Raw genomic sequence first — 55,024 nt, 5'->3', positions numbered from 1 at the left:
ACGCTGCTGCTCAGGCTAAGTTATTAGCAGAACAAAAAGATCAAGAAGACGCTGCAAAAGAAAATGCCATTTCCAATCCAACGGATGCACTCGCTGTATCAATGCAAACGATAACCAAATCGACAGAAGCGTCTAAAACCGTTCAGAATGAATTGTTAAAACAATTTGATGAGATCGTTGCGATTAAAGATCAAGATCTTAAGGATATGAAAGAGGAAAATGACTTAAGTGATCAAGGTATTACCGTTCAGCCAAAACCATTTAAAAGTGTAACTGCTGAAAACAATACATTGAAAGCAATTAAGGCGGATTTAGATAATGTGATTAAGACACGAAGTGAGAAAATTGAGGAATTAAATAAACTTTACGAAGAGCGTGCTGCTATAGGTACTTTAGCATTAGATGAAGTTACGTTGTTTTATAAAAAAGAAATAAAAAGATTAGAGTCAGAACAATTAAAAGCAAATGAGTTAAAATCTCAATTAGATGCAAAATTAGAAACGATTCAAATTGCTACTGAATTTGAGAAAAGAAGACGCATTAAACGTGCTGCATTCAACAATGAAGATGATAGATATAGTCAAGACAGAGCTAAATTAAAGCAATTAAGAGAAACTACTGAATTATCGGAAACTCCATTGAAAGTTGAAGATTTTGATTTTGGAGAAGCTCAAGGAAACAGTATTAAAATATTAAAGAATATCAACCATGTTGAAAGTGGTTTCTATATGATTATTGCAGTTCATGGAGATGTAAAAAGTAGAGATGAATTTTTAGCAAAAGTTATCGCGTCAGGTAGAACCAATGTAGATTTCTTTCATGATGTAACGACGAGTAAATATTACATTTATTATGAAAAGGTTGATAATATATCGAATGCCAATAAAGCTTTAGAAGCTAAAGGAAACAGACCGTATAATGGAAAAATGTCAATAGTAAAAATAGAGAATCAATAATAGTTTAAGCCAACATTCACTTTCTTCTTTGCCCCAAGAAATAAAGTGATAAAATAAAATATAGTATCATGAAAAAACCTACTTTTTCTAGAATCTTAATAATTGCTTTAGCACTTATTTTAGGACAATTAACATTTGCTCAAAACCTCGTCCCATTTTCACCTCGGTATGACCAAGCCATAAAAGGTGATATTCTTCTAATAGGAAACAGTAATGTGGGATTACATGCTTCTACCCCATATAATGGAAACTCTACCAATGACGGAGTAAATGCTGCAGTATATGTAGATATAGATGGTGATCCTAGTACATTTAACTCTAGTAGTGCCGATCTAGATGTACCAAGTGATGACAGTTGTTATGTTATTGTTTATGCAGGATTATATTGGAGTGCTGTTGTTGATGGTGATGAACCAAAATCTGAGATAAAATTTAAAGTACCAGGAGGCTCTTATGAAGATATTACAGGAACGGAAATTTACTACCAAAATGCATCGAATAATAATCATTCTAATACCTATGCCTATTATCATGATGTTACAGATATGCTTACCGCACTACCAGATCCTGAAGGGACATATTCTGTAGCAAACATTTCAACTTTAGTGGGGCCGAAACCAAATTCTGAAGGACTTTCCGCTGGTTGGTCTTTATTTGTGGTTTATGAAGATCCGCTTTTACCTAGTAAGTATATTACTTCTTTTGATGGTTTTACAAAGATTACTAGTTCTATAAATGAGACTTTTCCGGTAAGTGGTTTTACCACGATACCAACAGGTCCTGTACGTGCAAAATTCGCATTTAGTACTATTGAAGGTGACCGAGGTTATTCTGGAGATTATTTAAGACTTAATGGAACTACAATTAGTGCAACCAACAATGCAGGTACTACTATTCGTCCTGGTAACAACTTCTTTAATAGTTCTGTTTCCGATATTAACCCACTTACAAATACCTCTGAATTGTTTACCAATAGAACTCCAAATAGTTCTAACACTTTAGGGTTTGATGCTGGTATTATTAATATACCAAATCCGGGGAATTCATTAATTGCCAATAATGCGACTACGGCAAATATTAGTTTAGGAAGTAATTTAGATATCTACTATTATTATTTTAGTGCTTTCGCCATTGAGATTATTGCTCCAAATATAGTATTAACAAAAATAGTTGAAGATGACTTAGGAAATGATATTGGAGGTCAGCTTGTAGGTTTAGGCTCCTCTTTAAACTATGTCATTGGTTTTCAAAATACAGGTAATGATGATGCTACAAACTTTAGTATTAGAGATATTTTACCTGTAAATATAATTTATAATCATCCAACAGATTTAATTCTGCCTACGGGTGTTACCGTTCAAAGTTATAATGCAGCAACAAGAGAGCTTATTTTAGATATTGATAATTCCCTTGTAGAAGAAAATGATCCTGTTTACGAAATTCGAATTGAGGTTCAAGTGGTTGATGATTGTGGTCAGTTAGAAAATGCATGTTCAAATATTGTGAATAATCAAGCTTATGCGACATATCAAGGTACTGAAAATCCTGATTTCACTATAACAGATGATCCAAGTTTAAGTAGTAATACGGGATGTTTAATTTCACCTCAAGCGACTAATTTTTTAGCGGATCTTAACTGTACTTTTGAATATGATGAAATTCTATGTGGAGATAGTGTAGAATTAACTGCAGCTGATGGTTACGATTCGTATGCATGGTCTACCAGTCCTACAGGAGTTCCTGTTATTGGAAATTCGCAGTCCATAACCGTTACTGAAACAGGGACGTACTATTCTTATAACACAGCAGTTGCCCCTTGTCAATCAATTGTACAGCAATTTAACGTACAACTTTTTGGTTCTAACACTACAAACCCTGTAATTCCATATGCAGATGAAGTTGTAACGTGTCCTAATGATGGAAAGTTATTACCTAATATATTTTTATGTGGTGCTGAGGATACAAGAATAATTCAAACTAATGTATCTGACTCTACTTCTATTATTTGGGAAGTACTTGATGAAACAAGTTGTGATGCCGTTTCAAATTCAGACTGTGCTAATGAAGACCCGTCTTGTACATGGAACGCTATACCTAGTGAATCAGGTTTTGTTGTTGATACAGCGGGGCAATATCGAATTACAATCAACTATCCTGGTGGCTGTAATGTTCAATTCTATTTTAATGTTTACCAAAATGAATTAAATCCTACGGTAAATTCTACAGATATTATTTGTGAAACTAACGGAAGTATTACCGTAAATAATGTTCCTTCAGGTTATGAATACAGTATTGATGGAACAAATTTTCAAGCCACTAATATATTTTCAATAGATACTGCTGGAACTTATACCATATACGTAAGACAAATAGGCGTTGCAACAAACCCTTGTGTATTTACAGTTCCTAGTGTTCAAATTAGAGACAGAGAGTTTACGGGTTCTACAACAATTACACAGCCACTTTGTCATGGGGACAAAGGAAGTATTCATATATCTGCAAATGATGCTGATCCACAATATGTGTTTACACTTGCTCAAGGAGCAACTATAGTGAATACTGTTGGTCCAGTCATAGATAATAATTACACATTTCAAAATTTAAACCCAGGAACCTATACAGCAACAATTGAATCTGAAAATGGCTGTATTTATTCAGAAGACATTACTATTATTGAACCACCGATATTAACAGCAACAGTAGCTTTAACGAGTCCTTTAAACTGTTCTGATGGTGAAATAACAGTGTATCCAGTAGGCGGAACTTCTCCTTATTATTACTTTGTAAATGGTGCTACAGAATTTCAATCTACACCTGAAATTGTAGTCACTTCAGCTGGTATATATAATATAACTGTTACTGATTCTAATAACTGTAGCACAGATGTTACTATAAATGTTGATGCTATTTCAGGGCCAGATTTTAATGTCGATACCACTGATATTGCCTGTGCAGGTTCTGATGGTACGGGAGCTTTAACAATTAATGTTACTAACGCTAATGGTAGTAGTATTGCGTATAGTATTGATGGAGGTGCTACATTTGTGAATTCAAATGTATTTACAGGATTATCTATCGGAAACTATGATGTTGTTGTAGAATATACTTCAGGTACAGATGTTTGTGAATCAAGTCCACAAACTGTGACAATTAATTCAGCAGATCCTATTACTGGTACTGTAGAAGTCTCTGCACCTTACACATGTCTTTCTAGTGGAACAATTACTGTTACAGGAGTTACAGGAGGTCAACCACCTTATAGCTATAGTATTGATGGTGTAACATTTCAGAATGTTGCTAGTTTTAGTGATTTAACGGCCGGAGATTATACTGTAATCGTAATGGACGCTACTGGTTGTGCATCTGCAATGGAGCAAATTACAATTGAAGAATTAAATCCACCAACGGCTTTAACGTTTGACAATACAGATGTGGCGTGCCCTTCTAATACGGCTACCATTTCTATTATTGGCACAACTGGCGGTGTGGGTACATTGCAATATCAAATTACGGCACCTGCTTCTGCAGTGACCGCTTATCAAACATCACCTGATTTTTCAGGTTTAGAACCTGGAACTTACACGTTTCAAGTTAAAGATGAAAATGATTGTGTTTATAGTGAATCACATACTATTGTACCTACTCCTTCACCAACATTATCTGTTGTTTTAACCAAGGATTTAGATTGTGAAGCATTACCAGATGCTATATTAACCGGAACAATTACTGGTGCAGCTCCTTATACTTATGCAGTATCTATTGACGGAGCTGCTTACACGGACTTAGGAGCAACAGGAACACCATTTACATATAGTGCGGCAACTGCGGGAACGTACCAACTTCAAATTACCGATGCTAACGGTTGTATAGCGGAATCGTCCTTAATTACAGTGACTCCATTATCATTACCAGCTCTAAGTCTAGTCGTACAAACACAAGAAATATTATGTAATAGTGATACAAACGGAGCAATTGACGTGACTATAGATACTTCAGTGGGCACGCCACCATTCACTATAAATGTGAATAATGATACCACAGCCACCGATTATGGTACTCAAACGACTAGTTTACCAGCAGGTACCTATACAGTTACAGTTACAGATTCAAAACTATGTACAGCAACTGAAACTGTAACAATAGATCAACCAGATCCTATTATTGTCGATTATGATGCTATTGATATTACATGTGGAGCAGGTGGAATCTCTCAAGGATCAGTAATTGTAAACTCAGTGACAGGTGGTACTCCTCCTTATAATTATTTTGTAACCGGAACAAATGGTTATGAAAATTCAGAACTTAATAACATTGGTTCAACATCTGTTAGTTTTGATGTTGTTGATTTTGGACTTTATCAAATAAATGTTGTTGATGCTAATGGATGTTCTGTTTTAGTTCAAGATGTTTTAGTGGCTTCACCTCCAACCGATTTAGATATTGATATTGAAACTAATGTTGATTGTTCTGTAGGTGGAGAAGCTGTGGTTAGCATAGGATCTACTCTTACTAGTGATGGACCATTTTTCTTCAGCATATATGAAGGTCCTGGCACTGTATATCCTGCTGGTACTTGGGTAAGCGAAGATGCACCTGATAGTGAATCTGCGACATTCACAGGTTTAATACCTGGTGCTTTATACACATTCATTGTATATGATGCCTCTACATTATGTAGTTATTACGAACCTGCAACAATTCCTATACCTACGAATTCTACATTAACGGCTACTGCTGTTAGTTCTAACAATATAACGTGTACAGGAAGTGCTGATGGTAATGTTTCATTTACTATAACTAGTACTTATGGAAGTCCGGTGTCTATAACTTATGAAATTTTCAACTCTTTAAGTTTAACATCAACAGGAATAAGTGATTCTGCGGCTTTACCAGCCAATGGCTCATTAACGATATCAGACTATGGACCATTACCATTTGGAAATTATTTTGTCTCTATTCGTGAGACATCTGGACCAAATGCTGGTTGCGGTATAATTACAGCTCCTTTTAATATTACAGAATCTGCTTTTCTATTAGAACTGTCAGCAACAATAGATCAAAATGTAAATTGTGAACCTAATTCAGGTGTTATCAGTGCTGTCGCTTCTAACGGAACACCTCCATATGAATATCAAATAACAACAACGGCTACTACTCCACTTGTAACGGATGCGTCTTGGGATGCTTCAAGTACTTTCAATATGGATGTTGGAAGTTATTATGTTCATGTTAAAGACGCTTATAATTGTATTGTTACAAGTCCTGTTCTGGTATTAGATATGGATCCTACTCCAAGTATTTCTGCAGTCTTAAATAATCAATGTACAGTTGAAGAAGGTGCATTTGAAATTGACGTGACATTAGATACTGTTGGTTTACCTCCTTATAGTGTAAGTATCAATGGTGGTGCGTTTCAAACACAAACATTCCCATTCACACTTTCAAATTTATATTCAGGAACCCATACTATCGAAATTCAAGATGTTAATGGTTGTGGAAATGAAGTGTCAGTAGATGTTGTAGCACCATTATTTATAATACCAGAAGTAACTGCGTCACCATCTTGTAACGATGATGATGGTGAAATTACAATGACTACTAATGGTGGATCTGGTTCTTATACGTATAGTATTTCTCCTAGTCCTGCTTCAATTAGTTTTGCTGGAGATGTATTTTCTGGAGTACCTTCAGGAAGTTATACAATTACCATAACTGATACCGTAACGTCATGTACTGAAGAGGTTTCAATTTCAGTTTCTCAAGCCGTGCTTCCAACGTTTACGTTAACTCCAAATACGATAACTTGTTTTGGTGATAATTCTGGCTCATTCGAGATTAATGTCGCAAGCTATACAGGTGCTTATACTTATGAAGTATTTGATGATTCAGGAGTTTCAGTCACTGGAATAGTTAGTGCAAATACATCAACAAATCCTGAGATAGTGTCAGGAATGGAAGCTGGAACATATGCTGTAGTGCTTACAGAAACTGATATTCCGTTTTGTTCTGCAACATCGAATGTAACACTTGTTTCTCCTGTAGAAGCAATGACCCTAAATGTATCAGAAACGTCTAATGTAACTTGTAATGATAACGAAGGTACAATTACGGCTATTGCAACTGGTGGTTGGGGAGATTATGAATACGAACTTACAGGTGCGGCCATTGTGGCTTATTCGAGTAATGGTTCGTTTACAAGTCTTTCTGCAGGTACTTATACCATTAATGTTAGAGATGCAGGTGGTTGTATCGTTTCTGAAACTATAACATTAGAGACTCCTACTCCAATTGCTGCAACATTTACTCCGAGCTCAACAGTTCTGTCATGTTTTGGAGATCAAGATGCCAGTATTACTATAACAAATGTAACTGGTGGTCAAGGTTCAAATTATACTTATACCTTAAACACTGTTTTACCAACACCAAGTGTTTCAGGTCCACAAACATCTAATACGTTTGAAAACTTAGGTCCTGGAACTTATTTTGTAAGAATTACTGATGGTTATGATTGTGAGTTTTCATCTGAAAATATTGTGATTTCAGAACCAGATTCAATTGAAGCTAGTTTAGTTAGAACAACGACACAAACGTGTTTAACAGAATCGACATTAACGTTAAGCGCAACTGGAGGAACAGGATTATATTCTTACAGTGACAATCCTTCATTTACGGCAATTATAGGAACGTTTACAACATCAACAACATTTAGTGTTTCAGATGGAACGTATTCTTATTATGTAAGAGACGCTAATGGATGTGAAACAAATGTATCTAATGAAATTTCAGTAGATCCTCTACTTAATTTAGAAGTGACATTAGAATCTACCAATCCTACAATTAATTGTGCTGGTGATAACAATGGAACAATTTTAGCAACCGCGATAGGTGGATTAGGAAATTACACCTATACATTACAAGATAATGCAGGAAATACGGTTACTGCTACTGAAAACACACCTGGATTTTTCACAGAACTCTTTGCTGGTGATTATGTTGTTTTGGTTGAAAGTGGTGATTGTGTTGCAACGTCTGCTCCAATTAGTATTACTGAGCCAGATGCTCCACTTGATGCTTCAATAGTAGTAAATAATGTCAGTTGTGCCGGAAACAATAATGGATCGGTTGAAATTACGGCTTCTGGAGGAACCGGAATTATAAAATATGCCATTTCGCCTCAACTTAATCAATTTTTTGAAACCAATACAATTGAGAATTTAGCACCAGGTGATTACAATATTATTGTACAAGATGAATTAGGCTGTTATTTAACGTTTGATTTCACCATAACTGAACCTACTCCTGTAATCTTAAGTATTGTGCCTGATTCGTTTTTTCCTGAGGTATGTTCTGGAGACGTTAATGGTGAATTTAGTATTGCTATTTCAGGAGGTACATTGCCTTATAGTGTGAGTTTAGATGATTACGACGGTGTATATACAACAGGAAGTGCAGCGCAAACTGAATTTGACTTTACAAGTTTAGAAGGAGGTGATCATATTGTATTTGTAAGAGATGCCGAAGGCTGTGAGTCAGAATGGAACATCACTTTCCCAGAATCTGTAAGTATTCTACCAGAAATTATAATTGAATCTGTTTGTGATAATAATACACAAGGGAATATTGTTACGGTGACCGTAGATGATTCAATTGAGGATTTAGATGAACTTGATTACTCATTAAATGGTGGACCGTACCAATCGGATAACAAATTTATAAATGTTCCTGTCGGAACAGATCATTTTATAGATGTTAGACATACAAATGGTTGTATTCAAACTACTGAATTCTTTGATATAGAGATGGCTGACCCAGTAACCTTAGACTTAACAGAAGGTGAATTAAACGAATATATAGCGAATGCTTCTGGTGGTACAGGTGATTATCAATATACCATAAACGATGAGGATTATGGTGATGAAAATTCATTTATCATTTACGAATCTGGATTATATACTATAACAGTAACTGATAGTAGTGGTTGTTATGCGACAATACAAGTAGAATTAGTGTTTCAAGATATCTGTATTCCTAATTGGTTTACACCAAATGGTGATGGAGAGTTTGATACATGGGCACCAGGTTGTACTTTAAATTACCCGGATTTAACCTTCGATATATTTGATCGTTATGGCCGAAGGGTTGCTAATTATCGTGTAGGTGAAGTTTGGGACGGTAAATATAAAGGTCGGGAATTACCAACTGGTGATTATTGGTTTGTTGTTAAAACCAATGACGCTATAAACGATAAAGAATTTGTTGGACACTTTACACTATACAGATAAAAGCCAGAACATTAGAAAGATAACATTATGAAAAAAATCACCCTATATATTCTTTTTTTGGTCTTTGCTCAGAGTTACGGCCAAGAATTAAATCTACCGGTATTTACACAGTATTTGGCAGATAACAACTTTGTTATTTCACCTACTTACGCAGGAATTGGAGATAATTTAAAAATTAGAGCTAACGGATTAACACAATGGGTTGGCATAAAAGATGCTCCAGATAATCAATCAGTGTACGCCGATTTTAGAATGGCCGATCGTTCAGGAATTGGAATATCTGCTTATAATGATAAGAATGGTAACACAAGGCAAAAAGGAGTTAAGTTTTCTTTTGCGCACCATTTAACTTTAGATTATAAAACTAAGCAGTTCCTATCCTTTGGTTTATCATATAACATTAATAGCTTTAGAATTGAAATAGAAAATTTTAATACTACTTATGACATACCTATTTTAGATCCAGCTATTACAGATGATAGAGGCGTGTCTAACAACAACTTTGATGCAGGTATTTTATACCGTTGGAAAGCCTTTTATTTAAGCTTTAATGCGAATAATTTCTTGAAAAAAGATATTGACCAATATTTAGGTGTTGAACCTAGTAAGTTATTGAACTATCAATTATATACTGGAGTGGTCATTAAAAATCGACATAATAAAGATGTAGAATTTGAGCCATCTGTATTTGTACAAATGTTTGATAGTGATAGACGATCTAGTACCGATATAAATTTTAAATACAGAAAATTTAATAGAAAAGGAGATTATTATTTTGTTGGAGGGTCGTACCGTTTTTTGAATGATCAATTCATGAAGCCTTTAAATCTTGGTCCAATGGCAGGTATTACATTCAACCAATTCTTTTTTGCGTATTCGTATCAAGTTACTATGAATGATTTGTCTCGTTTTAATTCTGGGACGCATATGATAACCATTGGATTAGACTTTTTACAAGGCGCAAGTAATTGTGCATGTACAAAAGGAACGAGTCAGAGTTATTATAGATAAGGTTTTCGGTATATACCACCTATTATTTATTAAAATTGTATGACGATAAAACGCAAAATCTATCTTGGATTTTGCGTTTTTTTGTTCATTTTATTTAAAAAGTTATAACACTTCAATAAAGAAGTCCATAAGATTTTCTTTTAACTCATAATGCATTTTTATGTACATCCGCATATCTTCCTTTAGTGTATGCTGTTCATTCTGAAGCCGACCATCTATAGATTCATTAAAATCTGAATTATTAATCGCGGCCATTTTATTTCTGCATCTATGCATTAATTTTTTAATGGCATCTTTTTCTATCATTATTCGATTTTGAAAAACTTCTAACTTCTTATAGCCAATGGCATCATCTATACGTGGTACTAATTCTTCTAATTTTTCTTGAAACGTATCCATTTCATTGAAGTGAAAGCGTAATTCGCGTTTCCAAGTTTCTATATTAAACTTCAAATCACTTAAATATAATATTTTACTTTGCATAACTTTAATGTTTTAAGTAGTTACTAATTCTTGTTTCGTTACTAATTGTTTTTGAATATGACTCGGCACTGCATTATAACCATCAAAACTTGAATTATATGTAGCTCTACCTTGTGTAATTGAGCGTAACTGACTAGAGAAATCTGTTAATTCAGAAGCAGGTATCGTACATTTTAATATTTGATAATTTGCTTCATTTTCAATACCTTGAATTATGGCACGTCTGCTTTGTAGTTCTGTCATTACATTACCAACCATGTCGCCTGGTACAGTCAACTTCATTTTTTCAATAGGTTCTAATAATTTAGGATTCGCATTTAAAAAAGCAGCTTTAAAAGCATAAGCTCCGGCAATTTTAAACGAGATATCATTAGAATCAACGGCATGCATTTTTCCATCATAAACCATAACTCTTATATCTCTCATATATGAGTCTGTTAAAGGTCCGGATTCCATCACTTCCAAAATTCCTTTCATTACGGAAGGTAAATAGCGTTGGTCTATGACTCCACCGACAATACAATTATAAAATACTAATTTTCCACCCCAAGGTAAGTCTACGACTTCTTTCCCTCTTAGAGAAAACCCTTCGGGTTCTGGCATGCCTTCATAATAAGGTTCAATTTTTAAATGTACCTGACCAAATTGTCCAGATCCTCCACTCTGCTTTTTATGTCTGTAATTAGCTGTAGCACTTCGTTGAATGGTTTCACGATATGAAATTTTGGGTGCTTCAAAATGTGCTTTTACATCATAAATATGTTCTAAGATCCAAACTATAGTTGCCAAATGTAGTTCCCCTTGCGTTCCAATTAAGGTTTGATGTGTCTCATCGTTATAACTTAAATTAATCGTTAAATCTTGACTATGCATTCGTCTCAAAGCATCGCTAAGTTTCTCTTCTTCGGTAGTGCTTTCTGCAAAAACAGCCTTTACTAATCTTGGTTGCGGGAAATTTATGGGTCTTATAGTTCCGGTTTCGGCATTGGTTGCTAGAGTATCGTTAGTTTCAGTAAATTTTAACTTGGTTGTGGCTCCAATGTCACCTACAGTTAGTTTCTGAACAGAATGCTTTTGCTTTCCATCCATAATATAAAGTTGATTTATCGTCTCTAACTCTCCAGTTCTCGTATTAAAAAGTTTATCGTTAATTTTTACTTCACCTGACATCACTTTAAAAAATGTAATCTGTCCTAAATTGGGTTGATGAATATTTTTAAATACAAAAAGGGAGGTATCAGCATCTAATTCAGGTTTTATAAGTTTACCTTCAATGGTTTGTTCGGGTTTTAAATCCCCTGCTGCTGGTGCAACATTATCTATAAAGCCCATTAAACGACCTGATCCCATATCTTTTAAAGCAGATACACAAAATATTGGAAAGATATCATGGTTTAACATGCCTAGCTTTATACCTTCTCTCAATTCGTTTTCATTAAGCGTGCCTTTATCAAAATAACGTTCCATAAGATCTTCATCATTTTCAGCAGCTTTTTCTACGAGCTCATTATGAAGTTGGTTGGCATACGCTTTTTGATCTTCAGGAATTACTAACTTTTCAGGCTTACCTCCTTCTGGTCCAAATTTGTAGCATTTCATTTTAAGCACATCAATAATACATTGTGCTCCATCAATTTTAATTGGATATTGCATTAAAACAGCATTATTACCGACTAAATCTTTTAAGCTATTGAGACTCAATTCAAAATTAGCCTTATCACTATCAATTTTATTGATTACAAACAGTGTGGGTTTGTGATATTTATCAACGTAATTCCAAATGATTTCTGTGCCTATATCAACACCATGCTTTGCATTGATCACTGTTACAATAGTATCAGCGACACGAATGGAAGACATTATTTCTCCTATAAAATCATCTAAACCTGGTGTATCAATAATATTAATTTTATAGTTTCTCCATTCTGTATGCAAAGGTGTTGCAAAAACAGAAGCACCGCGTTGGTGCTCAAATTCATGGTAATCCGATATGGTATTTTGCTGTTCTACGGTGCCTCGTCTGTTAATTAGACCTGCTTCAAATAACATGGTCTCAGACAATGTGGTTTTACCAGCACGATGCGTGCCAACAAACGCCACATTTTTAATGTGTTTATCATCAAATACTTTCATAAGTTATGTGATTTTTAGAGCGTTAGATATTGTTTAAATATATGATATCACTAAAGATACCTTTTGTTTGAAATAAAAAATATGACTTTCGTTAGGTTTTAGGATTTTATTCTAATAGTCTAAAACACTACTACTTAATACCATATGCTATTACGTTAAAATCGATTTGATATCAGTCAAGTAAACAGGTAAGATTAGAATAATTTTAACCTTAAATAAATAAATAAATAGAACTTATGGAAATAATATTTGAATACCACGATATAGAGACAAGTGATCGTTTAGAAGCCCATGCGAAGGAAAAATTAGAAACCGTATTTACACGTTACGATTTTGTAATTAGAACCGATGTATTTTTTAAAACAGAAAATACGACGCGTGATGATACCGGAAAAATTTGTAGCATTAGATTGAGTGCTCCTGGCCCACGTTTATTTGCAGAATCTTCGCATGAAAATTTTTATGATGCCATTTCTGAAACAGTAAATGATCTATTGCGTCAGTTGGAAAAAAGAAAAGATAAAATGAAAACATATTAAGCCATGGGAATGATAAGTAGAGATAACAATCAAATAAATTGTATTTATGCAAGCGATTCGGATTTTGGAAAACAACTAGAAGGCTATTTAAAGGCTTCTGGTAAGAAAATTTTAATGTCCAATATCAACGAGACCATGCCAACAGCTACGCAATGGCAAGATTTGGCCGCTGATCTTAATACTGAAATTGAAACCTTTTTAGATTTTTCAAACATTAAAGACGTCAGTAATAGCTCTAATTTTGATGCTAACGATTATGTCACTATTTTAATTAATAATCCAAAAGCATTTAAAGGTGCAATTATTTTAAATGGAGATAAAACCGAACATATTTCAACAGTTACAGACGTCTTAGATTATTTTGAAATTGATAGTGCAGATATCAAGCGTCCTTAAAATAGAGTGTCTTTAAATATGAGTAACAATTAAGTTTTAAGACAGTTTTCTTTTAATAAAATAGTTATACTTTTAATCCATAATGGATGAAAGCACTTTATTACGATTTAAGGGATACCTAAACACCCGTTCTTTATTTAAAACGAGTTGTTTACCTGATATAGGTTTAACGGAACTCAATTCTGAAGTACAATGGAAAGGTGATGATTTTAGATGTAAAAATCAACGTTTAGGTAAACTTGTAGAAGAATTTGTGTTTTATCAGTTACAGCAAAAAGACGCTGTCAAATGGCTAACAGAAAATTTACAAATTCAAAAGAATCGTCAAACCATAGGTGAGTTAGACGCGCTTTATATGTTGGATAATCAACCTATTCATCTTGAGGTAGTTTACAAATTCTATTTGTATGATACATTAGAATCTTATAACGAGCCTCTCTCCTATTGGATTGGACCTAATCGGAAGGATACGCTTTGTTATAAATTAGATAAACTTCGAGATAAACAATTTCCGCTTCTTTTTAATAATGAAACGATTAAACAACTTGCTGAGTATAACATCGATGTCAAGGCTGTTTCACAACAACTATGTTTTAAAGCCCAATTGTTTTTACCTTATCATGATTCTGAAGTAGATTTTAATCTAGTCAACGAGGACTGTGTTTCTGGTTTTTATATATCTTTTAATGCTATTTCGACTTTTGAAGCGTTAGAATTTTTTATACCTCAGAAATTAGATTGGTTAGTGACGCCTTATAACGATGTGAATTGGCAAGATTATGAAACTGCTATGGCCAGAATTCAAAAAGATATTGAAGCCCAACGCTCTCCTTTAGTATGGGTTAAGTATAATGAGACCAAACTCATAAAATGTTTTATAACCTTTTGGTAAGCATGAAAGATCACAGCTATTTTAAATTATACAAACCTTATGGCTATTTAAGCCAATTTGTAAATCACCAGACCAAGCGTAAATCTAAAAAGCTTTTAGGAGAACTTAATAATTTCCCCAAGGAAACTATGGCAGTTGGTCGGTTGGATGAAAAGTCTGAAGGCTTGTTACTCTTAACCACCGATGGAAAATTTAGCAATTACATCACCAGTTCGGCAATTGAAAAAGAATACCATGTGATGGTTGATGGGGTTATAACACCTGAAATTATTTCAGAATTAGAAAATGGAGTTGAAATTTCTGTGGAAGGTAAACTATACAAAACAAAACCGTGTCAGGCTAAAATCTTAAAAGATACATCGCATATCATTGAACGTTTTGTACGCGATGAACGCCATGGGGTTACGTCTTGGCTCTCCATTACGATCACCGAAGGAAAATTTAGACAAGTCCGAAAAATGACAGCCAAAGTAGGTTTGCCAACGTTGAGATTAGTAAGAGTAAGGATTGGTGATTATAATTTGGACGCTATGGAACCCGGTGAAGTTATACCTATTAATTACTAGACGTTTCTTCTGTGGTTGCACTCGCCGTTTTCTCGGTAATGATGACCTTTTCGTTATTAAAAACAATGGTTGCTTTTACACCAGTCAGAAGATTCCATTCTTTAGAAGAAATGACGCTACCTTTATCATCATAAACCACAAATTCGGCTGTATTAGGACCCGATTCTCCTTGGTTTAAAGCCACAATATCAATAGTATTCTTTCCTTCTGCTAAGTTAACTTCTACTCGTCTGTAACTACCTGTAAGTAAAAGGTTGTGTTTAACAATACTTCCATTTAATAAAATCTGAACACGGTCTCCGTCAGGATATTGATGATCTCTACACACAATGTTTACAAATTTAGTATCCACATTATGTTCTCCTAAAAATTGATCAGACATCGTTTGCACTATGCCTCCTTTTACGGCTTCTTTTTTCCAACGTTTTTCGAAAATTTCACTTGGACTTTTTAATCCGTCATTTTCAAACATAGAAAAAGGTTTCTCTGTTTCTCTAATCACAAATTTTTCATCATTGTTCTCTGAGTTCCCACTTGACTTTTCCGCTTCTGTTTTAGGGATTGGTGCCACCTTAACTTTAACTAATGCGGAATCTTTTTTCTTTTTAGATTCTTCTGCAGGTATACGTATGGATTTCGTCTCTTTATCTTTAATAACTTGGCCAAAAACGGTTGTGCCGCAAAACATGCAGAATATAAATGCTATGATATAACTCGTTTTCACTTTTATATTTTTGGGTTTAAGTATATGCCTTTAAGTTACAAAAATCGTACCTATTCCAAATTAAAGGCATAATTTCAGAATTCTTTACAAAAAAAAGTTAAAACTTTCCATTGAAACTAATTCTTAACTTTCTATTATACTCTTCAAATAGCCACTCTTTGTAGTTTTGAGTACTATTCATAATGCAGTAACAGTATTGTTTGATCCTAAAGGCAATTTCATCTTGAAGCGCTTTTGTCAATTCTCTAGCGTCATAGACATCTTCACTATTATCAATGCATATTTGAGAGTGTTGGGCAATAGACCGCTCTATAACTGTAAACGATTTTTTACCTTCATTCATAACCTTTTTATACTCTGCCTTAACATCAAAATTTAAAGTATATGATTTTTTGAATTTCACCTTTAGTGTATCGGGCATGGTGTAAACAAAATCGCGTTCTAATAAATCATCATCGATAATATTCTCTAAATAATAATCGGGATGTTTAAAAATATGTTGCCAATCCACGGGTTGATCCCAAGGTCCAAAACGCGCTTCGTTATTTCCCAAATCGATAACTTGAAACTTATCTCTGTCCTTATAAATTCGGCTACCACGACCAATCATTTGAAAATATAACGTCAGTGATCGTGTGGCCCTATTTAGAATTATAGATTCTACAGAAGGTTCATCAAACCCCGTGGTTAGAATACTTACAGAAGATAAAACGGCATCTGGCGTCTTTTTAAACCATTTTAAAATGTCTTTACGATCCTGCTTGTTTGCTGTATTATCTAAGTGTCTTACATTATAACCCGCTTTTTTAAAGGTGTGATAGACTTCTTTAGACGTATAAATTCCATTATTAAAAATAAGCGTTTTTTTGCCTTTTGCCATTTCCTCATAAGCCATTAATAGCTTAGATTGCATTAAGCTGTTGGTATATAAAGCTTCTGAAGATTTAACGGTATAATCACCATTAATACCAATTTTTAAAGAGGTTAACCCAACATCATAGTTAGAAACTTCGGCTTTGGCTAGGAATCCATTTTTTATTAAAGTTGAAATATCATCGCCAACAATTAACTTGTTGTAATTATCTTTCATGGGTAGTTTTATATTACTACTCAATGGTGTAGCAGTTACACCTAGAATGAAGCAATTTTCGAAAAACTTAAATAGCTTTCTGAATGAATTGTAATGTGCTTCATCAATAATAACTAAGCCAATATTTTTTAATTCGAAATCATTATCAGACAAACGGTTATTTAAGGTTTCAACCATGGCCACAAAACACTGATAGTCATCTTGGTCTGGAAGCGTTTTTACCTTACTATTAATGACCTTGTTCTTAACATTAAAACCAGATAGCACATTTGAAGTTTGCTTACAGAGCTCAATTCTATGCGTTAAAATAACTACTTTTTTCTGATGTTGTTCAGCGTAGCGTCTTACGATTTCAGAAAAAATAACCGTCTTACCTCCTCCTGTTGGTAATTGGTATAAGAGGTTGAAATCATCAGATTCATCTCGCATTACATCAAAAATGCGATTAAGGTCTTTGATCTGATAATCATAGAGACTTTTCTCAGTGGCATTTTGTTGAATGGTTTCAGTTTCTGATGACATAAATTGAATTTAGCACTTAATTAATTTCGCAAAAATAGCACATTGTAAAGGTTTACGGAATGAATTGTTAACAAGATTTAAAAAGATTGGTATTGTTATTGTGTTTAAGATTTCATTAACATTTAAATATATAATATTATGAAATCATTTAAAAGACACTCTGTATCGGTCAATGCAGGATCTATGGCAGACATTGCCTTTTTGTTACTTATTTTCTTTTTAGTAACTACCACTATTTCTGCGGACAAAGGTATTTTACGAAAATTACCACCTATTTGCGATTCACCTGATTGTACAGCAGATATTCCGGATCGGAATTTATTGGAGATTGCAATGAACGCTGATCAACAAATTATGATTGAAGCTAACATTGTAACATTAGAAGACGTTAAAGATAGTGTTGAAGCCTTTATTGATAATAATGGTAGTGCTACTTGTGATTTTTGTGAAGGTAAACAATCTAAAGATTCCTCTGATCATCCTAAGGTGGCTGTAATTTCTTTGCGGCATGATGCTTTAACTAAGTATGATTTATTTATTTCAGTACAAGATGAAATTACAAGAGCCTACTATGATTTAAGAATGCGGTATGCAAAACAGGTCTATGACAAAACTCCAGATGAATTAACAAAAGAAGAACTTATTGCCGTGCAGAAAGCGTATCCGTTTATTGTTTCTGAAATTATGGTAAAGCGCTAATGCGTTATTGAGTCTTTAGGTTGAATACAATATTCAATCACAACGTTCCTTTTGCCCCATGCTTTTGCTTTTTTAATATCATTGTCCATATAAATATCAATGCGTTTTCGGTAACGTTGATTCATTTTATCTTTTACAATGTATAAACTATCAAAACCTTGAATTTTAACTTTGGTATTATGTACTAAACCAGAATCCAATAGATCTCGTGAGATAGCAATGTAGCGTAAGCCAGGTTTTAAACTATCTCCAAAAGCCGTAATATTTGGATTAGAATTCGTTTGGTAGGCTAATGAGTTGTAGGCTGTCGCTGTTACTTGAAATGTTTTTTTTATACAAGTATCTTTAGTATGATTAGTGCAATTATTCAAGGAAATACAGCACAGCGCTATAACAAAGTGACCTATTTTCATATTTATAAAGGTACATCAAAATTGTTAAATTTTGTTAAAACTGTATTATGTTTAACATAGTACTGTAACAAAAGTAAAGTTTCGACGTCTATTAGGTATAACCAATTAAAAAACATAAAATTATGAGAACTTTAAACAGCAACCAATTATCAAGTACATCAACTGAAACAAAAAGTTTTAACTGGAACAAAAAAAGACGTTATAGATAATAGCGCATAATTTCATCAATCAATCAATCAATCAATCAATCAATCAGTTATGAGAGTATTATTAAAAATTGTCAACACATCTAATAGTTTAGATGATGACTTAAAAACCAGTAGATTTTAATTTGAATTAATTCAATTTAATGTGTCACAAAAAAGTCAGTTTCCTATGAAAGAAACTGACTTTTTTTATGACTTTTATTTTAAGGTTTTACTTTTTAATAAATTTTTGGGTCATAGTACTCGTATCAGTAGATAATTTTATAAAATAAATACCACTTTGATAATTTGATATATTTAGAGTATGAGTATCATTACTTCTTAAATCCCCATGGCTAATTTGTTTTCCTAAGGTGTCAAATATTTTAAAACTTACGTCTTCATTTAAATTATTTAAATCAATATTTAAGTTGTTATTAACTGGATTAGGATATAAGTTAATTAAACCGTCTAAACTAAATTCATTAACACTTAAAGGATCTTGTACATTGAATGTGACTGATTCAGAAGTCGTAAATTCACCACCAGAAATTATCTCATTGTCATTTTCATCTTTTAAGCTATATGAGCCCGAACCATAAAAACAACAAATACCATCATCTTCTTCGTCGTAAATTGTAAATGTATAACATTCGTTAAAACTCGGAATAGTAATAATTTCTTCGTATGATGTAGGACTATTTGAATCAAAATACATTCCACTATCTACGATGACCCCAGAACTATTAACTAGGTCCCATGTGGTTTCATAACCGTAATTATCAGTTAATAAATCTAAAGTAATAGTTGTTGTGGTATAAGATGGTGACACTTCAAAATTGAAACTATAGGTATCATTAGTCGTGTTTTCGTCTTGTGTGCCATTAGGGTTAGAAACAATTATCTCTAAAGAATGACTACCTGGTCCTAAATTAGAATATGTTGGTGTAGCAACCACTACACTTTCACCATTAAGTAAATTACCAGTCCAGCTTATAGGAGTATTCGACTCATCATCAATACTATACGATACATCTGCAGAAGTTAAAGTTAGAACTCCTGAGTTAACAAGTGTAATTTCCGGTGTAAAATCTTCACCACAAAGTTCTGCTGCATTACCTGAACCTGCGGTTACTCTGGCATCAATATCGTAGGTTTGAAGTGAAGGATATTGATCTAAAATTTCAACTCCAGAATCTGAAGGATCTAACCAATCTTTCAGACGTGTTGAAGCTGTTGTACCGTAATCCCATGCTACGCCAAAACGTCCATAAATATCGTAGCCGCCATTATCCACAGTGCCAGAACATGCTGCTGTACCTGCAGAAAGCATACCGATTAAATGACCTGTTTCGTTAAACAATCCTGACCCAGAAGAACCTCCTTCAGTTACACCTAATTCCCAATCATTAATTCTCCACATTTGTGTAGTCGCATTTCCGTTAAAGCTTGTGGTATATCTAAATGCTCCTTCATCATTTCGAGATACTTTTTGAATATCTCCACTAGGGTGATGAATACCAAAACTCATTGCTGGAGTTTGAGTCGTAGAATTATTCCAACCAGCCCAAATGACATCTGGATTATTTTCAAAGAAACTAGTATCTGTAATTTCTACTAATTCCATATCCGACTGTGAGCTCTGAGCTCTTACTACTGCTCCACTCACCGTTTGGTCGTATGTGCCGTTAGTACTATTTGTTGTTGTCCCACAAGATGGGTTAGGACTTCTCCAGTTAAATCGAAATGCCCAACTTCCTTCACCTCCACTACAGTGGTTAGCAGTTAGGAAGTAAGGTGTCTCATCATTATTAGTATTGTTTACTAATGTCCCAGAACAAAATCCACCACCAGAAACTAACATAGCTACTGCTTTTTTGACTTCTTCTTTTCGGGTATTTATGTCATAAGGATCTGAAGTTGGAGTAATATCACAATCGACATCTTGATTACAAGACCCAGAATCATTTAATGATTTTTGGTAGTTTTCAGCAGTACGATATCCATGTACTACAGAGCCTACAGTAATTTTAGCTTCACCAACAACGTTGGCAGGTTGGTAATATTCGATGTAAGCAGAATCACCTTCTACCAACCACGTTCCTAAAACTTCCTCAGCATTGTTATTATGATACGTGAAAGGTCTTAATAAGTCGGTCTTATCCTCATTATATACATAGAGTTTTGCACCTTCAGGAATTTTGAATACATCGAACATAAAATTCAATGAATAGGCACCTTCAGATGAATAAGACATTCTCCAGATTCGATCTCCGTTCTCTAAAGTTGTCCATTCACCAACCTCATTAAAGTTATGATCTACATAAATATCATGACCAAATCTCCAAGGAATTGACTTGTCTTGGTCATTAATAAGATCTTCATCTTGCAATGCTTTTAAATCGAAAGTTGGAAGTTTGAAAGGGATCACATCAGAGATGTAGGCTTTACTCCAACTGGGTGGTTTAATGTCCTCAGGTATTTGTTGTGCAAAAGAGAATGTGCAAGCTAAAACTAGCACTAATAGTAGTTTAATTTTCATATTTTATCTTTTAATGAATTAATTTTAACATCAATATATCATATCAAATAAAGCAATTAATAGATGGAGTTGAAAATTTATTATACTTAAACTTAATTTTCATCTACGTAACACTATTATCAATCTACCAAATTATGATTGATTAATAGGCTAACAGTTGCTTTAAAGCGGACTCAAAGCGTCCTTTCGCTAAATATTGTTCTTCTAACTGTCCAATGAATGGAATTGGGGTTTCCATACTTGCTACACGTTTTACAGGCGCATCTAAATATTCAAAACATTCTTCCATTAATAGTGCTGAAAGATCACTAGCAATACCTCCAAATAATGAATCCTCCTGTAGAATTATTGCGCGTCCTGTCTTTTTAACAGAATTAATTATAGCATCTTTATCTAACGGTTGCAATGTTCTTAAATCTATGACATCGGCTGAAATATCTGTGTTTTTTTCAAGAGTATCTAAAGCCCAATGCACTCCTGCTCCATAAGTAATAATTGATACCGCGTCTCCTTCTTTTAAAACGGCAGCTTTTCCAAATGGAATGGTAAAATAATCCGTTGGGACATCTTGACGAATACTTCTATACAATGCTTTATGTTCAAAGAACAACACAGGATTTGGATCATTAATAGCTGTAGCTAATAAGCCTTTAGCATCATAAGGATACGCTGGATATACTACTTTCAATCCTGGCGTTTTAGTAAACCATGCTTCATTGGTTTGTGAGTGAAATGGACCAGCAGCCACACCTCCACCACAAGGCATTCTGACCACAACATCAGCTTCCTGTTGCCATCTGTAGTGTGATTTTGCTAAATAGTTCACCACAGGATTAAAACCAGAAGTCACAAAATCTGCAAATTGCATTTCTACAACAGACTTTATACCTGAGATAGATAATCCCATTGCTGTTTCAACAATTGCCGATTCACATATAGGTGTATTTCTAACTCTATCTTTTCCAAATGCTTCTACAAATCCTTCAGTAATTTTAAAAACACCTCCATATTCTGCAATATCTTGTCCCATTATCACAAGATCTTTATGTTTTAGCATCGATTGTTTTAAGCCTTCTGAAATCGCATCAATGAAACGTAATTCTTTTGTGACTTTATTAGGTGTAAATGGTTTATATTCAAATACTTTGTAAACATCATTTAATTCTGCAGTTTCACTAGGGATGATGTCGGGTTCTCCATAAGCAGTGTCTAAAGCAGTATCTATTTCAGACTTAATTTCATCAATATAAGCTTCATCAATTTGTGCTGTAAGAATCTTTTTACTGAATAAAAAGCTTCTAAAATTTTCAATAGGATCTTTAGCTTCCCATTCTTCTATCAATTCCTTAGGTACATACTTTGTACCACTAGCTTCCTCATGACCTCTTCTCCTAAAAGTTTTAAATTCTATTAAAATTGGTCGTGGTCTTTTTCTAATACTTTCGGCTAATTTTTGAACTTTCGTATAGGTTTCAATAATATTATTGCCATCTAAAACAAAAGATTCTATACCATAACCTTTACCTCTATCTGCAATCTGCTTACAATTGTATTGTTCGTTTGTTGGTGTAGAAAGTCCGTAGCCATTATTCTCAACACAAAAAATTACGGGTAAACTCCATACTGAAGCAACGTTTAGGGCTTCGTGAAAATCACCTTCACTAGTTCCGCCTTCACCAGAAAAAACAGCTGTAAGATTTCCGTTCTTTTTTAAAAGATTTGCTAAGGCTATACCATCTGCAACTCCTAATTGAGGGCCTAAATGCGATATCATTCCTACAATATTGTATTCTTGAGTCCCAAAATGAAAAGAACGATCTCTTCCTTTTGTAAACCCACTAGCCTTTCCTTGCCATTGACAAAATAGACGATGCAAAGGAATTTTTCGTGTCGTAAAAACACCAAGATTTCTGTGCATAGGTAGAATATATTCACTCGGTTTTAAGGCCATAGTGACACCAACGGAAATGGCTTCTTGCCCAATTCCTGAAAACCATTTTGATACTTTTCCTTGACGTAAAAGAATGAGCATTTTTTCTTCAATTAGTCTAGGCTTTAGCATGTTATAATAAAGCTTTAATAACGTTTGGTCATTTAAACTTCGTTTGTCGTATGCTATGTTACTCTTTGTGATTGTTGGCATGTAATGTTGTTTCAATAATGTTATAAGTGTCCCTATTCTATGGTTTCAAAGGTCACATAAAACACCAATATTAATCACTATCTTTTGTCTCAAGGTTTAGATATGAATATTTCAAATGTAAATAAAATTGCTTCAATAATTCAAATTAGACTTCAAATTGTCAATAAATCCTATCTGATTTTTTAGTACTATTATTGTTACATTTGTATATTCACAAAATTTTAAACACAAATCCCATGGATAGAATACCTAGTGTAGATTTAAAGGATTTCATTTCTGAAGATCCTAAACGAAAACAAAAGTTTATAAACGATATAGGAAAAGCATACGAAGACATTGGTTTCGTGGCTTTAAAAGGACATTTTTTAGATGACGCTTTAGTCGATAATTTATATGGAGAGGTTAAGAACTTTTTCAATCTACCATTAGACGTAAAAGAGAATTATGAAATTCCTGGTATTGGTGGTCAACGCGGTTATGTTTCTTTTGGTAAAGAAAGCGCTAAAGGAAAAAAAGAAGGTGACTTAAAAGAGTTCTGGCATTTTGGTCAATATGTAGAAGATGATGAAGAGCGTAGAAAAGAGTACCCCGAAAATGTAGAAGTTAAAGAGTTAGATGATTTTAATAAAGTAGGAAAGCAAACCTACCAAATGCTTGAAAAAACAGCGAAGTACGTTTTACGTGCTCTGGCACTTTATTTGGATTTAGAAGAAACCTATTTTGATAATTATATTCATAATGGCAACTCTATTTTGCGACCAATTCATTATCCTCCAATCACATCAGAACCTAAAAATGCGGTAAGAGCGGCCGCTCACGGAGATATTAACCTTATTACCTTATTAATGGGTGCCCAAGGAAGAGGCTTGCAAGTGCAACGTAACGATGGTGAATGGATAGATGCTATTGCAGAACCAGACGAATTGATGATTAACGTTGGAGATATGTTATCTAGACATTCTAATAACAGATTAAAATCCACGATTCACCGCGTTATAAATCCACCTAGAGAGCTTTGGGGAACGTCGCGCTACTCTATGCCGTTTTTTATGCATCCTGTTAGCGAAATGAAATTAGATGTTTTAGAGAGTTGTATCGATGAAGAAAATCCAAAACAGTTTGAAGATATCACTGCTGGAGAATTTTTAAACGAACGTTTAATTGAGCTAGGATTAATTAAAAAATAGTCGTTAGTTGTTAGCCTTTAGTTGATAGCCCATATGAGTAGGTGAAAACTACCTGATACTGCCAACCGAATACTGAACACTGAAAACTAAAATCATGGATTTACAAGATCAATTAAAAAATCTCTTTCCAGACCATACTCCAGAACCTACAGATAGCACTGAAGACTCTAAGGATAATTTATGGTTACAAGACGATCCTATAATTTGCAAATACGAAAAACGAAAGGGCAAACCAATTACTATACTTGAAGGTTATACTGGAGCTTCAGAAGATTTTAAAAAATTAGCGAAAGAACTAAAAACGAAACTTAGTGTGGGTGGCAGTTTTAAGGATGATAAAATCATTATTCAAGGAGATTATAGAGATAAAATCATGGCAATGTTGAAGGAAAAAGGATTTAATGTAAAACGCGTAGGTGGTTAATTTATATGACTAAAAATTGTTTACACATAACTAACGGTAACAGTCTCACGGATTATTTAAGAGACCTAGATTTTAAAGAAGATATTTTAACATGGCAGGAAATGCTTTGCGAAGGGCCCACAATTCCAGCGATTAATTCGAGAGAATTTTTAAGACTTCGTGTTAATTTCCTTAAAGAGTATTACGATATTGAAGTTAATACTCGCGAAATTATATCTGAAGTATCAAAACTTGATGAAACTGATAAATACACAGAAATAAATCTTTGGTTTGAGTATGATTTATTTTGTCATATTAATCTTATAGGTGTTATTAATTTATTACATCAAAAAGAAATAAAGAAGCCCCTTTATCTTATTTGCAGTGGCCGCGTAAAAGGTGAAAAACGTTTAAAAGGATTGAGTGAACTTAATCCTGAACAATTAAAATCACATTATAAAGAGAAAATTTTACTCACAAGAGAGGATATTGATCTAGCCATTGCACTATGGCGGACCTATTGTGGTAAGGACCATAATATATTAAAACCTTATATTGTTAAAAAATCGAGTTTTAAATACATGAGTAATTGTTTGAGAGCTCATTTAGAACGTTTTCCCTATCAAAAAAGTGGTCTTAGTGTTTTAGAAACTAACATTCTTAATATTGTGAAGGATAATTTCATAAAATCAAAAGGTCATCTTTTAGGGTATTGCCTTAATTACCAGGGGTATTATGGATTTGGAGATTTACAATTATCACGTATCATAGACAAATTAGATTTATTTTTCACCGAAAATGATACGGGGATCATACTCAATAGAAAAGGCCATGAAGCCATCTTAGACCAGCATAATTTTGCAAAAGAAATAAACAATGATATGGTTTATGGGGGTGTTAATCGCTTAGGTTTTCAATTTAACATTAAACAGAATAAACTTATTAAAACCATATTTAATGGCAATTAAAGATTCAGAACTTATTTTAAATCCAGACGGTAGTGTTTACCATCTCAATTTAAAACCGGAGAATATTTCGGACACCATAATTTTTGTTGGTGACCAAGATCGTGTAGAAAAAATTACGAAGCATTTTGATAGCATAGAATTTAGTACGCAAAAACGAGAATTTAAAACACAAACGGGATATTATCAAGACAAACGATTAACCGTTATTTCAACAGGGATTGGTCCAGATAACATAGATATTGTATTGAATGAATTGGATGCTTTAGTCAATATTAATTTAGAAACTAGAGAAGTAAAACCAGAATTAACAAGTCTGAATATTATTAGAATTGGAACATCTGGATCCTTGCAAAATGACATTCCGGTGGATGAATTCTTAATAAGTACACATGCCTTAGATATTAATGGGATGTTACATTTTTATCAAATTGAAGGTATTAGTAATTCTGAAGTAGAAGATGAATTTATCAAGCATACGAATTGGGATGCTAATAAATCGAGGCCAATTGTTATAAAAAACAGTAAATATTTAGAAAAGTATTTTGAAGGAGATAAAACACATAAAGGAATGACAGCAACTGCTGGTGGTTTTTATGGTCCTCAAGGACGTGTTTTACGATTGCCTTTAAAAGACGCTGGTTTAAATAAAAAAATAGACAGTTTTAATTTTAAAGATATTAGAGTTACAAACTTAGAAATGGAAACTTCCGTTATTTATGGACTTTCAAAATTATTAGGTCATGAGGCTATATCTCTAAATGCTATTATTGCAAATAGAGCAAATGGCGATTTTAGTAAAGCTCCTAAAAAAGTGGTAGAGAAATTAATTTTATATGCTTTAGAGCGTATTGTTAATATTTAATTTAGTGTTGTATAGAGCACGTTTGAAGTGCTTCTTTAATATAAAATAATAAATCTTGTTTTGATATAATAGTTACGAAAACAAGTTCAGCTTAACATGAAAAAAGTAAATATTGGAGGTGTTCCAGAACACTTTAATTTAGCATGGTATCTCACGCTTAAAAATGGGGAATATAAAAATCAAAATATTAATTTAAGATGGCATGATTATTATGGTGGCACTGGTGCTATGACCAAAGCTTTGCGTTCAGGCGAGATTGATATGGCTGTGATACTAACGGAAGGGATTGTTAAAGATATTATTGAGGGAAGTCCGTCTAAAATTGTTCAAACTTTTGTAGAAACTCCGTTAATTTGGGGCATTCATGTTGCTGCCGATTCTAATTTTAATACTATTGAAGACATAAAAGGCACAAGAGCTGCAATAAGCAGATATGGTTCTGGTTCTCACCTTATGGCCTATATTAATGCTAAAAATAACAAATGGGACCTGGAGAATGACTTAAACTTTGAGGTCATTAAAAATTTAGATGGAGCTATAAAAGGATTAACCGAGGGGGAAGCCGATTATTTTATGTGGGAGAAATTTACGACTAAACCTATAGTGGATGAAGGAGTGTTTAAACGCATAGGGAATTGCCGATCTCCATGGCCATGTTTTGTAATTGCAGTACGTCAAGATTTTATTGATAATAATGAAGACGACTTAAAAACTATATTAGATATCATTAATGAGACGACGTCCGAATTTAAAGCGATACCAAGTATTGATAAAACTATTGCTAATCGTTACGAACAAGAATTAGAAGATGTACGTGAATGGCTGTCATTAACCGAATGGTCTCAAAGTATTATGGATAAGAACACTTTAGATAATGTACAGGCGCAACTACATGATTTAAAAATCATTGACAAAAAAGTAGATTATTCAAAATTAATTCATAAATTATAATCTCAATTCTTAATGACAAGCATCTAAAATTGGATTGTTAAGGATTGTGAATAGGAGAAGTAAGTTGCAATATGTTTATTTTTAAAGCATTACAAGGTTTTTATTTTCAATAAAAAAATCAAGTTTTTGTTAATTGTGAAAAATTTAACTACATTTGTTTCTCTAGGTTAAATGCTATTAATAACCCAAACAGACTTATATGATTGTTAACATTATTCTGATTTTATCCTGCTTAGTTGTGCTTAATTTTTTATTACTAATCTTTAGTTGCAACAAAACCACTAAAAAAGCAAAAGATAAAGTTCCCTCATTTACTAAAGTTGAAGACCAACCAACTATTGTAGTTTCCAGTCAATTACAGCCTCGCCAACTTGCTCCAACTGGGAGTTAGTTTCACTAAAATTTTTATTTCCAAACCAATAACCTCTATTCGCACTCAAAGGAGAGGGATGACCACTTTCTAAAACTATATGCTTAGAAGTATCTATTAATTTCTTTTTCTTTTTAGCAAACCCTCCCCAAAGGAGAAAAACAACATTTGTTTTTTCGGCACTAATTGTTTTAATGACAGCGTCTGTAAATTGTTCCCATCCTTTTTTCTGATGACTACCAGCTTCATGTGCTCTAACGGTTAAGGTCGCATTTAAAAGCAATACTCCTTGATCTGCCCATGGCATTAAATTTCCGCTTTTGGGATACGAAATTCCAAGATCAATTTCTAACTCTTTAAAAATATTGACTAAGGAAGGAGGGTGTTTGACACCATCATTCACAGAAAAACATAAACCATTGGCTTGCCCAACATCATGGTATGGGTCTTGCCCAATAATCACCGCCTTTACATCTTCAAAATGACAATGATTAAAAGCATTAAAGATCTCTGATTTAGGAGGAAAACATTCATGGTTTTGATATTCAGAAAGAACAAAATCCATTAATTCTTCAAAGTATGGTTTATCAAATTCTGGTTGAAGGTATTTTTTCCAGCTGTGATGTATATTTAAATTCATGTATCGGTCGATTTAAAATTCAAAAATAAAGAAACATCTATAATAATGTAAGTATTAAACAAAAGCACTTTACAGTATTAGGCATATAGCCACTTTTACCCTAAATTTGTATTGCTTTAAAAAAGAAAGAAAATTACATGATAAATATTCATGAAAAAACTTTAAACGACCTTGAGTTTTTTACGGTTTTAAATCAAGTTAGTACACATGCCATTACAGCTTTAGGTAAAGAAGCTATTATGAATATTCTTCCATTTAAAGCCGAAGAACAACTAAAGCGCGAGCTTATTTTCGTCAACGAATATTTATCTTCGTTTGAAAATGAAAATCGAATTCCGAATCATGGTTTTGAAACTATTGCTAAAGAATTAAAACTATTAAAGATTGAAAATACGTATTTAGAAGTTTCAAGTTTACAGAAATTAGTAGGCATGTCACTCACAGTAAATACTATTTTAAAGTTCTTAAAGAAGTTTGAAGAGTATTATCCGCAACTGTATCAATTCAGTAATTATATTGAAATAAGTACGCTTATTATTGAACAAGTCGATGCCGTCGTAGATCGTTTTGGTGATATTAAAGATAATGCTTCCCCCCTTCTTTCCAACTTACGAAAATCTATAAACATACTAAAAGGGAAAATAAACAGTAGTTTTTCTTCAGCCTTAAATACCTATCACAACTTAGATTATTTAGATGATATTAGAGAGTCTGTTGTAGAAAACAAGCGTGTTTTAGCTGTAAAAGCCATGTATCGTAGAAAAGTAAGAGGTGCGATAATGGGAGGCAGTAAAACAGGTAGTATTGTTTATATTGAACCAGAAACCACACTTCAGCACACTAGAGAACTCAATAATTTAGAGTACGAGGAAAAAGAAGAGGTTATTAAAATCTTGAAAGAATTAACAGATTATATTCGTGAATTCTTACCGCTACTTCATAAGTATCAAACATTTTTAACGCAAATTGATGTTATTTCTGCTAAAGCAAAATATGCACAAAGCATGAATGCTATTCTGCCAGAATTTTCAAAAGAACGCAGTATGTATTTGCGCGATGCTTATCACCCACTACTCTATTTAAATAATAAAGAAAAAGGTGAAAAAACATTTCCGCAAACCATTGGCTTAAAAAAAGACAGTCGAATAATTGTTATTTCTGGACCTAATGCTGGAGGAAAAAGTATTACTCTAAAAACCGTTGGTTTATTGCAAACCATGTTACAAAGTGGTATGCTGATACCTGTACATGAGCGCAGTTATGTCTGTTTGTTTGATAGAATTTTAAGTGATATTGGTGACAATCAATCCATCGAAAATCATCTAAGTACCTATAGCTACCGTCTTAAGCAGATGAATTATTTTCTAAAAAAGTGTAATCATAAAACCTTGTTTTTGATCGATGAATTTGGAACAGGAAGTGACCCGGAATTAGGAGGTGCTTTAGCGGAAACTTTTTTAGAAGTCTTTTATGAGCGTGAAGCTTTCGGAATTATTACGACCCATTATTCAAACTTAAAATTACTCGCTAACGAGCTTCCTCATATTGAAAATGCTAATATGCTTTTTAATGAGAAAACTTTAGAACCGATGTATAAGTTGGTGGTTGGGCAAGCCGGAAGTTCTTTCACCTTCGAAGTCGCACAAAAAAATGGAATTCCGTATAGTTTAATCAATAAATCTAAAAAGAAGATTGAACGTGGTAAAGTTCGGTTCGATGCTACTATTGCGAAGCTTCAAAAAGAACGAAGCAAATTAGAGCGTACCGAACGCTCACTCAAAGAAAATGAAAAGAAGAAAATCTCTGAAGCCGATAAACTTGAAGAAGTAAACGCTAAAGTTCAAAAGAAATTAGAGAGTTTTCAAGAATTATACGATTCAAATCAGCGTTTAATTTACTTGGGTCAGAAAGTGAATGATATCTCTGAAAAGTATTTTGAAGATAAAAAGAAACGCGAATTAATGGCGGAATTATTCCGTTTGGTTCAGATTGAAAATTCAAAACGAAAAAAACTATCAGCCAAACAAAAACGCGCCGAAAAACATAAAGAAAAACAGGTAAAACAAGAGGCTGAAAAGAAGGTTGAAGTTATCCGTAAGAAGAAAAAAGCGGCTAAGAAAAAAGAAGCTAAAGTCGAAAAGCCTAAACCAATAATACGTGTTGGTGACCGTGTTCGTATGCAGGATGGACGTGCTGTTGGTAGTATTGATTCTATTGAAAAAGGCAAAGCCAACGTTAATTATGGTATGTTTACTACTAACGTTAGCTTGGATCAATTGGAATTAGTTGAAGCTATGAAGAAATAATCAATTAGAAGTCTTCAATTATTTTGCTAGACATATTATTAGAGCTTTCAAAAGGAGTGGATTTAATCTCTTTTTTAAATGCCTTATAGCCATATAACTTATCTTTGTTATATTTTGTCATTTCTGCGTAGGCAGGAATCCACAAATTAGAATCACAGGCTTAAAATATATCTCTGCCTTCGCAAGAATGATAAATAATGATAGATATACCAAATAACAAACAACTAATACTCTTTGATGGGGTTTGCAACCTTTGTAACTCAAGCGTATTATACGTCATAAAACGCGATAAAAATGAAAATTTTTTGTTTGCTCCTTTACAAAGCGACATCGGTAAAACTATTATTAATAAATTCAATATTGATACTGAAGAAACAGATTCTATTTTACTCTACAATCCTAAGAAAGATAAATTAACTTATAAATCTACGGCTGCACTATTCGTGGCTAGTCAATTGAGATTTCCGACGAACCTATTATCCATCTTTTTAATTGTGCCAGGGTTTATTAGAAATTGGGTATACACTTATATTGCTAAACATCGCTATAAATGGTATGGAAAAAAAGAATCCTGTATGATTCCGACCCCTGAGTTAAAATCTAAATTTTTAACATAAAAAAAGCCTTTCCATAACCAATTGAAAAGGCTTCTATTAAATTAACAACTTACTTAAAACTAATTTAATTTAAACAAAAAAATAAGTTTCAATTTTTTATGATGAGGGATAATAAATAATTGATTAATAGCACATTATTTTGATACTGTAAATATATAATCATCTTAAAAACTTACATAAAAAACTCGATATAACCACCTGAAATATTGATTTGGGTTTAAAAAATGCAAATTATATCTACCAATGACGTTTTCGTAGTCATTGTCTTACTAAGTCATAAGATCCTTTCACTTCCTGTAAACACGACTTCACTCATTTAGGATTTTAATATAAACAGCATTGCCATAAGTTTGAGCAAACAATATTCTATCTTATGACCACCACATCAAAACTTCTAAAAACACTTCTAGTATTCTTCATAATATTAATAGCACAATTGAGCTATGCATTTCAGCAACCAAGTAAAATAAAAACGGTAACCGTATATTTAGATGGAGCAGAAATTAATAGAGAATCTTCGGTAAAACTCAATTCAGGAAAATCTGAAATCACATTTAGTAGTTTATCACCATACATTGAAGAAAGCAGCATTCAGATTTCAGGATTAAAAGATGCTTCCATTCTATCGATTAATTATGGCATCAATTATTTATCTAAACAAAAGCAAAACGATTCCATCACTCAGTTGCAAAAGGACTTGAAAAATTTAGATGCAAAGATTCAACAACAATATCATTTAATTGCTGGTTATAATGAAGAATTAAGTCTTATTCAAAACAATAAGAAATTAGGTAATGCATCTGAAGTTGTAAGTTTAGAAAAGCTTAAAACTTTTGCGACCTATTATAGAACGCGTATTACAGAATTAAAAATTGATATTAACAAATCGAATTCCGAAATTGAAAAGTATGAAGAATCCAAAGCTGACATTACTAAACAATTAGTAGAATTAAATGTTGATGAAAAAGTACAAACCGGTGAAATTACATTAAAATTGAATACTGATACCGCAACCGCATTACAATTGAAACTCAAATACAACATCAAAAATGCAGGTTGGTTTCCTATTTACGATTTAAAAGCAGATAAAATTAATAGCCCAATTAGTTTAGAATATAAAGCACATGTCTTTCAGAATTCTGGTTGCGACTGGACAGATGTTGACTTAGTTTTATCAACAAGTGATCCCAACACTAATAACGAAAAACCCGTTGTAAACCCTAAGTATTTGAACTTTATAAGTGCTTATAGTAATTACCAATCGCAACGTGCAACTAGAAGTTATAATTATAAGTACAATCCATTAGTGAAGCATGTTTCTGGTGTTGTGTCATCATCTTCTGATGGTTTACCATTACCAGGAGTGAGTGTTATTGAAAAAGGAACCTCTAACGGTATACAAACCGATTTTGATGGTCGCTATACGCTAAAAACGACATCTGGTAACACTATTGTTTATTCTTATGTTGGCATGAAAACGGAAGAATTGCCTATTCATTCTAGTATTATGAATGTGACTTTAGATGATGATGATACTTTAGATGAAGTTGTTGTGGTTGGGTATGGCACAGCAACTAAGAAGGCATATACAGGAGCTGTTTCCTCAGTTAAAACCGAAGAAATAACGCGTGCATTAGCTGGTGAAGTTGCTCGTGTCAATATAAGAGGTGTTGGTAGTATAAATTCTGCATCTACCCCTTTGTATATTGTTGATGGAGCTCCGTATTCAGGAGATGTAAGTCAGCTTCATCCAGATCATATTTCAGAAATTTCAGTTCTTAAAGATGCTGCCGCAACAAGTATGTATGGAAGTCGCGGAGCCAACGGTGTCATACTAATCACTTTGAAAGAGGAGTCTGATAGAAAAATTAACGATTTAGGAATTATTGTAGAAACAGGCATCACCAACACCAGATTCGAAATTAATAAAAAACACAATATTCCATCTGATGGAGATATTTCTGTCATTGAAATCGATAAATTCAGTGTGCCTGCAACCTACAATTATTTTGCAGCACCTGTTTTAAATGAGAATGTATTCTTAACTGCTAAAATTGGAAATTGGGAACAGTATAATTTATTACCTGCAGAAGCGAATGTGTATTTTGAAGGGAGTTATTCTGGTAAAACAAACATCAATCCGAGCGCAACAACAGATAGTTTAACAGTGTCGCTTGGAGTAGATCCTAATATTATTGTGAAGCGTAAGCAGCTTAATGATTTTAAAAAGACTACATTTATTGGAAATAACAAAGTGATTCAAAAAGCTTTTGAAATTGAAATTAAAAACAACAAACCATCTGATATTCAATTAACTGTTTTAGATCGCATTCCTAAAAGTCAGGCTAAAACCATAAAGATTGATGACATAGAAACTGGGAACTCTAGCTATGATGAAGATAAAGGTATTTTAAAATGGACATTAAATTTAAAGCCTAGTGCCACAGAAAATGTTAAACATTCCTATACCGTAAAATTTCCGAAGGGGAAACGCGTTAACTTATAACATATCATAGCCTCAAAACAAAATAGCTCAATTAAACCCTAACTTCTGTTAGTTAGGAATGAGTTTAATTCTCGCAGGAAGCTTGTCTAACTTTCTGTAAGTATCATTAATTTTGATAGTAAACCTATTTTCGTTTTGAGGCTTTTTTTTATAATGCTTTAAACAAGCGCGTCAATGATTTTAGCATGTTTTGCTCGGTAATATCAAAATCATCATCCATAAAAAATAACACTCTAATATCTTCTAACAGGAGGTCAATATCATCCTTATCGTAAAGATGCTGCTCTAAACTCGTTGTAATTTTCTTTAGACCTTGGTAGTCGTTATCTCTATTAAACTCTTCATGAATTTCTTGAAAGGTTTCCTTATCTACTTTAGAGATAATAAAATCACGCTCTTCTGGTGTTTCTTTTAAATCAGCATTAGCTGCAAATAGTAAAATGTAGGCGACGAGTTCGTCTTTTGTCCAATCTATTGTTTTCATTACTTATGTTAGGGTTAAACTTCCATATTCTGTCCATGAGCCATCATAGACTATTAATTCGGTATAATTACAAAGTGTGGCAGCCAACGCTAAAATACAAGCTGTAATACCAGAACCACAACTAAAAACTAAAGGTTTTTTATCTTCCACTAATCTATTAAAGATTATTGATAATTCGGTAATAGGTTTCAAAATATTTCCATTAAATAATTCAGTGTATGGTAAATTTATTGAATTTGGAATAGTTCCACGACGCAACCCAACTCTTGGCTCGTCTACCGAACAATTAAAGCGCGCTTCGGATCGTGCGTCTATGATTACTACATTTTCAGAGTTCGAAAATTCATTAATACCTTCAAAATCTGTCATTAATGTTGGATTGAAATGTGCAATAAAATTACCTTCAGCATAAGTATCGTCTGAATACGTTTCAATGTTATACTCGTGATTTTTCCATTTCGGAAGTCCTCCGTCTAATACAGCAACATTTTCAAATCCAAAAACTTTAAATAACCACCAAACTCTGGCGCTAGAATATATGCCTTTGTCATCATAAACGACAACCATAGAATCTTGGTTAATTCCTATGGCTCTCGCTTCATTTTGAAATTGTTCTTTTGAAGGTAACGTGCTCGGAAAAGGAGCAGACGTATCACTGAATCTTTGCTTTATATCTACAAATCTAGCGTTAGATATTCTCATAGAGTCTTCATCTATCACTTTGTTAATTGTAGCATCTAAAATGATTAGATTATTGGCATTATGGTTGTCCTTAAGCCACTCTACCGAAACTAAATTTGAACTCTGATCTATTTTCATGTTATAAATATATATTCATTGAGAACGTCTAGAATTAAAATCTAAGAATCCAGATCAAAAGTTTCTGTTGGATTTTCATGTTCTTTATAATCAAGCATATTTTCACCGTCCGCAATGATTGAACACACTGTTGCATCTCCGGTGACGTTAACCACGGTTCTAAACATATCTAAAATACGATCTACTGGAAAAATAATAGCAATCCAAGCGGGATTTAAACCTACAGAGCTCAACACAATAATGAGCATTACTAAACCAGCACTTGGAACCGCTGCCGATCCGATAGATGCCAACGTTGCGGTGAGAACAACAGTAACTTGTTGACCTAAGGTTAAATCTATCATATGCATTTGGGCCAAAAATATAACAGCTACGGCTTGATACATACTTGTACCATCCATATTCACTGTAGCTCCAATTGGCAGAACAAAACTGCTTATTTTTTTATTGACACCTAAATTCTCTTCAACACACTCCATAGTTACAGGAAGGGTTGCAGCACTACTCGATGTGGAAAATGCTAAGGTCTGTGCAGGACTCATGGATTTAAAAAATCCGGTGTAAGGAATTTGTTTTACAAAAAGTTTTAAGATCAACGGATATATAACAAAGATCATTAAAAGTAGACCTAATAACACCGTTAATGAATACCAGCTTAAGCCTTTAAAAATTTCAACAACTTTACCTATATCATCACCTGCCATTTTACTGACCACTCCTGCTAACAAAGCAAAAACAAAAAATGGTGCACCTTGCATTACAATATCAACCATTTTGAGAAACACGTCATTAATTCCATTTACTAGATTCAACACAGGTTGAGAAGAGTTTGATGGGATAAACAATAGACAAACACCAAAGAAAATGGCAAAAAATATAATTTGAAGCATTAATCCATTATTCGATAGTGAATGGAAAAAATTGCTAGGAACAATATCAACTAAGGGCTGCAAAGGAGTGGAATCTTTACGGTCTTTAACGGTTTCCATTTTATCGGCTACAGCAGCTTCTTTTAATTCGCTTTTAGATAATTCCGATATCTCTTGAGCACGTTCAAAAAATGCTGGATCTTGAAGATAATTTATACCATCTTTTATAACATGACCTTCACTAGCGGCCCATATTTCATAACTGATACGGTTATCTATTCGACTTTGTTCATCGATGAGCTCGCCTGGTTTAAATACATTGACTAACACTAAACCTAATGAAATCGCCATAATGGTCGTAATAAGGTATATGCCTAAAGTCTTACCTCCCATTCGACCTAAACTTTTTGGGTCACCGATATTGGCAACACCACTAATTATAGAAAACAGAACTAAAGGAACCGCAATAAGCTTTAATAAATTGATAAAAATGGTTCCAAAAGGATCAATCCAATTAATGGTAAATTGACTCCACCCCATTAAGCTTGAAACTAAAGCCCAAATGATTCCGAGAACCATTCCGATTATAATTTTCCAGTGTAATGCTAGTTTTTTCATAAGCTATAGTCTACTATCTATTTTTATTTAAAATAATTGCTAATTGATTTTCTAAAATTAATCACTAGAAAACCAATTACTACATATATTAATTCGAGGTAAAAACCGCGTTCATTGTAATCATATACGTCTGAAGCAAATGGTCCTGACATTTCACTCGATACGTTAAACTTAAAATATTGATAGCCTTCATAAAGTACCAATGGTATGCTATTTAAAAGCATAAACACACCCAATAGTGCACAAGAAATTTCAATCACATATTTTGATTCCACATTTGAAAAATTAAACTGGTCTGTGTCAAAACCTTTATCAAGCTTAAAAAAATTAATGATTTTATCTGGATGTTTAAGTATATAATTTGCAAAAAGGATAAAAAATACAACAATGCCAAGTAATGTCAAAATCGCATACATAGAAAAGTCATAACCTGTACTAAAAAACATATTAGCAATTGCAGGGACAATTCCATAAAAAATAATAATTAATGAAAAGAATTTAAGTGCAACTTTAAAAAAATCTCTAGGACTCATATTATAATCGACTTACTCTATCCAGCAACAAATAATCTGCAATAACCAAAGCAGCCATGGCCTCAACAATTGGTACGGCTCTTGGCACTACGCATGGATCGTGTCTGCCTTTACCTTGCATTTCTACAATTTCACCAGCACTATTTAAGGCATCTTGTTTTTGAATAACTGTTGCAACGGGTTTAAAAGCGACTCTAAAATAGATATCCATACCGTTAGAAATACCACCTTGTACTCCACCCGATAAATTGGTTTTAGTAGTGCCATCTTCATTGAACAAATCGTTATGTTCGCTACCTTTCATTTTTGCACCACAGAATCCGCTGCCGTATTCAAAACCTTTTACGGCATTAATGGATAACATGGCTTTTCCTAATTCGGCATGTAGTTTATCAAAAACAGGTTCGCCTAAACCCACAGGTACATTCTTAATGACGCAAGTGATAGTGCCACCAATAGTATCCCCTTGTTTTTTAATGGCTTCAACTTTAGCAATCATTTTTTCTGCTGTAGCTTCATCCGGACAACGAATAACATTAGATTCTGTTTTGCTAAAATCTAGATCTTGATATGGTTTGTCAATAAAAATATCACCTACCGAAGAGGTAAATGCATTGATTTTAATAGCGCTAATCATTTGTTTGGCTATCGCACCAGCAACCACTCGTGATGCTGTTTCGCGGGCAGAACTACGACCTCCTCCTCTATAATCTCTTACACCATATTTTTTGTCGTACGTATAATCCGCATGGCTAGGACGATACACGTCTTTAATATGTGAATAATCTTTAGATTTCTGATTCGTGTTATGAATAACAAATCCAATTGGAGTTCCTGTAGTATAACCTTCAAACACACCGGAATAAAATTCTACCGTATCTGGTTCTTTTCTTTGGGTCACTATTTTAGATTGTCCTGGTTTTCTACGATCAAGTTCGTGTTGAATAGCCTCTAAATCGAGCTTTATTCCTGACGGACAGCCATCTATAATGCCTCCAATTGCTTTACCGTGTGATTCACCGTAAGTTGTAAGTTTGAATAATTTTCCGAAGGTATTTCCTGCCATTGCAATTTATTTTACGCTAATGTAATTGTTATATTATAAAAACGAAAATGACTTACCGTATTTCCTGTGTTTACGATGATATATTGTTTTTTTTTAATCTCATAATATTTAGATAATATATTAATAACATTATACTTATAGTTAGTTAATTATAACGTAACGCGGTTTTAGAATATATTAAAGTTCTTTGTTTTATCGATTTTTAAACATTGTGAAAATAAGACGAAAAATAGAAATAGCGGTTATTTCAGATGTGCATCTTGGTACTTACGGTTGCCAAGCCAAACAATTATTAACGTATCTGAATAGTATAGACCCCAAAAAACTGATTCTTAATGGTGATATCGTTGATATTTGGCAGTTTAAAAAACGTTACTTTCCAAAATCTCACCTTAGTGTTATTAAGAAAATAATGGATTTTGCAGCTAACGGTACTGAGGTCATTTACATTACAGGAAATCACGATGAAATGTTACGGAAATTTACGGATACCGAAATAGGAAATGTTTCTATTGTAAATAAATTGGTTTTAGAGTTAGATGGTAAACGCGCATGGTTTTTTCATGGTGACGTTTTTGACATTTCAATTCAAAATGCAAAATGGCTGGCCAAGCTTGGTGGCTGGGGTTATGATTTTTTAATTCTTATTAATCAATTAACAAATTGGTTTTCCGATAAAATGGGTAAAGAGCGCTATTCGTTATCCAAAAAGATAAAAAACGGTGTAAAAGGTGCTGTAAAATATATCAGTGATTTTGAAACCGTAGCTACTGATTTAGCTATTGAAAACGGTTACGACTATGTGATTTGTGGGCATATTCATCAACCAAAAATGCTTATTAAAGAGAATAAGAAAGGCTCAACCATGTATCTTAATTCTGGGGATTGGGTCGAAAACTTCACCGCATTAGAATACCAGTTTAAACGTTGGAAAATCTATAATTATAACGAGGATAAATTGTCTGCGTTTTATGCTGATGAAGATATAAAAGACATGAACCTTCAAGATTTAATTGCTGCAATTACGATCGTAGAACAGCCAAAATCTGATAAGAAAAAAAAGAAGGGTAAAGATTAATTTAAAGTAAGGCTTCTTTAAGTATTGTAATAGGATGCTTGGCTACTCTACCTGTTCCATCTTTTATCTGATGTCTACAACTTGTCCCATTTGCTGAAATCACAGTGTCTGAAGCTGCTTTTCTAATCGAAGGAAATAATGTTTGCTCGCCAATCTTCATACTAACGTCGTAATGTTCTTTTTCATAACCAAAACTACCGGCCATACCACAACAGCCGCTTGGAATGATGGTGACGTTATAGTTTTCTGGTAAATTCAAAATATCAAAACTGAATTTCTGATTAGACAAGGCTTTTTGATGACAATGGCCATGAAACTTAATTGTTTTGGTTTCTTTCGTAAATTGTTCTGCAGTGATATGTCCTAATTCGATTTCTTGTTGAATAAATTCTTCAATTAAAAACGTATGATTTGCTATAGCTTTGGCTCCGTCTTTATCATTAACCAAACGAAGATATTCATCCTTAAAAGTTAAAATGGCAGATGGCTCAATACCAATTAAAGGTGTGTTTTCTGATATGATATTTTTAAATTTTGAAACATTGTCAGTGGCTACTTTTTTAGCAGCTTCTAGCAAGCCTTTAGAAAGCATTGCACGACCAGATTCTGAATGCGAAATGATAGTGACTTTATAATTTAATCGACTTAAAAGCGTAATGGCATCGTTACCCACATCACTATCAAGATGATTGGTAAATTCATCGTTAAACAAAATTACTTCTTTAGTGTAATTATTTGTAATTATTTTATTTTGTGGGTTTTGGAATATTTCAATTAAACTATTACTAGAGATTAAAGGTAGGCTTCTTTCTTTAGCAATACCACCAACAGATTTAATAATAGAACTCGTAAATCCATTAGAAAACATAAAATTGGTAAGCTTAGGAACACGACTTGCATAGTTATTCACCTTGTTGTTATAAGCGAATAATTTGGTACGTAAAGGCACTCCGTTTGCCTTCTGATATTGGTACTGAAATTCGGCTTTTAAACTCGCCACATCGACACTACTAGGACACTCACTTGAACATGCTTTACAACTCAGACATAAATCGAATACAGCTTTAAGGTCTTTATGATCAAATTTATTTTCTTTTTCAGAGGTCGTCAAAAATTCTCGAAGTGTATTGGCTCGTCCTCTAGTTGTATCTTTTTCATTTTTAGTCGCACGATAACTCGGACACATGGTACCACCAAATTCGGGTAATTTTCTACAATCACCTGAACCGTTACATTTCTCAGCTTCACGCAGAATACCTTCAGAACGTGAAAAATCGAATAGCGTTTCAATTTCAGGCTCTTTTCTCCCGACGTCGTAACGTAAATTTTTATCCATTGGATAGGCATCTACAATTTTACCAGGATTAAAAATGGTATAGGGATCAAAGGTCGACTTTATACGTTTTATAATTTGGTAATTCGCATCACCAATCATTAAAGGAATAAACTCCGCACGAACGATGCCATCTCCATGTTCACCGGACATTGAGCCATTATATTTCTTTACTAAATGTGCAACGTCTGTTGTTATTTTCCGGAATAACACCACATCTTCAGGTTGTTTTAAATCTAGTATCGGTCGTAAATGCAACTCACCTGCCCCGGCATGCGCATAATACACCGCATTTTGATTATAGGATGCCATTAGTGCTGTAAATTCAGAAATGTAATGATCTAAATCTTCTAAAGCCACTGCTGTATCTTCAATACATGCCACGGCTTTTTTATCTCCAATTATATTTCCAAGAAGTCCTAAGCCCGCTTTTCGCAACTCCACAGATTTCTCAATGTCACCACCTCTTAAAACGGGGTTAGCATAACTTAGGTTTAATGTGTTAATCGTTATTAATAAAGCGTCTATAGCTAATTGTAGTTCCTGAGGTGAATCCGCTTTAAGCTCACACATTAAAATGGCCATTGGCTGACCTACAATAAATGCTCTATTTTCTTGCTGTGTTTTATTGTGCTTCGTAAGGTTTAATATGGAGTCATCCATCATTTCACAGGTATGCAAATCATGCTTCATCACATGGGCAACGGACTTTAAACACCATTCAATACTTTCAAAATGAAGCGCAACCACGGCACTTTCAACAGGAGGTAAAACATCTAATTGCAACGTGATTTCTGTTGTAAACGCTAGCGTGCCTTCGCTTCCTGCTAACAATTGACACATGTTGAAGTTTGTACTTTTATGGCCTTCAGTAATGGAAGCCGAAAACATATCAGATTTAATTAATTCATCAATGGCGTAGCCTGTATTTCTACGATGGATTTCCGGTTTAGGAAAATTATTTCGAATTTGGGTCTGAACACGTTCTGGTTTTAATTCATTATATATGGTATTATAAATTTCTCCTTCAAGTGACTCTAATTTTAATTTTTGTTGAAATTCTTCTGACGTTACACTCGAAAACTCAACCTCACTGCCATCGCTTAATAGGGTTTTCAGGCTTAAAACTTTGTCTCGAGTTACTCCATACTGAATCGATGTGGTCCCTGAAGAATTATTACCCACCATGCCTCCAATCATACAGCGATTAGATGTGGACGTATTGGGACCAAAAAATAAACCGAATGGTTTTAGATAATTATTAAGTTCGTCTCGTACCACTCCAGGTTGAACAGTTACTGTTTTTTCAGATTCATTAATATTTAAAATACGCGTGAAATATTTTGAGACATCAACAACAATACCTTCTCCGACACATTGACCGGCTAATGATGTTCCTGCTGTCCTTGGAATCAACGAGGTTTGGTTGGTCTTGGCGAATTGAATTAATACCTTTAAATCCTTATTGTGTTTTGGTATTGCCACAGCTAAAGGTAGTTTTCGATATACCGAAGCATCTGTGGCGTAGAGCTTTCGCATAACATCATCATAATGAAACTCTCCTTCTAATTTAGATTTAAGAGTTTTGAGTTCTTCAACATTGATAATATGCATAAGCGTTAATAATGGATTGTAACGAGTTATAATTTTGTCTTAAAAATAAGCTTCATCATCCAATTTTGGTATAATTTTGGCGTTATGATGAAATGTAATTTAATTATTGCTAAAACTAAGAATTTAAACTCAATATTATTATGAAGAAATTATTTTTATTAGGTGTATTTGCCATAGGATTTGCAAGTTTGACTAACGCACAAGAGATCGCAGATAATGCTATTGGATTACGATTAGGCGATAGTGATGGCTTTGGAACAGAGGTTTCATACCAAAGAGCACTTGGTGATAACAACAGATTAGAAGTCGATTTGGGCTGGAGAAGCGGAAATAATTACGATGGTTTTAAATTAGCTGGTTTATACCAATGGGTTTGGAACTTAGATGGCGGATTTAATTGGTATGCAGGTGCTGGTGGCGGACTAGGTTCTTACAGCTATGATAATAATTCTGGTGATGATTACAGTGATACATTTGTATTTGTGGCTGGTGATGTTGGTATCGAATACGGATTTGACTTTCCGTTATTGCTATCATTAGACTTTAGACCAGAACTTGGTTTTGGAGATTACAATGATGATTTAGATTTTGATATTGCTTTAGGCATTAGATATCAATTTTAATTCTCACTAAATATATTTATAGACCACCTTTAACGAGGTGGTTTTTTTATTATTTTTAAACTATGAAGGAACTTGCAATAATTGGAATGGGACCTAGAGGACTCTATGCTTTAGAGTGCCTTCTTATAGCCTTGAGTAAGGACGATAAAGAAATTGGTATAACACTTTTTGATATTACCAAGTCCCCAGGAACTAGTACTGTTTGGAGTTTGCTTCAACCAGAATCTAACTGGATTAATATTACAGAACGCGCTCTATCTGGAATAGAAGGACGGCCTCAAATTACATATGGCGGTTGTACTATTGAAGCGTTTCCGTCCTATCACGAATGGTGTAATTTTTCACAAACTATAACTGAAGCCGATACTTTCCCTCCGCGACGTAAAGTTGGAGATTACCTTTACCAACGTTATAAATCTATAGAAGAGGCTTTGCAAGTTTTAACGTCTTTTAAGTTCTACCAGTCAACAATTACGGCTCTTAATTTAAAGAATGACTCTATAGAAATTATTAGTAAAGACAACCAATGGACCTGTGATGATGTGCTTCTTACTATAGGGCATCAGCCGACTGAGTCTTCGGAACAATTAAAAACATGGCAGTCACACGGGGCTTCAAATACGTCTATCTCACTTTTTAATACTGCCTACCCAATTGATCAACTCAAAGAAATAAAAAATCAACAAGCCATTAACATTGGAATTAGAGGATTTGGACTCGCTATGATTGACGTTATGCGGTATCTCACCATTACTGATTTTGGAAATTTTAAGGTCATCAACCCAGAAACTTTTGAAACCATTTATTATAAAGTAAAAGAACAACATTTAAAACTTGTTCCTTTTTCTTTAGATGGTTTACCGTTGGTTCCAAAGCCACTAAATGCCAGAATTGACCACTGGTACCAACCTACTTCCGAAGAATTAGAGTGGTTTAAATCTGAAATTGAAAATGGTGCTCAACACACTACAAAAACTGATTCTATTGATTTCTTAACGCATGCTATTGCGAGGATTGCATCACGCGTGTTTAAAGATTTAAAAACGAAAGCGGTTTCAAACGTTTTAAATAAAGATGAACTACATAAGGTTATTCTTAATTGGCTAGAGGATGAAAATTATACCCATGATTTAATTCAAGATCAAACAATTTCTACTTATAAGCTGATCAAAGATTATATTGAGATGGCTTTAGGCACCATTCCAGTGTCTTTAGATTTTTGCATAGGTCAAGTTTGGCGTCATTGCCAACCCACGTTATATAAAGCCTTTTCACACGCTAAAGTAGATGATGCTATCATTGAACAGGTTATAGCTTTAGACGAACGCAGTAAACGCTATTCTTATGGACCACCAATTGAAAGTATGCAGCAAGTTTTAGCCTTAGTTGATGCTGATGTTTTAACGTTAGACTTTGTTAATGATCCAGACATAGGATTAACCGATGAAGGTTGGAACTTCACAAATGCCAACAAAGAATCTATAACCTGTTCTACGATGATAAATAGTGTTTTAGATGCTCCAAAACTGCTTGAAGTTACATCACCACTTATTAAAAATCTACTTCAAAATGATTTAATACAACCTATTCATTCAAAACTTGGTATTGAGACCACTGCTGATGGTTATGTCATAACTCCAGACGATAAAATTGATGTGCCTATTGCTGTTCTGGGCCGTTTGGCTAAAGGCAGCGTAATTGGTGTAGATGCTATTTTAGAATGTTTTGGACCGCGGATTGAAGATTGGGCCAAGGCATACGTGGAGCGACTAAAAGTTAATTAGGTTGCTTCTCACTTAAATATTTCCAATAGCGTTTGGGAATATGTCTAATATGAAGTTTCATGTTTTTTCTTGATTCAATATTGGTCGCCTTAAAATAATCTTGCCATAATTTTTGAAATTCAAATTCTTGTGAAGCAAAAAACGCGTCGTCGGTTTTAGTAAAGTTGAAATTCTCAGGAAAATCCATATTTATAAGTTCTACTTTTTCTAAGTCATAAAATAATCCATAATTACGCTTTATATCATAAATCACCCACTTTTGATCGGCATAACGGTTTTTAAAATGCTTTTCAATTAAGGGTAAAACGTTAAAGTCAGGTTCAATATTCGCGAAATAGATGTCATCTTGAGTCAATTTGAAGCGCACAAAAGCTTCCATACGATGTTTTTCACGTCCTACATATTTTGCGATTTGGGCTATTTTTAAAATAGACGGATGCGAATAATCTTTATCTACTTTTTTGCTTTGCGAAAATACATATTGAATATAATCTAAAAGTAAATCCTCTACTCCTATTTGTTCACTTAAAAACGCATAATATAATTGATACCGACTTTGTGTAGAGCATTTAGATTTTATACCGTTCCAAACACGATTCGCTTTTGTTTCATCAACAGGAATGGTTTCGTTTACAGAAAACAACCCTTGCTGAACTGTAGATTCATTTTGAATGGTAACCGTTTTCAATTTGTGCTCAAACACATAAAAAACAACGGATAAGAATCCATCAAACGTACCGTCATATATCAAGTTTTTAGCAGTCATCTATCCAAATAAACTTAGTTGATTACTCAATGTTTTTTGATATTTGCTTGTTGAATTTTGCAGGATTAAGCCTTTGATTTTTTCGGGTGTTAAATCGCGTTTTTCAAATTGATTGCTTTCACAGACCATAAAATATTGCGCTCTATTTAAAGCGACCCCAATTTTTTTGAGATGCTCCCAATTCAACCGTCTAAAGCGTCTGGCATTAATAATTTTATAAACCGATTTCATGCCTAAACCCGGAATTCTAGAGAGCATACGTTGGTCTGCAGTATTTACATCTACAGGAAATTCATGCAAATTTCTAAGCGCCCAACCTAGTTTAGGGTCAATATCTAAGTCCAAATGTTGGTGCTGCTCGTTTAAAATCTCACTCACATCAAAACCGTAAAAACGCATTAGCCAATCCGTTTGATACAACCGGTTTTCACGCAGCATTGGCACTGCACTTCCTATTTGTGGCAAACGGTTATCATAACTTATAGGGACGTAACCCGAATAATACACGCGCTTTAAATTATAGCTTTTGTAAAAATGATTTGAGGTCTGCATAATTTGAAAATCATTCTCACCACTCGCCCCAATAATCATCTGTGTACTCTGACCTGCAGGTGCAAATTTGGGTGTGCTTTTGATAATTTTCTTTTCAGCTTTATATTGAATAATTTCATTTTTTACCTTAATCATAGGTTTTATAAAATCTTCTCGCTTTTTATCTGGAGCTAGTTTTTTAAGTCCGGCTTCCGTTGGAATTTCAATATTAACACTTAATCGATCTGCGTAGAGTCCGGCTTCACGCATCAATTCATCTGAAGCACCTGGAATGGATTTTAAATGAATATAGCCGTTAAAGTTTTCTTCCTTTCGTAATTTCTTAGCGACAGCGACTAAACGTTCCATGGTAAAATCGGCACTTTTAAAAATACCAGAACTCAGAAAAAGCCCTTCAATATAATTTCTGCGATAGAAATTAATGGTTAAATCCACCACTTCTTGTACTTTAAACGCGGCACGTTTGATATCATTACTTTTTCGGGTAACGCAATAAGCGCAATCAAAAATGCAATGATTGGTAAGTAGAATTTTGAGTAAAGACACACAGCGACCATCTTCAGTATACGAATGGCAAATGCCCATACCTGAAGCATCTCCAATGCCTTTATTAGTGTTAGCGCGTTGACTTCCGCTAGATGAACATGATACATCATACTTTGCGGCATCTGCCAATATTTTTAATTTTTCTTGGGTACGTTGAAAAGACAAATAGTTTCCTCCTTATATTTATGAAATGCAAAAATACTACATATCGTAGTTATTGATTGCTATCGTTTGTAGTTATATTTATAATAATAAAGCAAGGTGTAAATGAGTTAACAATTTTAGGAAACCCTCTAAGTGGTTTTAGGTGTAAAATGTAAATTTCAATATTATGAAAACATTCATAGGCTTAACCTTAATAATACTACATCTAAATATGAGTGCACAGCACATTATTCCTGAAGACATAAGAGAAAACGTTGAAACTGCTTTAGACTATTATCCGGAACTTAAGACTATTAATATCGAATTCCGGTTTAAGAAGAATATCAAAAAATCTACGATGCAAGCGCGTCCAACATTTGGAAGTTTTTTTAAAAGTAGAAAACATAGAAACTACGTTATTTTAATTAGCGAAAAATTTAAGATTGCTGACCAAGAATTTTTAACGCGACATATTCCTAATGATATTTTTATTGGTTGGATTGGTCATGAATTAGGGCATGTAATGGATTATCAAGACCGTAATAAGTTGAATTTAATATGGTTTGGATTAAAATATTTGTTGTCTCAAAACCATATTATAGAAGCTGAACGAGCAGCGGATTCTTTTGCTGTTACTCATGGCATGGAAGATTATATTTTAAAGACTAAAGATTTTATTTTAAATCATGCCGATATAACGCAAAGTTATAAAAACCGCATTAAAAAATATTATTTATCTCCAGAGGAAATAATGCATTTGGTTGAGGAACGGGATGCTAATTAGAGTTATGAGCTAAGAGTTGTGAGTTGTGAGTTGTGAGTTGTGAGAAAAACTAAAATTGAATTTAAAACATATATGCATACTCTGGTATATTTTACGCTATTAAAAAGCTTCTCTTGGTAGTTTTAAAATCAAAATACATTTTGTTTATATTCAAATTAATGGGAACAATGTTATTTCTATAATGGTATGAAAATACCCCTAAAGTTTCCTTAAGGGGATCATTCTATAGTGTAACCATTCAATTTCTTATAAATCAATTTACGATTCATTAATAAACGCTTCCCAATCTGCAAATTTGTCTTCACCCATGACGCGTTCCATTTTTACTTGGCCGCCTTTCTTTTTATTTCGTTCGTTCCAATCGTGAAAACGTTCTGGAGCAATCACTTTTACTTTTACACCTTTTAGAGCTTTACTTCGAGCCACTTTATAATTCTTGTTAGCGGTTTTTAGAGCTGTATCTAAAACTTCTGCTACTTTATCTTCATCGGCGTTTTCTAAGTCTGATCCTAAGTACCAATAATGATAAAATTCATCGTCATCTCCTCGTTTTGCGCAAATAGTATATTCAGGAATGGTGGTGTTAAATTGTGATTCCAATTCTCGTAAAGCCGTATCCATTTTATTAACGGACAATTGAGAGCCAACAGTATTTAAAAAGAATTTTGTTCGGCCTGTAATCTTAATTTCAGCACGCTCAATGTTTGTGAATTCTATAGTATCTCCAATTAGATAGCGCCAAGCCCCACTAACCGTACTAATTATTAAAACATAATCTTGCTCTAGTTCTACGTCATCTAAAGTTAACGCGAGAGCTTCATTTTTTAAAGAACCATCTTCATTAATATATTCAGGTTTAAAAGGCACAAATTCAAAATAAATGCCATTATCTGTATTCAATTGCATAGCATCAGTTTCAGGTCGCACTTGTGTAGCGATATAACCCTCGGACGCCAAATAAGTATCAATAACCGTGATTGGCTTTCCTAATAAAGCATTAAAACTTTTTTTATATGGTGCGAATGCCACACCTCCGGAGGTATAGACTTGTAAGTTTGGCCAAATGTCATGGATATTATTTAACTTATGATAATCTATCACTTTTTGAAGCATCAACTCTATCCAAGACGGAATACCGCTCAACGCTCCAATATCCCAATCTTTAGCACGTTCTGCAATCCTCTGCACACGTTCGTCCCAATCTTCAATTTGAGATATGTCTTCACCTGGCTTGTAATAGCCTCTAAACCACGACGGAATATTACTAGCACTTATACCACTTATTTCACCTTCTAGGTGATTATTATTTTCTTCCAGATCTGTAGAACTACCGAGCATCATAATTTCTTTTTCAAAAAAATCAGCAGGAAGGTCAAAATTCTTTAAGGCAAATACCTGTTTAATGCCGGCACTTTTTATAGCATCGAGCATATCATCAGTTACAGGAATGCGCTTACTCGTTTTACCTGTTGTTCCTGAGCTTAAGGCGAAATATGATGGTTTTCCTGGCCAAGTCACATCACTTTCTCCTCCATGATACTTATGCCACCATGTCTCATTAATTTGATTGTAATCAAAATACGGTACAGATTGAGCAAAGCTTTTCTGAGGATGAGACGTTTCAAGAATACCTTCAAAATCATAAAACTTCCCAAACTGCGTATTCTTTGCGGTCTCAAGTAATTCTTTTAAAACTTTTTCTTGTGCATCGTTATGAATGATTTCAGATGTAAACGTATCTTTTAATTCAATAACTCCTTTAATTATATTTCCTAGTATGGCCATTTTTTAATTTCAATTTTTGATTCTATTATTATGCAATTTTTCTACAAGCTTCAGCACATGCTCTGCACGATTTAGCACATTCTAAACAGTGTTCGTGGTTATGTTCTTCACAATGATCTGCACAATACTCACAAATTTCTGCACATAATAATGCATATTGCTTTACATAGGCACTATCTGACGTTATCATTTTAATGAGCGCTTCGCAGGCATCCGCACATTGAATACAACATTTTGGACAATCATTCTTGCTCTCTATTCCTGCCATCTTTATTAAACAAACTCTACAATCTATTATACATTGTTGATTGATTTTAATGAGGTCTTGACGTAAATTTTCCATGATACAAATTGATTTTGAATTAATATCTACTAAGATCTCGTTTTGTTTCAAGAGACATTATTGTTATTCCATAAAGAATTAACCCATTTGAAAACGCAGCTTTTTAATGTCATTCAAAAATTCAATTTTTCCTATGCATCAGACCTCTTAAATCAAAATTTCATTAGCATATATTTATGATGTTAATTGTAAAAATTATGTAATTTTACGCATCTAAAATTCAAAAAAATCACATTATAATGAAAGACACTGCATTATCCTCTACTCACGAAGCACTTGGTGCAAAAATGGTTCCTTTTGCTGGTTATAATATGCCAGTTCAATATGAAGGTGTAAACGCAGAACATGAAACGGTTAGAAATGCAGTTGGTGTTTTTGATGTGTCTCATATGGGAGAATTTTTAATAGAAGGTCCACATGCTTTTGAACTTATTCAAAAAGTATCGAGTAACGATGCTGCTAAACTTGACGTCGGAAAAGCACAGTACAGTTGTTTACCAAATGATGATGGCGGTGTTGTAGATGATTTAATTATTTACAAATTAAAAGAAGAAACGTATTTACTAGTGGTTAATGCTAGTAATATTGAAAAGGATTGGAACTGGATTTCGTCTAAAAACGATGTTGGTGCTGAAATGCGCGATTTAAGTGAAGCCTATTCTTTATTAGCCATTCAAGGACCAAAAGCTGTTGAAGCGATGCAATCATTAACAAGTCATGATTTATCCGAGATTAAATTCTACAATTTTGTGATTGGTGATTTTGCAGGTATTGAGAATGTTATTATTTCGGCTACAGGTTATACAGGAAGTGGTGGATTTGAGATTTACTGTAAAAATTCTGAAGTTAAACAAGTTTGGGATAAAGTGTTTGAAGCTGGAGCAGATTTTGGAATTAAGCCCATTGGTTTAGCGGCAAGAGATACGTTGCGTTTAGAAATGGGGTATTGTTTATACGGCAATGATATTGACGACACCACGTCTCCTATTGAAGCCGGATTGGGTTGGGTTTGTAAATTTAACAAAGACTTTACCAATAGTGACGCCTTAAAAGTAGAAAAGGAGCATACACCAGAACGCAAATTAGTCGCTTTTAAATTAGAAGAACGTGGTATTCCTCGTCACGGTTATGATATTGTAGACAGTAGCGGAAAAACGATTGGTAATGTGACTTCTGGCACTATGAGTCCGAGTTTAGGATATGGCATTGGTATGGGTTATGTGCCAAAAGTATTTTCTAAAGTGGATAGTAACATTTATATTCAGGTGCGAAAAAAAGCGATTCCTGCTACGGTTGTAAAACCTCCTTTCTATAAAGGGTAATTTTTTGAATGGGGATTGATTAATGAAGAAGATTGAGAACGTCGAATCGCAGAAACATCGCATTCTTATACTTGGAGCCAGTGGGTATATTGGTAATGCTATTTATAAGGAATTAGGACCATATTTTAGAACATTTGGAACCTATAGAACTCCACGAAAAGACTATGACAACAATCATCAATTTTTTCATTATAACGTAGAAGAAGATGATGTTTACGAGATCTTAGAGGCTTGCAAACCGACTATTATAATTTCCGCATTACGAGGCGATTTTAACGCGCAATTTATTGCACATCAACACATTTTGGAATATGTCGTAGCGACTAATTGTAAAATTATATTTCTATCGTCTGCCAATGTTTTTGATGCTTATAGCAAATTTCCGAGTTACGAGTTAGATAAAACCCTAAGCCATAGTGTGTATGGTCATTTTAAGATAAAAATTGAAAATTCACTTTTACGCCTGGCAAAAAAACAGGTTGCTATTATTAGACTTCCCATGGTTTTTGGCGCAAGTTCACCACGAATTTCTGAAATGAAAGCGTCCATTTTGGAAACTAATGCCGTTGAAGTTTTTCCCAATTTAATAATGAATGTCATGTTAGATAAAAAACTAACACAACAAATTCATTATATTATTAATAGAAATAAACACGGTGTTTTTCACTTAGGAAGTACGGATTTAGTGCATCATGATGAATTTATAAAAGATGTAGTAGCGTTAATTACGGACAAAAAAATAGTATTTAAACAAGTATTTACGACGAATGAAGATCGGTATTTGGCGGTACTTCCAAAGTTTAATAAACTCCCTAAACACCTTCAGATTACAAGTCAAGAAATTTTGGAGGAACTTGAAAAATAAACAAGGCTTCTTGCCATGCTTTAAATAAAATTAGTGCTAATTTTAAACAAAATAAAATCATATTATGAAACTAGACGATGCCACTATAGAAAAAAAGTTATTACAATTTCCAGATTGGGATTATTATGAGAATGCTATTCATTCTGAATTTGAATTCGATAATTTTAAAGATTGTTTTAGTGCTATGAGCCGAATTGCATTTGAGTGTGAAGCACAGAATCACCATCCCAATTGGAGTAACGTTTACAATGTGCTCAAAATAACGTTGTCTACGCATGATGCAGAAGGCGTAACACTTAAGGACTTTAAATTAGCAGAGGCTATTGAAGCTATTGTGGAAGTGGAAGAGTAAAAATAGTAAAGTGTGACCTAGAAAGTTTCAAGCTCTATTTAAGCCTTTTGAAATTCAAAAACTTTACTATTTCTCTATTCTATTATTGAGATTATATTATAATTTGCTTGAATCTTACTTCGGCAATTTCAATATTTTCTTAAATTTGCTTTTGCTTAATTATAGGCATTTTAAATACATACTAATTTATAACTTTTTTTACTATGGGAAGAGCTTTCGAATTTAGAAAAGCAAGGAAAATGAAACGTTGGTCAGCTATGAGCAAAGCCTTTACACGTATTGGTAAAGATATTGTAATGGCAGTAAAAGAAGGTGGTCCAGATCCTGATAGTAATTCGAGATTAAGAGCTGTTATTCAGAATGCGAAGGCTGTAAATATGCCTAAGGATAATGTAGAACGCGCCATAAAACGTGCTTCAGATAAGAGTCAAGGTGATTATAAAGAAGTTCTATTTGAAGGTTACGCGCAACACGGGATTGCGGTACTAATTGAAACGGCCACAGATAATAATACACGTACGGTTGCTAATGTACGTTCTTATTTTAATAAAACGGATGGAAGTTTAGGCACATCGGGTTCCGTTGTTTTTATGTTTGATCACACTTGTAATTTTAAAATAAAAGGTGATGATTTAGATTTAGAAGAATTAGAATTAGAACTCATTGATTCTGGTGTGGACGAGATTTTTGAAGACACCGATGAAGATGAAAACGGAGTTGAACATACGAGTGTTATGGTCTATGCACCGTTTGAAAGTTTTGGAAGTATTCAAGCCTATTTAGAAGAAAATAATATTGAGATTATTTCTTCTGGATTTGAACGCATTCCGCAAGTCACTAAAAAAGTAACACCAGAACAAGCCGAAGATGTTGAGAAGCTTTTAGAGAAATTAGAAGAAGATGATGATGTACAAAACGTGTATCATACTATGGAAGAAAGTGGCGAATAAACACTTGAATTTATAATTATAATTTAGAGGGCTTCTGCCCTCTTTTTTTATTTTAAATATAGCTACAATTTGTAGTTTCTTTTTATAACATCAAAATTTGTCGTGTTTTTAGCGTAATTTACATGCATAACTATCACCATGTAACCCATTTACGTTATGACGATTACACTAAGTAAGTTAAAGCACAAGGATGTTGAACAGATTGCTATAGGTTTTAATTATTTAGATTCTACCAAGACTTTAGTTAAGCAAATTGAAGGAGTACGTTGGTCGCAAACGCACAAAACGTTTTATAAGCGCTATTCTAAAACTGAGGTACATATTTTATTCAAATTTTTTAGAAGTCATGGTTATTTCGTAGACTATAGTGCATTTAAACAACCAAAACCACAACTTTATCAACCTTTAAAAAAAATAAAGCCAAAACTTAGTATGGCAGAAATGTATGCTGCCTTACCCTTAGATTTTAAGGAATCTTTAAAAGGTTATACTGGGTTTCTAAAAGGTAAGCGCTTAAGTGCTAGTACTATAAAAACGTATGGTTACTTTGTATTACGCTTTTTGTACTACTATAAGCCAAAGGACATTTCAACTCTACAGAAAAAGGATATTGATCATTTTTTTGAAATTGTTTTAGCTGGTGAACATTTTAGTATCAGTAGTCATCGCCAATGTGTAAGTGCATTAAAATATTATATTTCTTATTGTGATTTACCCGAATTGGTTGCGGAAGATTTAAGTCGACCTAAGAAGAGCCAGAAGTTACCTGTAGTCTTGTCCAAGGGCGAGATTATTAATCTTATTCAAGTTACTAAAAACCTAAAGCACAGAGCGATTATTGGTTTGTTATATTCATGTGGGCTTAGAATTGGAGAGTTGTTACATTTAAAAATAAATGCTTTAGATTTTGAAAGAAATATGTTAAGTGTACATCAAGGTAAAGGTCGAAAAGATAGAAATGTAGTAATGAGTGCCGTTTTAAAACCGTTAATTTTAAATTATTTAAACACCTATAAACCCAAAGTATTTTTAATTGAAGGACGCAATGAAGGACCATATTCTGCAACGAGTGTGCGCCAGTTTTTAAAGAAAAGTTGTTATAGTGCTAATATAACAAAGCAAGTGACACCGCATGTTTTACGACACAGTTACGCGACACATTTAATGGAAAATGGTGTGGATTTAAGGCATATACAATTGTTATTGGGACATGCAAAGCCAGAGACAACAATGATCTATACACACGTTGCCCATAGAGATTTAATGCAGATTAGCAGTCCTTTAGATACTGCGATAAATGCAATAACAAAATCGACAAAAAGCAATACAGAAGTTTTGTTATCCCGAAATTATAATATATAATCGCCTATATTTGTTTTTATATAACCAGTTGTAAACAATTATGAAC

General features: G+C 33.6%; 42 protein-coding genes and 1 pseudogene. 25 read left to right on the top strand and 18 right to left on the bottom strand.

The features are described 5' to 3' along the window. The 3 genes and pseudogenes from KO515_RS03055 to KO515_RS03045 all read left to right on the top strand — a co-directional run. A pseudogene (locus KO515_RS03055) lies at window positions 1-956 on the top strand (PorP/SprF family type IX secretion system membrane protein); the annotation flags it as partial. A gap of 68 nt (window positions 957-1,024) precedes the next feature. Next, window positions 1,025-9,238 carry a T9SS type B sorting domain-containing protein gene (locus KO515_RS03050; RefSeq protein ID WP_215934913.1) on the top strand — a complete coding sequence of 2,738 codons (8,214 nt, stop codon included), beginning with the start codon at window positions 1,025-1,027 and terminating at the stop codon, window positions 9,236-9,238. Between the two features lie 27 nt (window positions 9,239-9,265). Further along, on the top strand, window positions 9,266-10,249 hold the full coding sequence (locus tag KO515_RS03045; protein ID WP_215934912.1) for a PorP/SprF family type IX secretion system membrane protein: 984 nt from the start codon (window positions 9,266-9,268) through the stop codon (window positions 10,247-10,249). Between the two features lie 102 nt (window positions 10,250-10,351). Here KO515_RS03045 and KO515_RS03040 read toward each other — a convergent pair whose 3' ends face one another. Both KO515_RS03040 and KO515_RS03035 read right to left on the bottom strand, forming a co-directional pair. After that, the gene (locus tag KO515_RS03040) at window positions 10,352-10,732 is read right to left on the bottom strand and encodes a hypothetical protein (RefSeq protein ID WP_215934911.1); all 381 of its coding nucleotides are present in this window, start codon (window positions 10,730-10,732) and stop codon (window positions 10,352-10,354) included. A 12-nt stretch (window positions 10,733-10,744) separates the two neighbouring features. Next, window positions 10,745-12,865, bottom strand: a complete 2,121-nt coding sequence (locus tag KO515_RS03035; RefSeq protein WP_215934910.1) for an elongation factor G — start codon at window positions 12,863-12,865, stop codon at window positions 10,745-10,747. A 236-nt stretch (window positions 12,866-13,101) separates the two neighbouring features. Here KO515_RS03035 and hpf point away from each other — a divergent pair, with 236 nt between their 5' ends. From hpf to KO515_RS03015, 4 genes are all read left to right on the top strand, one after another. Continuing rightward, window positions 13,102-13,404 (top strand): ribosome hibernation-promoting factor, HPF/YfiA family, encoded by a 303-nt coding sequence (gene hpf / locus KO515_RS03030; RefSeq protein ID WP_215934909.1) that lies wholly within the window; start codon window positions 13,102-13,104, stop codon window positions 13,402-13,404. A gap of 9 nt (window positions 13,405-13,413) precedes the next feature. Then, window positions 13,414-13,800 carry a hypothetical protein gene (locus tag KO515_RS03025; RefSeq protein ID WP_215934908.1) on the top strand — a complete coding sequence of 129 codons (387 nt, stop codon included), beginning with the start codon at window positions 13,414-13,416 and terminating at the stop codon, window positions 13,798-13,800. 82 nt (window positions 13,801-13,882) lie between these two features. Then, window positions 13,883-14,692, top strand: a complete 810-nt coding sequence (locus KO515_RS03020) for a DUF1853 family protein (RefSeq protein ID WP_215934907.1) — start codon at window positions 13,883-13,885, stop codon at window positions 14,690-14,692. A gap of 2 nt (window positions 14,693-14,694) precedes the next feature. After that, window positions 14,695-15,258: a pseudouridine synthase gene (locus tag KO515_RS03015; RefSeq protein WP_215934906.1), complete on the top strand. Its 564-nt coding sequence runs from the start codon at window positions 14,695-14,697 to the stop codon at window positions 15,256-15,258. Here the strand turns inward: KO515_RS03015 and KO515_RS03010 are convergent. Both KO515_RS03010 and KO515_RS03005 read right to left on the bottom strand, forming a co-directional pair. Further along, a complete protein-coding gene (locus KO515_RS03010; RefSeq protein ID WP_215934905.1) occupies window positions 15,248-15,982 on the bottom strand; it encodes a hypothetical protein in 735 nt (244 codons plus the stop codon). The genes KO515_RS03015 and KO515_RS03010 overlap by 11 nt on opposite strands. A 97-nt stretch (window positions 15,983-16,079) precedes the next feature. Continuing rightward, the gene (locus KO515_RS03005) at window positions 16,080-17,594 is read right to left on the bottom strand and encodes a DEAD/DEAH box helicase (RefSeq protein ID WP_215934904.1); all 1,515 of its coding nucleotides are present in this window, start codon (window positions 17,592-17,594) and stop codon (window positions 16,080-16,082) included. Window positions 17,595-17,732: 138 nt separating this feature from the next. Here KO515_RS03005 and KO515_RS03000 point away from each other — a divergent pair, with 138 nt between their 5' ends. Then, window positions 17,733-18,293: an ExbD/TolR family protein gene (locus KO515_RS03000; RefSeq protein ID WP_215934903.1), complete on the top strand. Its 561-nt coding sequence runs from the start codon at window positions 17,733-17,735 to the stop codon at window positions 18,291-18,293. Here KO515_RS03000 and KO515_RS02995 read toward each other — a convergent pair. The 3 genes from KO515_RS02995 to KO515_RS02985 all read right to left on the bottom strand — a co-directional run bounded on the left by KO515_RS02995 (window position 18,290) and on the right by KO515_RS02985 (window position 23,576). Beyond that, entirely contained in the window at window positions 18,290-18,706 is a 417-nt protein-coding gene (locus KO515_RS02995) for a 3D domain-containing protein (RefSeq protein WP_252723769.1), read from the bottom strand. The two genes, KO515_RS03000 and KO515_RS02995, sit on opposite strands and share 4 nt — an antisense overlap. A 417-nt stretch (window positions 18,707-19,123) precedes the next feature. Next, entirely contained in the window at window positions 19,124-21,433 is a 2,310-nt protein-coding gene (locus tag KO515_RS02990; RefSeq protein ID WP_215934902.1) for a T9SS type A sorting domain-containing protein, read from the bottom strand. Window positions 21,434-21,575: 142 nt separating this feature from the next. Next, complete coding sequence (locus KO515_RS02985; RefSeq protein ID WP_215934901.1) at window positions 21,576-23,576, bottom strand: alpha-ketoacid dehydrogenase subunit alpha/beta; 2,001 nt, start codon at window positions 23,574-23,576, stop codon at window positions 21,576-21,578. Between the two features lie 236 nt (window positions 23,577-23,812). Here KO515_RS02985 and KO515_RS02980 point away from each other — a divergent pair, with 236 nt between their 5' ends. The 5 genes from KO515_RS02980 (at window position 23,813) to KO515_RS02960 (ending at window position 27,947) form a co-directional block, all read left to right on the top strand. Further along, on the top strand, window positions 23,813-24,763 hold the full coding sequence (locus tag KO515_RS02980) for an isopenicillin N synthase family dioxygenase (RefSeq protein WP_215934900.1): 951 nt from the start codon (window positions 23,813-23,815) through the stop codon (window positions 24,761-24,763). 94 nt (window positions 24,764-24,857) lie between these two features. After that, window positions 24,858-25,187, top strand: a complete 330-nt coding sequence (locus KO515_RS02975; RefSeq protein ID WP_215934899.1) for a translation initiation factor — start codon at window positions 24,858-24,860, stop codon at window positions 25,185-25,187. 5 nt (window positions 25,188-25,192) lie between these two features. Next, a complete protein-coding gene (locus KO515_RS02970; RefSeq protein ID WP_215934898.1) occupies window positions 25,193-26,134 on the top strand; it encodes a DUF1835 domain-containing protein in 942 nt (313 codons plus the stop codon). Continuing rightward, window positions 26,124-26,996 (top strand): nucleoside phosphorylase, encoded by an 873-nt coding sequence (locus tag KO515_RS02965; protein ID WP_215934897.1) that lies wholly within the window; start codon window positions 26,124-26,126, stop codon window positions 26,994-26,996. The genes KO515_RS02970 and KO515_RS02965 overlap by 11 nt, the downstream gene beginning before the upstream one ends. A gap of 96 nt (window positions 26,997-27,092) precedes the next feature. Beyond that, window positions 27,093-27,947, top strand: coding sequence for a substrate-binding domain-containing protein (locus tag KO515_RS02960; RefSeq protein ID WP_215934896.1), 855 nt, complete (start codon window positions 27,093-27,095; stop codon window positions 27,945-27,947). Between the two features lie 335 nt (window positions 27,948-28,282). Here KO515_RS02960 and KO515_RS02955 read toward each other — a convergent pair whose 3' ends face one another. After that, on the bottom strand, window positions 28,283-28,957 hold the full coding sequence (locus tag KO515_RS02955; protein ID WP_215934895.1) for a uracil-DNA glycosylase: 675 nt from the start codon (window positions 28,955-28,957) through the stop codon (window positions 28,283-28,285). A 137-nt stretch (window positions 28,958-29,094) separates the two neighbouring features. On the opposite strand from KO515_RS02955, the gene KO515_RS02950 reads away from it, so the two are divergent. The 3 genes from KO515_RS02950 (at window position 29,095) to KO515_RS02940 (ending at window position 34,386) form a co-directional block, all read left to right on the top strand. Further along, window positions 29,095-31,263, top strand: a complete 2,169-nt coding sequence (locus KO515_RS02950; protein WP_215934894.1) for an endonuclease MutS2 — start codon at window positions 29,095-29,097, stop codon at window positions 31,261-31,263. A 197-nt stretch (window positions 31,264-31,460) separates the two neighbouring features. Continuing rightward, complete coding sequence (locus tag KO515_RS02945; protein ID WP_215934893.1) at window positions 31,461-31,880, top strand: thiol-disulfide oxidoreductase DCC family protein; 420 nt, start codon at window positions 31,461-31,463, stop codon at window positions 31,878-31,880. Window positions 31,881-32,253: 373 nt separating this feature from the next. Then, the gene (locus KO515_RS02940; RefSeq protein WP_215934892.1) at window positions 32,254-34,386 is read left to right on the top strand and encodes a DUF4139 domain-containing protein; all 2,133 of its coding nucleotides are present in this window, start codon (window positions 32,254-32,256) and stop codon (window positions 34,384-34,386) included. Window positions 34,387-34,534: 148 nt separating this feature from the next. On the opposite strand, the gene KO515_RS02935 is transcribed toward KO515_RS02940, so the two are convergent. Genes KO515_RS02935 through aroC form a run of 5 tightly spaced genes read right to left on the bottom strand, consistent with a single transcriptional unit; the run spans window position 34,535 to window position 38,775 of the window. Further along, window positions 34,535-34,870: a hypothetical protein gene (locus tag KO515_RS02935; protein ID WP_215934891.1), complete on the bottom strand. Its 336-nt coding sequence runs from the start codon at window positions 34,868-34,870 to the stop codon at window positions 34,535-34,537. Between the two features lie 3 nt (window positions 34,871-34,873). Next, window positions 34,874-35,689, bottom strand: a complete 816-nt coding sequence (locus KO515_RS02930; RefSeq protein ID WP_215934890.1) for a sulfurtransferase — start codon at window positions 35,687-35,689, stop codon at window positions 34,874-34,876. Between the two features lie 41 nt (window positions 35,690-35,730). After that, window positions 35,731-37,176 carry a dicarboxylate/amino acid:cation symporter gene (locus tag KO515_RS02925; RefSeq protein ID WP_215934889.1) on the bottom strand — a complete coding sequence of 482 codons (1,446 nt, stop codon included), beginning with the start codon at window positions 37,174-37,176 and terminating at the stop codon, window positions 35,731-35,733. A 23-nt stretch (window positions 37,177-37,199) separates the two neighbouring features. After that, on the bottom strand, window positions 37,200-37,709 hold the full coding sequence (locus KO515_RS02920; protein ID WP_215934888.1) for a hypothetical protein: 510 nt from the start codon (window positions 37,707-37,709) through the stop codon (window positions 37,200-37,202). A 1-nt stretch (window position 37,710) separates the two neighbouring features. Then, window positions 37,711-38,775, bottom strand: a complete 1,065-nt coding sequence (gene aroC, locus KO515_RS02915) for a chorismate synthase (protein ID WP_215934887.1) — start codon at window positions 38,773-38,775, stop codon at window positions 37,711-37,713. A 211-nt stretch (window positions 38,776-38,986) separates the two neighbouring features. On the opposite strand from aroC, the gene KO515_RS02910 reads away from it, so the two are divergent. Beyond that, on the top strand, window positions 38,987-39,853 hold the full coding sequence (locus KO515_RS02910) for a UDP-2,3-diacylglucosamine diphosphatase (RefSeq protein ID WP_215934886.1): 867 nt from the start codon (window positions 38,987-38,989) through the stop codon (window positions 39,851-39,853). 1 nt (window position 39,854) lies between these two features. Here the strand turns inward: KO515_RS02910 and KO515_RS02905 are convergent, their stop codons facing one another. Continuing rightward, window positions 39,855-42,800 (bottom strand): FAD-binding and (Fe-S)-binding domain-containing protein, encoded by a 2,946-nt coding sequence (locus KO515_RS02905; RefSeq protein WP_215934885.1) that lies wholly within the window; start codon window positions 42,798-42,800, stop codon window positions 39,855-39,857. Window positions 42,801-42,940: 140 nt separating this feature from the next. On the opposite strand from KO515_RS02905, the gene KO515_RS02900 reads away from it, so the two are divergent. Both KO515_RS02900 and KO515_RS02895 read left to right on the top strand, forming a co-directional pair. Further along, entirely contained in the window at window positions 42,941-43,423 is a 483-nt protein-coding gene (locus KO515_RS02900) for a hypothetical protein (protein WP_215934884.1), read from the top strand. 62 nt (window positions 43,424-43,485) lie between these two features. Further along, window positions 43,486-45,207: an FAD/NAD(P)-binding protein gene (locus KO515_RS02895; RefSeq protein ID WP_215934883.1), complete on the top strand. Its 1,722-nt coding sequence runs from the start codon at window positions 43,486-43,488 to the stop codon at window positions 45,205-45,207. On the opposite strand, the gene KO515_RS02890 is transcribed toward KO515_RS02895, so the two are convergent. Continuing rightward, on the bottom strand, window positions 45,200-45,973 hold the full coding sequence (locus KO515_RS02890) for a TIGR03915 family putative DNA repair protein (RefSeq protein ID WP_215934882.1): 774 nt from the start codon (window positions 45,971-45,973) through the stop codon (window positions 45,200-45,202). The two genes, KO515_RS02895 and KO515_RS02890, sit on opposite strands and share 8 nt — an antisense overlap. Continuing rightward, a complete protein-coding gene (locus KO515_RS02885) occupies window positions 45,974-47,236 on the bottom strand; it encodes a putative DNA modification/repair radical SAM protein (protein ID WP_215934881.1) in 1,263 nt (420 codons plus the stop codon). Window positions 47,237-47,402: 166 nt separating this feature from the next. Here KO515_RS02885 and KO515_RS02880 point away from each other — a divergent pair, with 166 nt between their 5' ends. After that, window positions 47,403-47,999 carry a hypothetical protein gene (locus KO515_RS02880; protein ID WP_252723767.1) on the top strand — a complete coding sequence of 199 codons (597 nt, stop codon included), beginning with the start codon at window positions 47,403-47,405 and terminating at the stop codon, window positions 47,997-47,999. A 258-nt stretch (window positions 48,000-48,257) separates the two neighbouring features. Here the strand turns inward: KO515_RS02880 and KO515_RS02875 are convergent, their stop codons facing one another. Together KO515_RS02875 and KO515_RS02870 are read right to left on the bottom strand one after the other, a co-directional pair. Further along, window positions 48,258-49,784: a GH3 family domain-containing protein gene (locus KO515_RS02875; RefSeq protein WP_215934880.1), complete on the bottom strand. Its 1,527-nt coding sequence runs from the start codon at window positions 49,782-49,784 to the stop codon at window positions 48,258-48,260. A 28-nt stretch (window positions 49,785-49,812) separates the two neighbouring features. Next, a complete protein-coding gene (locus tag KO515_RS02870; protein WP_215934879.1) occupies window positions 49,813-50,127 on the bottom strand; it encodes a four-helix bundle copper-binding protein in 315 nt (104 codons plus the stop codon). Window positions 50,128-50,366: 239 nt separating this feature from the next. On the opposite strand from KO515_RS02870, the gene gcvT reads away from it, so the two are divergent. The 5 genes from gcvT (at window position 50,367) to KO515_RS02845 (ending at window position 54,978) form a co-directional block, all read left to right on the top strand. Beyond that, on the top strand, window positions 50,367-51,449 hold the full coding sequence (gcvT, locus tag KO515_RS02865; protein ID WP_215934878.1) for a glycine cleavage system aminomethyltransferase GcvT: 1,083 nt from the start codon (window positions 50,367-50,369) through the stop codon (window positions 51,447-51,449). Window positions 51,450-51,471: 22 nt separating this feature from the next. Further along, the gene (locus KO515_RS02860) at window positions 51,472-52,314 is read left to right on the top strand and encodes a sugar nucleotide-binding protein (RefSeq protein ID WP_215934877.1); all 843 of its coding nucleotides are present in this window, start codon (window positions 51,472-51,474) and stop codon (window positions 52,312-52,314) included. Window positions 52,315-52,378: 64 nt separating this feature from the next. After that, a complete protein-coding gene (locus KO515_RS02855; protein ID WP_215934876.1) occupies window positions 52,379-52,666 on the top strand; it encodes a 4a-hydroxytetrahydrobiopterin dehydratase in 288 nt (95 codons plus the stop codon). Window positions 52,667-52,869: 203 nt separating this feature from the next. Next, window positions 52,870-53,616, top strand: a complete 747-nt coding sequence (locus KO515_RS02850) for a YebC/PmpR family DNA-binding transcriptional regulator (RefSeq protein ID WP_215934875.1) — start codon at window positions 52,870-52,872, stop codon at window positions 53,614-53,616. A 156-nt stretch (window positions 53,617-53,772) separates the two neighbouring features. Then, complete coding sequence (locus KO515_RS02845) at window positions 53,773-54,978, top strand: tyrosine-type recombinase/integrase (protein ID WP_215934874.1); 1,206 nt, start codon at window positions 53,773-53,775, stop codon at window positions 54,976-54,978. Window positions 54,979-55,024 lie beyond the last annotated feature (46 nt).

Origin of the sequence: Winogradskyella psychrotolerans (assembly GCF_018860545.1) — a bacterium.
GTDB classification, from domain to species: domain Bacteria; phylum Bacteroidota; class Bacteroidia; order Flavobacteriales; family Flavobacteriaceae; genus Winogradskyella; species Winogradskyella psychrotolerans_A.
The sequence above is the reverse complement of the archived record's forward strand: the minus strand, read 5'-3'. Positions and strand labels throughout refer to the sequence as shown.

What these genes read in the sequence shown, in the direction of transcription:
- KO515_RS02960 (WP_215934896.1), top strand. Translation starts at nt 27,093, where the DNA reads ATGAAAAAAGTAAATATTGGAGGTGTTCCAGAACACTTTAATTTAGCA.
- KO515_RS02880 (WP_252723767.1), top strand. Translation starts at nt 47,403, where the DNA reads ATGAAAACATTCATAGGCTTAACCTTAATAATACTACATCTAAATATG.
- KO515_RS02895 (WP_215934883.1), top strand. Translation starts at nt 43,486, where the DNA reads ATGAAGGAACTTGCAATAATTGGAATGGGACCTAGAGGACTCTATGCT.
- KO515_RS03025 (WP_215934908.1), top strand. Translation starts at nt 13,414, where the DNA reads ATGATAAGTAGAGATAACAATCAAATAAATTGTATTTATGCAAGCGAT.
- KO515_RS03015 (WP_215934906.1), top strand. Translation starts at nt 14,695, where the DNA reads ATGAAAGATCACAGCTATTTTAAATTATACAAACCTTATGGCTATTTA.
- hpf (WP_215934909.1), top strand. Translation starts at nt 13,102, where the DNA reads ATGGAAATAATATTTGAATACCACGATATAGAGACAAGTGATCGTTTA.
- KO515_RS02860 (WP_215934877.1), top strand. Translation starts at nt 51,472, where the DNA reads ATGAAGAAGATTGAGAACGTCGAATCGCAGAAACATCGCATTCTTATA.
- KO515_RS02955 (WP_215934895.1), bottom strand. Translation starts at nt 28,957, where the DNA reads ATGAATTTAAATATACATCACAGCTGGAAAAAATACCTTCAACCAGAA.
- KO515_RS03005 (WP_215934904.1), bottom strand. Translation starts at nt 17,594, where the DNA reads ATGTCATCAGAAACTGAAACCATTCAACAAAATGCCACTGAGAAAAGT.
- KO515_RS02905 (WP_215934885.1), bottom strand. Translation starts at nt 42,800, where the DNA reads ATGCATATTATCAATGTTGAAGAACTCAAAACTCTTAAATCTAAATTA.
- KO515_RS02965 (WP_215934897.1), top strand. Translation starts at nt 26,124, where the DNA reads ATGGCAATTAAAGATTCAGAACTTATTTTAAATCCAGACGGTAGTGTT.
- KO515_RS02950 (WP_215934894.1), top strand. Translation starts at nt 29,095, where the DNA reads ATGATAAATATTCATGAAAAAACTTTAAACGACCTTGAGTTTTTTACG.
- aroC (WP_215934887.1), bottom strand. Translation starts at nt 38,775, where the DNA reads ATGGCAGGAAATACCTTCGGAAAATTATTCAAACTTACAACTTACGGT.
- KO515_RS02935 (WP_215934891.1), bottom strand. Translation starts at nt 34,870, where the DNA reads ATGAAAACAATAGATTGGACAAAAGACGAACTCGTCGCCTACATTTTA.
- KO515_RS02940 (WP_215934892.1), top strand. Translation starts at nt 32,254, where the DNA reads ATGACCACCACATCAAAACTTCTAAAAACACTTCTAGTATTCTTCATA.
- KO515_RS02985 (WP_215934901.1), bottom strand. Translation starts at nt 23,576, where the DNA reads ATGCCAACAATCACAAAGAGTAACATAGCATACGACAAACGAAGTTTA.
- KO515_RS02920 (WP_215934888.1), bottom strand. Translation starts at nt 37,709, where the DNA reads ATGAGTCCTAGAGATTTTTTTAAAGTTGCACTTAAATTCTTTTCATTA.
- KO515_RS02930 (WP_215934890.1), bottom strand. Translation starts at nt 35,689, where the DNA reads ATGAAAATAGATCAGAGTTCAAATTTAGTTTCGGTAGAGTGGCTTAAG.
- KO515_RS03000 (WP_215934903.1), top strand. Translation starts at nt 17,733, where the DNA reads ATGAAATCATTTAAAAGACACTCTGTATCGGTCAATGCAGGATCTATG.
- KO515_RS02990 (WP_215934902.1), bottom strand. Translation starts at nt 21,433, where the DNA reads ATGAAAATTAAACTACTATTAGTGCTAGTTTTAGCTTGCACATTCTCT.
- KO515_RS02970 (WP_215934898.1), top strand. Translation starts at nt 25,193, where the DNA reads ATGACTAAAAATTGTTTACACATAACTAACGGTAACAGTCTCACGGAT.
- KO515_RS02870 (WP_215934879.1), bottom strand. Translation starts at nt 50,127, where the DNA reads ATGGAAAATTTACGTCAAGACCTCATTAAAATCAATCAACAATGTATA.
- KO515_RS03050 (WP_215934913.1), top strand. Translation starts at nt 1,025, where the DNA reads ATGAAAAAACCTACTTTTTCTAGAATCTTAATAATTGCTTTAGCACTT.
- KO515_RS02845 (WP_215934874.1), top strand. Translation starts at nt 53,773, where the DNA reads ATGACGATTACACTAAGTAAGTTAAAGCACAAGGATGTTGAACAGATT.
- KO515_RS02850 (WP_215934875.1), top strand. Translation starts at nt 52,870, where the DNA reads ATGGGAAGAGCTTTCGAATTTAGAAAAGCAAGGAAAATGAAACGTTGG.
- KO515_RS02995 (WP_252723769.1), bottom strand. Translation starts at nt 18,706, where the DNA reads ATGAAAATAGGTCACTTTGTTATAGCGCTGTGCTGTATTTCCTTGAAT.
- KO515_RS02855 (WP_215934876.1), top strand. Translation starts at nt 52,379, where the DNA reads ATGAAACTAGACGATGCCACTATAGAAAAAAAGTTATTACAATTTCCA.
- KO515_RS02975 (WP_215934899.1), top strand. Translation starts at nt 24,858, where the DNA reads ATGGATTTACAAGATCAATTAAAAAATCTCTTTCCAGACCATACTCCA.
- gcvT (WP_215934878.1), top strand. Translation starts at nt 50,367, where the DNA reads ATGAAAGACACTGCATTATCCTCTACTCACGAAGCACTTGGTGCAAAA.
- KO515_RS02945 (WP_215934893.1), top strand. Translation starts at nt 31,461, where the DNA reads ATGATAGATATACCAAATAACAAACAACTAATACTCTTTGATGGGGTT.
- KO515_RS02925 (WP_215934889.1), bottom strand. Translation starts at nt 37,176, where the DNA reads ATGAAAAAACTAGCATTACACTGGAAAATTATAATCGGAATGGTTCTC.
- KO515_RS02890 (WP_215934882.1), bottom strand. Translation starts at nt 45,973, where the DNA reads ATGACTGCTAAAAACTTGATATATGACGGTACGTTTGATGGATTCTTA.
- KO515_RS03035 (WP_215934910.1), bottom strand. Translation starts at nt 12,865, where the DNA reads ATGAAAGTATTTGATGATAAACACATTAAAAATGTGGCGTTTGTTGGC.
- KO515_RS02900 (WP_215934884.1), top strand. Translation starts at nt 42,941, where the DNA reads ATGAAGAAATTATTTTTATTAGGTGTATTTGCCATAGGATTTGCAAGT.
- KO515_RS03020 (WP_215934907.1), top strand. Translation starts at nt 13,883, where the DNA reads ATGGATGAAAGCACTTTATTACGATTTAAGGGATACCTAAACACCCGT.
- KO515_RS02875 (WP_215934880.1), bottom strand. Translation starts at nt 49,784, where the DNA reads ATGGCCATACTAGGAAATATAATTAAAGGAGTTATTGAATTAAAAGAT.
- KO515_RS03045 (WP_215934912.1), top strand. Translation starts at nt 9,266, where the DNA reads ATGAAAAAAATCACCCTATATATTCTTTTTTTGGTCTTTGCTCAGAGT.
- KO515_RS02980 (WP_215934900.1), top strand. Translation starts at nt 23,813, where the DNA reads ATGGATAGAATACCTAGTGTAGATTTAAAGGATTTCATTTCTGAAGAT.
- KO515_RS03040 (WP_215934911.1), bottom strand. Translation starts at nt 10,732, where the DNA reads ATGCAAAGTAAAATATTATATTTAAGTGATTTGAAGTTTAATATAGAA.